Source organism: Rahnella sp. CFA14(1/10) (assembly GCF_004195095.1).
GTDB lineage: Bacteria > Pseudomonadota > Gammaproteobacteria > Enterobacterales > Enterobacteriaceae > Rahnella > Rahnella perminowiae.
Window position 1 is genome coordinate 115,343 of record NZ_SEWS01000011.1, and the last position, 57,671, is coordinate 173,013.

56 protein-coding genes and 3 tRNA genes (2 of these 59 running past the window's edge) are annotated in these 57,671 nt (G+C 50.3%); 42 read left to right on the forward strand and 17 right to left on the reverse strand.

Annotation, left to right across the window (positions count from 1 at the left end; translation table 11 throughout):
- The 7 genes from lgt to ptrA form a co-directional block, all read left to right on the forward strand.
- Window positions 1-302 carry the 3' portion of a prolipoprotein diacylglyceryl transferase gene (gene lgt / locus EVX52_RS20960; protein WP_129954950.1) on the forward strand. Its footprint begins 568 nt before the window's first position, so only the last 302 of its 870 coding nucleotides appear in the window; its start codon lies off the left edge, out of view; the stop codon is at window positions 300-302.
- Between the two features lie 6 nt (window positions 303-308).
- Window positions 309-1,103, forward strand: a complete 795-nt coding sequence (thyA, locus tag EVX52_RS20965; protein ID WP_129954951.1) for a thymidylate synthase — start codon at window positions 309-311, stop codon at window positions 1,101-1,103.
- A gap of 245 nt (window positions 1,104-1,348) precedes the next feature.
- On the forward strand, window positions 1,349-1,843 hold the full coding sequence (locus EVX52_RS20970; RefSeq protein WP_255466772.1) for a prepilin peptidase-dependent protein: 495 nt from the start codon (window positions 1,349-1,351) through the stop codon (window positions 1,841-1,843).
- The gene (locus EVX52_RS20975) at window positions 1,834-2,421 is read left to right on the forward strand and encodes a prepilin peptidase-dependent protein (RefSeq protein ID WP_129992049.1); all 588 of its coding nucleotides are present in this window, start codon (window positions 1,834-1,836) and stop codon (window positions 2,419-2,421) included. The genes EVX52_RS20970 and EVX52_RS20975 overlap by 10 nt, the downstream gene beginning before the upstream one ends.
- Window positions 2,422-2,468: 47 nt before the next feature.
- Window positions 2,469-2,906, forward strand: a complete 438-nt coding sequence (locus EVX52_RS20980; protein ID WP_129992050.1) for a YgdB family protein — start codon at window positions 2,469-2,471, stop codon at window positions 2,904-2,906.
- Entirely contained in the window at window positions 2,899-3,243 is a 345-nt protein-coding gene (locus EVX52_RS20985) for a prepilin-type N-terminal cleavage/methylation domain-containing protein (RefSeq protein ID WP_129992051.1), read from the forward strand. Before EVX52_RS20980 ends, EVX52_RS20985 begins: the two co-directional genes overlap by 8 nt.
- 303 nt (window positions 3,244-3,546) lie before the next feature.
- Window positions 3,547-6,432 (forward strand): pitrilysin, encoded by a 2,886-nt coding sequence (gene ptrA / locus EVX52_RS20990; protein ID WP_129992052.1) that lies wholly within the window; start codon window positions 3,547-3,549, stop codon window positions 6,430-6,432.
- A 75-nt stretch (window positions 6,433-6,507) separates the two neighbouring features.
- On the opposite strand, the gene argA is transcribed toward ptrA, so the two are convergent.
- Entirely contained in the window at window positions 6,508-7,833 is a 1,326-nt protein-coding gene (argA, locus tag EVX52_RS20995) for an amino-acid N-acetyltransferase (RefSeq protein WP_129954956.1), read from the reverse strand.
- Window positions 7,834-8,062: 229 nt separating this feature from the next.
- On the opposite strand from argA, the gene amiC reads away from it, so the two are divergent.
- The gene (amiC, locus tag EVX52_RS21000; RefSeq protein WP_129954957.1) at window positions 8,063-9,313 is read left to right on the forward strand and encodes an N-acetylmuramoyl-L-alanine amidase AmiC; all 1,251 of its coding nucleotides are present in this window, start codon (window positions 8,063-8,065) and stop codon (window positions 9,311-9,313) included.
- A gap of 101 nt (window positions 9,314-9,414) precedes the next feature.
- Here amiC and EVX52_RS21005 read toward each other — a convergent pair.
- The 3 genes from EVX52_RS21005 to EVX52_RS21015 form a co-directional block, all read right to left on the reverse strand.
- A tRNA-Met gene (locus EVX52_RS21005) sits at window positions 9,415-9,491 on the reverse strand.
- A 72-nt stretch (window positions 9,492-9,563) separates the two neighbouring features.
- Window positions 9,564-9,640, reverse strand: a tRNA-Met gene (locus EVX52_RS21010).
- Window positions 9,641-9,702: 62 nt separating this feature from the next.
- Window positions 9,703-9,779 (reverse strand) — tRNA-Met (locus tag EVX52_RS21015).
- A 220-nt stretch (window positions 9,780-9,999) separates the two neighbouring features.
- Here EVX52_RS21015 and mltA point away from each other — a divergent pair.
- Window positions 10,000-11,112, forward strand: a complete 1,113-nt coding sequence (gene mltA / locus EVX52_RS21020; RefSeq protein ID WP_129954958.1) for a murein transglycosylase A — start codon at window positions 10,000-10,002, stop codon at window positions 11,110-11,112.
- 60 nt (window positions 11,113-11,172) lie between these two features.
- Complete coding sequence (tcdA, locus tag EVX52_RS21025; protein WP_129954959.1) at window positions 11,173-11,988, forward strand: tRNA cyclic N6-threonylcarbamoyladenosine(37) synthase TcdA; 816 nt, start codon at window positions 11,173-11,175, stop codon at window positions 11,986-11,988.
- On the opposite strand, the gene csdE is transcribed toward tcdA, so the two are convergent.
- Together csdE and csdA are read right to left on the reverse strand one after the other, a co-directional pair.
- Window positions 11,976-12,410: a cysteine desulfurase sulfur acceptor subunit CsdE gene (gene csdE / locus EVX52_RS21030; protein WP_129992053.1), complete on the reverse strand. Its 435-nt coding sequence runs from the start codon at window positions 12,408-12,410 to the stop codon at window positions 11,976-11,978. The two genes, tcdA and csdE, sit on opposite strands and share 13 nt — an antisense overlap.
- Before the next feature lie 22 nt (window positions 12,411-12,432).
- Window positions 12,433-13,638, reverse strand: a complete 1,206-nt coding sequence (csdA, locus tag EVX52_RS21035) for a cysteine desulfurase CsdA (RefSeq protein ID WP_129992054.1) — start codon at window positions 13,636-13,638, stop codon at window positions 12,433-12,435.
- 188 nt (window positions 13,639-13,826) lie between these two features.
- Between csdA and EVX52_RS21040 the strand changes: the two genes are divergently transcribed.
- The 4 genes from EVX52_RS21040 (at window position 13,827) to rlmM (ending at window position 17,040) form a co-directional block, all read left to right on the forward strand.
- Window positions 13,827-14,048, forward strand: a complete 222-nt coding sequence (locus EVX52_RS21040; protein WP_013574177.1) for a YgdI/YgdR family lipoprotein — start codon at window positions 13,827-13,829, stop codon at window positions 14,046-14,048.
- A 483-nt stretch (window positions 14,049-14,531) separates the two neighbouring features.
- Complete coding sequence (locus tag EVX52_RS21045; RefSeq protein ID WP_129954962.1) at window positions 14,532-15,452, forward strand: transcriptional regulator GcvA; 921 nt, start codon at window positions 14,532-14,534, stop codon at window positions 15,450-15,452.
- A 93-nt stretch (window positions 15,453-15,545) separates the two neighbouring features.
- Entirely contained in the window at window positions 15,546-15,941 is a 396-nt protein-coding gene (locus tag EVX52_RS21050; RefSeq protein ID WP_129954963.1) for a DUF423 domain-containing protein, read from the forward strand.
- Window positions 15,934-17,040, forward strand: a complete 1,107-nt coding sequence (gene rlmM / locus EVX52_RS21055) for a 23S rRNA (cytidine(2498)-2'-O)-methyltransferase RlmM (protein WP_015696079.1) — start codon at window positions 15,934-15,936, stop codon at window positions 17,038-17,040. The genes EVX52_RS21050 and rlmM overlap by 8 nt, the downstream gene beginning before the upstream one ends.
- A gap of 168 nt (window positions 17,041-17,208) precedes the next feature.
- Here the strand turns inward: rlmM and xni are convergent, their stop codons facing one another.
- The 3 genes from xni to queF all read right to left on the reverse strand — a co-directional run bounded on the left by xni (window position 17,209) and on the right by queF (window position 20,407).
- A complete protein-coding gene (gene xni / locus EVX52_RS21060; RefSeq protein WP_129954964.1) occupies window positions 17,209-17,961 on the reverse strand; it encodes a flap endonuclease Xni in 753 nt (250 codons plus the stop codon).
- A 66-nt stretch (window positions 17,962-18,027) separates the two neighbouring features.
- Window positions 18,028-19,392, reverse strand: a complete 1,365-nt coding sequence (gene ppnN / locus EVX52_RS21065; protein ID WP_129954965.1) for a nucleotide 5'-monophosphate nucleosidase PpnN — start codon at window positions 19,390-19,392, stop codon at window positions 18,028-18,030.
- A 169-nt stretch (window positions 19,393-19,561) separates the two neighbouring features.
- Window positions 19,562-20,407: an NADPH-dependent 7-cyano-7-deazaguanine reductase QueF gene (gene queF / locus EVX52_RS21070; protein WP_129954966.1), complete on the reverse strand. Its 846-nt coding sequence runs from the start codon at window positions 20,405-20,407 to the stop codon at window positions 19,562-19,564.
- Between the two features lie 77 nt (window positions 20,408-20,484).
- Here queF and syd point away from each other — a divergent pair, with 77 nt between their 5' ends.
- Entirely contained in the window at window positions 20,485-21,036 is a 552-nt protein-coding gene (gene syd, locus EVX52_RS21075) for a SecY-interacting protein (protein ID WP_129992055.1), read from the forward strand.
- A gap of 654 nt (window positions 21,037-21,690) precedes the next feature.
- Here the strand turns inward: syd and EVX52_RS21080 are convergent.
- The gene (locus EVX52_RS21080) at window positions 21,691-22,929 is read right to left on the reverse strand and encodes an MFS transporter (protein ID WP_129954968.1); all 1,239 of its coding nucleotides are present in this window, start codon (window positions 22,927-22,929) and stop codon (window positions 21,691-21,693) included.
- A gap of 190 nt (window positions 22,930-23,119) precedes the next feature.
- Here EVX52_RS21080 and EVX52_RS21085 point away from each other — a divergent pair, with 190 nt between their 5' ends.
- Genes EVX52_RS21085 through EVX52_RS21095 form a run of 3 tightly spaced genes read left to right on the forward strand, consistent with a single transcriptional unit; the run spans window position 23,120 to window position 24,707 of the window.
- Window positions 23,120-23,434: a YqcC family protein gene (locus EVX52_RS21085; RefSeq protein WP_129954969.1), complete on the forward strand. Its 315-nt coding sequence runs from the start codon at window positions 23,120-23,122 to the stop codon at window positions 23,432-23,434.
- Between the two features lies 1 nt (window position 23,435).
- Window positions 23,436-24,215 (forward strand): tRNA pseudouridine(65) synthase TruC, encoded by a 780-nt coding sequence (gene truC / locus EVX52_RS21090; RefSeq protein WP_129992056.1) that lies wholly within the window; start codon window positions 23,436-23,438, stop codon window positions 24,213-24,215.
- A 42-nt stretch (window positions 24,216-24,257) separates the two neighbouring features.
- Window positions 24,258-24,707 carry a flavodoxin gene (locus tag EVX52_RS21095; protein WP_129992057.1) on the forward strand — a complete coding sequence of 150 codons (450 nt, stop codon included), beginning with the start codon at window positions 24,258-24,260 and terminating at the stop codon, window positions 24,705-24,707.
- An 88-nt stretch (window positions 24,708-24,795) separates the two neighbouring features.
- Here the strand turns inward: EVX52_RS21095 and EVX52_RS21100 are convergent, their stop codons facing one another.
- The 4 genes from EVX52_RS21100 to map form a co-directional block, all read right to left on the reverse strand.
- The gene (locus EVX52_RS21100) at window positions 24,796-25,185 is read right to left on the reverse strand and encodes a DUF3461 family protein (RefSeq protein ID WP_013574189.1); all 390 of its coding nucleotides are present in this window, start codon (window positions 25,183-25,185) and stop codon (window positions 24,796-24,798) included.
- A 134-nt stretch (window positions 25,186-25,319) separates the two neighbouring features.
- On the reverse strand, window positions 25,320-26,144 hold the full coding sequence (gene dapD / locus EVX52_RS21105) for a 2,3,4,5-tetrahydropyridine-2,6-dicarboxylate N-succinyltransferase (RefSeq protein ID WP_013574190.1): 825 nt from the start codon (window positions 26,142-26,144) through the stop codon (window positions 25,320-25,322).
- A gap of 46 nt (window positions 26,145-26,190) precedes the next feature.
- Complete coding sequence (gene glnD, locus EVX52_RS21110; RefSeq protein ID WP_129992058.1) at window positions 26,191-28,881, reverse strand: bifunctional uridylyltransferase/uridylyl-removing protein GlnD; 2,691 nt, start codon at window positions 28,879-28,881, stop codon at window positions 26,191-26,193.
- Between the two features lie 109 nt (window positions 28,882-28,990).
- Window positions 28,991-29,782 carry a type I methionyl aminopeptidase gene (gene map, locus EVX52_RS21115; RefSeq protein WP_129992059.1) on the reverse strand — a complete coding sequence of 264 codons (792 nt, stop codon included), beginning with the start codon at window positions 29,780-29,782 and terminating at the stop codon, window positions 28,991-28,993.
- A gap of 367 nt (window positions 29,783-30,149) precedes the next feature.
- On the opposite strand from map, the gene rpsB reads away from it, so the two are divergent.
- From rpsB to EVX52_RS21220, 21 genes are all read left to right on the forward strand, one after another.
- Window positions 30,150-30,875, forward strand: a complete 726-nt coding sequence (gene rpsB / locus EVX52_RS21120; protein ID WP_013574193.1) for a 30S ribosomal protein S2 — start codon at window positions 30,150-30,152, stop codon at window positions 30,873-30,875.
- A gap of 147 nt (window positions 30,876-31,022) precedes the next feature.
- Window positions 31,023-31,874 (forward strand): translation elongation factor Ts, encoded by an 852-nt coding sequence (gene tsf / locus EVX52_RS21125; RefSeq protein WP_129954974.1) that lies wholly within the window; start codon window positions 31,023-31,025, stop codon window positions 31,872-31,874.
- A gap of 159 nt (window positions 31,875-32,033) precedes the next feature.
- Window positions 32,034-32,765, forward strand: a complete 732-nt coding sequence (pyrH, locus tag EVX52_RS21130; RefSeq protein WP_129954975.1) for a UMP kinase — start codon at window positions 32,034-32,036, stop codon at window positions 32,763-32,765.
- Between the two features lie 108 nt (window positions 32,766-32,873).
- Window positions 32,874-33,431 (forward strand): ribosome recycling factor, encoded by a 558-nt coding sequence (gene frr, locus EVX52_RS21135; RefSeq protein ID WP_129954976.1) that lies wholly within the window; start codon window positions 32,874-32,876, stop codon window positions 33,429-33,431.
- 158 nt (window positions 33,432-33,589) lie between these two features.
- On the forward strand, window positions 33,590-34,786 hold the full coding sequence (gene ispC / locus EVX52_RS21140) for a 1-deoxy-D-xylulose-5-phosphate reductoisomerase (protein WP_129954977.1): 1,197 nt from the start codon (window positions 33,590-33,592) through the stop codon (window positions 34,784-34,786).
- A 277-nt stretch (window positions 34,787-35,063) separates the two neighbouring features.
- The gene (ispU, locus tag EVX52_RS21145) at window positions 35,064-35,822 is read left to right on the forward strand and encodes a (2E,6E)-farnesyl-diphosphate-specific ditrans,polycis-undecaprenyl-diphosphate synthase (protein WP_129954978.1); all 759 of its coding nucleotides are present in this window, start codon (window positions 35,064-35,066) and stop codon (window positions 35,820-35,822) included.
- 9 nt (window positions 35,823-35,831) lie between these two features.
- Window positions 35,832-36,680 carry a phosphatidate cytidylyltransferase gene (gene cdsA, locus EVX52_RS21150; protein ID WP_129954979.1) on the forward strand — a complete coding sequence of 283 codons (849 nt, stop codon included), beginning with the start codon at window positions 35,832-35,834 and terminating at the stop codon, window positions 36,678-36,680.
- A gap of 43 nt (window positions 36,681-36,723) precedes the next feature.
- A complete protein-coding gene (gene rseP / locus EVX52_RS21155) occupies window positions 36,724-38,079 on the forward strand; it encodes a sigma E protease regulator RseP (RefSeq protein WP_129954980.1) in 1,356 nt (451 codons plus the stop codon).
- Window positions 38,080-38,115: 36 nt separating this feature from the next.
- Entirely contained in the window at window positions 38,116-40,536 is a 2,421-nt protein-coding gene (bamA, locus tag EVX52_RS21160; protein ID WP_129954981.1) for an outer membrane protein assembly factor BamA, read from the forward strand.
- Between the two features lie 152 nt (window positions 40,537-40,688).
- The gene (gene skp, locus EVX52_RS21165; RefSeq protein ID WP_129954982.1) at window positions 40,689-41,186 is read left to right on the forward strand and encodes a molecular chaperone Skp; all 498 of its coding nucleotides are present in this window, start codon (window positions 40,689-40,691) and stop codon (window positions 41,184-41,186) included.
- Window positions 41,187-41,188: 2 nt separating this feature from the next.
- Complete coding sequence (gene lpxD / locus EVX52_RS21170) at window positions 41,189-42,211, forward strand: UDP-3-O-(3-hydroxymyristoyl)glucosamine N-acyltransferase (RefSeq protein WP_129992060.1); 1,023 nt, start codon at window positions 41,189-41,191, stop codon at window positions 42,209-42,211.
- A gap of 114 nt (window positions 42,212-42,325) precedes the next feature.
- Window positions 42,326-42,814: a 3-hydroxyacyl-ACP dehydratase FabZ gene (gene fabZ, locus EVX52_RS21175; RefSeq protein ID WP_120163110.1), complete on the forward strand. Its 489-nt coding sequence runs from the start codon at window positions 42,326-42,328 to the stop codon at window positions 42,812-42,814.
- 3 nt (window positions 42,815-42,817) lie between these two features.
- On the forward strand, window positions 42,818-43,606 hold the full coding sequence (lpxA, locus tag EVX52_RS21180) for an acyl-ACP--UDP-N-acetylglucosamine O-acyltransferase (protein WP_129992061.1): 789 nt from the start codon (window positions 42,818-42,820) through the stop codon (window positions 43,604-43,606).
- Between the two features lie 18 nt (window positions 43,607-43,624).
- Window positions 43,625-44,773 (forward strand): lipid-A-disaccharide synthase, encoded by a 1,149-nt coding sequence (gene lpxB, locus EVX52_RS21185; protein WP_129992062.1) that lies wholly within the window; start codon window positions 43,625-43,627, stop codon window positions 44,771-44,773.
- A complete protein-coding gene (gene rnhB / locus EVX52_RS21190; protein ID WP_129954986.1) occupies window positions 44,770-45,366 on the forward strand; it encodes a ribonuclease HII in 597 nt (198 codons plus the stop codon). The genes lpxB and rnhB overlap by 4 nt, the downstream gene beginning before the upstream one ends.
- A gap of 83 nt (window positions 45,367-45,449) precedes the next feature.
- Window positions 45,450-48,932, forward strand: a complete 3,483-nt coding sequence (gene dnaE / locus EVX52_RS21195; protein WP_129992063.1) for a DNA polymerase III subunit alpha — start codon at window positions 45,450-45,452, stop codon at window positions 48,930-48,932.
- Window positions 48,933-48,944: 12 nt separating this feature from the next.
- Window positions 48,945-49,904, forward strand: coding sequence for an acetyl-CoA carboxylase carboxyl transferase subunit alpha (gene accA, locus EVX52_RS21200; protein ID WP_013574209.1), 960 nt, complete (start codon window positions 48,945-48,947; stop codon window positions 49,902-49,904).
- A gap of 189 nt (window positions 49,905-50,093) precedes the next feature.
- Window positions 50,094-52,241, forward strand: a complete 2,148-nt coding sequence (locus EVX52_RS21205; RefSeq protein WP_129954988.1) for a lysine decarboxylase LdcC — start codon at window positions 50,094-50,096, stop codon at window positions 52,239-52,241.
- A gap of 86 nt (window positions 52,242-52,327) precedes the next feature.
- Window positions 52,328-52,717, forward strand: a complete 390-nt coding sequence (locus EVX52_RS21210) for a VOC family protein (RefSeq protein WP_129954989.1) — start codon at window positions 52,328-52,330, stop codon at window positions 52,715-52,717.
- A gap of 7 nt (window positions 52,718-52,724) precedes the next feature.
- Entirely contained in the window at window positions 52,725-54,065 is a 1,341-nt protein-coding gene (tilS, locus tag EVX52_RS21215) for a tRNA lysidine(34) synthetase TilS (protein WP_129954990.1), read from the forward strand.
- A gap of 95 nt (window positions 54,066-54,160) precedes the next feature.
- Window positions 54,161-54,451, forward strand: coding sequence for a cytochrome c (locus EVX52_RS21220; protein WP_238483281.1), 291 nt, complete (start codon window positions 54,161-54,163; stop codon window positions 54,449-54,451).
- Window positions 54,452-54,517: 66 nt separating this feature from the next.
- Here EVX52_RS21220 and rof read toward each other — a convergent pair whose 3' ends face one another.
- Both rof and EVX52_RS21230 read right to left on the reverse strand, forming a co-directional pair.
- Entirely contained in the window at window positions 54,518-54,778 is a 261-nt protein-coding gene (gene rof / locus EVX52_RS21225; RefSeq protein ID WP_129992064.1) for a Rho-binding antiterminator, read from the reverse strand.
- On the reverse strand, window positions 54,765-54,965 hold the full coding sequence (locus EVX52_RS21230; protein WP_129954993.1) for a YaeP family protein: 201 nt from the start codon (window positions 54,963-54,965) through the stop codon (window positions 54,765-54,767). The genes rof and EVX52_RS21230 overlap by 14 nt, the downstream gene beginning before the upstream one ends.
- A gap of 215 nt (window positions 54,966-55,180) precedes the next feature.
- On the opposite strand from EVX52_RS21230, the gene EVX52_RS21235 reads away from it, so the two are divergent.
- From EVX52_RS21235 to nlpE, 3 genes are all read left to right on the forward strand, one after another.
- Window positions 55,181-55,741 (forward strand): YaeQ family protein, encoded by a 561-nt coding sequence (locus tag EVX52_RS21235; protein WP_129992065.1) that lies wholly within the window; start codon window positions 55,181-55,183, stop codon window positions 55,739-55,741.
- A 5-nt stretch (window positions 55,742-55,746) separates the two neighbouring features.
- Window positions 55,747-56,157 carry an alternative ribosome rescue aminoacyl-tRNA hydrolase ArfB gene (arfB, locus tag EVX52_RS21240; protein ID WP_129992066.1) on the forward strand — a complete coding sequence of 137 codons (411 nt, stop codon included), beginning with the start codon at window positions 55,747-55,749 and terminating at the stop codon, window positions 56,155-56,157.
- 65 nt (window positions 56,158-56,222) lie between these two features.
- Complete coding sequence (gene nlpE / locus EVX52_RS21245; RefSeq protein ID WP_129954996.1) at window positions 56,223-56,900, forward strand: envelope stress response activation lipoprotein NlpE; 678 nt, start codon at window positions 56,223-56,225, stop codon at window positions 56,898-56,900.
- 102 nt (window positions 56,901-57,002) lie between these two features.
- On the opposite strand, the gene proS is transcribed toward nlpE, so the two are convergent.
- On the reverse strand, window positions 57,003-57,671 hold the end of the coding sequence (gene proS / locus EVX52_RS21250) for a proline--tRNA ligase (RefSeq protein WP_129992067.1). The gene runs 1,050 nt beyond the window's last position; 669 of the gene's 1,719 nt are visible here — the last part of the coding sequence; the start codon falls outside the window, past its right edge; it ends in the stop codon at window positions 57,003-57,005.

Here is a 57,671-nt window from a genome sequence, read left to right on the forward strand (position 1 = left end):
ATGGCGTATTGCCGCGTCATCCTTCCCAACTGTACGAACTGCTGCTTGAAGGCGTTGTACTGTTTATTATTCTGAATGTGTTCATCCGAAAATCACGCCCGATGGGCGCCGTATCAGGTTTGTTCCTGATCGGATATGGCTTATTCCGCATCATCGTTGAACACTATCGTCAGCCGGATGCCCAGCTAGGCCTGTTCGATGGAATCATCAGCATGGGGCAGGTTCTGTCCATTCCTATGGTGGTCATTGGCCTGATTATGATGGTCTGGGCATATCGCCGTCCGCAGAAACAATTGTCGTGAGGTAACATGAAACAGTATCTGGATTTAATGCAGAAAGTGCTCGATGAGGGCACCCCTAAAGCTGACCGTACCGGTACGGGCACGTTGTCGATTTTTGGCCATCAGATGCGTTTCAACTTGCAGGAAGGTTTTCCGCTGGTCACCACCAAACGTTGTCATTTACGCTCCATCATTCATGAACTTCTATGGTTTCTGAAAGGTGAAACAAATATTGCCTACCTGCGTGAAAATAATGTCAGCATCTGGGACGAGTGGGCAGACGAAAAGGGTGACCTCGGTCCGGTTTATGGCAAGCAATGGCGTGCCTGGGGCGCGGCTGACGGCAGGCAAATCGACCAGTTGACAAATGTGGTTGAACAGCTAAAAAAAGATCCGGATTCACGCCGCATTATTGTGTCGGCATGGAATGTCGGTGAGCTGGATCAGATGGCGCTGGCACCTTGCCACGCTTTCTTTCAGTTCTATGTGGCCGACGGGAAACTCTCTTGCCAGCTGTATCAGCGTTCATGCGACATCTTCCTGGGTCTGCCGTTTAACATCGCCAGCTACGCGCTGCTGGTGCATATGATGGCACAGCAATGTGATCTGGAAGTCGGTGACTTTGTCTGGACCGGTGGCGATACGCATCTGTACAGCAACCATATGGAACAGACACATCTGCAGCTGACGCGTGAGCCTCGTGCATTGCCAAAACTGGTGATTAAGCGCAAACCGGCCTCCCTGTTTGATTACAACTTCGAAGATTTCGAGATTGAAGGGTACGATCCACATCCTGCAATCAAAGCGCCTGTGGCGATCTGATTTTTTGTGGTGTGCCGCCTGACAGCCTGGTCAGGCGGTAATTTATCCCTTCTCACGTTTCTTGCTGCATTTTTTACACCTTTCCCTGACGATTCCCACTCCGATTTTTATCCTGATGTTATCCCTGCGAGATATCACGCAAATTTTTTGCCGCGTGTATTTTATTGCACCGATTGCTCTGAAGACATCCTGGAAAAAATGACTTTGCCGGTGGCGATAAAAATCTACACGCTTATTTTGGCGGTATGAAAACATTTGAGCGGGCAGGAGAGCAGGGAATGTCGCTGATCGAAATGATGGTTGTTGTGGCTCTGATTGCCATGTGTACGTTATGGGGAATCCACAGCTGGCGCAGTTACCAGCAGGCATTGAAGCTTGAACAATCGGCTCAGCAACTGCGTTTGTATTTATACGGAGTCCAGGCCGAAGCCAATAATTACAATCGTTCTGCTGTTTTATGGGGGATTTCCGGCGCAAACGGGTGTGTGGGAACCGGCATCCGCCCCTCTGATTGCCGTAATGCGGCGGGTAAAATATTCGCCCTTCATGAAGCTGGCATTGAATTAGCCGACGTTCCTGAAAAAAATATGGGCTTTTACGGCCTGCGGAATGCGGCACTTGCCGGGCATATCACGCTGAGAAATCCAGCAGGGAGTGTGCGAATCGTTCTCTCCGTCAGAGGGCGGTTGCGTATGTGTAGTGAAACTCAGCCTTTACTGGGTATCGGGCTATGTCAGTGAACACATCCCGTTGTCAGGGATTCACGCTGCCCGAAGTTATGATTGCGATGGGTATTGGCAGCATGCTGATGCTCAGTGCCGCACAAATCTATCCGCTTATGCGCCAGAGAAGCCAGAGTCTGGGCCGGCATTATCAGCTGGAACAACTGTTGCGCCAGAGTATTTCTGCTATCGGCAAAGATATCCGTCGGGCCGGTTTCTGTAACGGAAACTGTGAGGGCAAATCTTTTATCATAAGTAACGCTGTCGGCGAAGCGCCTGGCTCCTGCATCATTGTTATCTATGACATGAACCGTAACGGAATATGGGATAAAACCAGCTCACCGGAATCTGAATACTTTGGTTATCGTTTACGACAGGGGGGGATTGAAATCCAGCGCGGAACAGATGACTGCGGGAGTTCTGGCTGGGAAAAACTCCTTGATCCGGCTGAAGTTAACGTGACCCGATTTACGATTACGCAGGTAGCAGAAAGTGCCTCCGGCCGTCTGTATTCTCTGCAACTGGAAGCCCGCTGGAGCAAAGATCCTTTTATCCACCGTCAGGTTAACGAGATGATTGCAGGCCATGTTTTATGACAAGCGTAGTCAAAAGAAGCGAGTCACTCAGACAACGTGGGAGCGCCATGATCCTGAGTATTCTGGTGATGATGGGATTAGGCTTGATTGTCCTTAATTCGCTGCAACAGCAACTTTCCGCCGGGCTTTCGCTGACGTCAAATCAGCATCGCTATAATGTTGCCTGGGAAAATGCAGCTTCGGCATTGGCGTGGGGCATAGGACAATCATGGAGCGACAGCCATGATCCCTACTGGCAGTGCCGGGAGGTGGCGGATGGGATCATTATTTCAGGAAGTGGCCGGGCCTGTGTCCGCCCAGCCTTTCGGGAGGATATCTTTCTGGTCCGTGGTGAAGGCCGGTTAACTCAAGACAATGAACCCGTTGTACAGTATCAGCAAGTCAGTAGTAAAAAGCAGGCTGGCGGAGATCTGATTTTTTCGCCACTAAAACAAGGATGGCTGGATTTTTGTCCTGAGACTGATGCGCAGGCCTGCAATGAATGAAAGCTGCTCAGCACAGCAAGGTTTCAGCCTCACAGAAGCGCTGATCGCCATGTTGCTCTTGTCAGTTTCCATTCTGGGGCTCCTGAATTATTACCAGTCACTGAGCCACGGTTTTATGCGCCAGTGGCAGGTTCAACAGGCGTGGGCAGAAGCGCATTCCCAGCTTGAAGCCTATTCTGTAGCCGGGAAGGGGACGGAGCCTTTTGCGAAAAATTGGGAATATCTGATTAGCGGCACTTCATATGCACAATCCTGCAAGTTGGTTACTGCGGCAATTCAAACGCCGACAAAATATCAGGCCATATTGCAGCGTTTGATATGTGATTTTGCCCCCTGAAGTGGCATCTGTCAGCCGCATATTACCGGGCAAAAATACTGTTAAGCTACTTGCAATGGCGGGTTAACAGCTTAGAGTGGTTTAACCGGGTGTTTTTCCCCTATTGGGAACCATGAGTGTTGTGGCTAAAACATAACGGAGCACAGGAAGAAAATCCCGATTCGATTTTTTTTCACAACTATCCTGTTTCTGCGCGGTCTGAACAGACTCAATCGCTCAAAACAGCGTGTTGAGGTTCATCGGTTATTGAACCGTGTATTTATTGCCTGCGTGGCACGTTTATTCGATTGAGGGAGAGTGGCAATGTTAAAACAGGTTACCCGCGTTTTCGGGGTACTGTTGTTATTGAGCGTTGGGATACCTGTTGTTTCAAGTGCAGCTGACTGGCAACCTTTTGCACAAGCTATCAATAAAAGTCAAAACGACCCTCGTCACTATCAGGCAATAAGACTGGCCAATGATATGACCGTTTTGCTGGTTTCTGACCCTCAGGCGCCCAAATCTCTCGCCGCATTGGCCCTTCCTGTCGGTTCGCTGGAGGATCCTGATTCTCAGTTAGGCCTTGCCCATTATACTGAGCATATGTTGCTGATGGGCTCGAAGAAATATCCTCAGCCGGAAAGCCTGTCTGAATTCCTTAAAAAACACGGTGGGAGCCATAATGGCAGTACAGCTTCTTACCGCACCGCGTTTTATCTTGAAGTAGAAAACGATGCCTTGCCAGAAGCGGTAGATCGCCTGGCGGATGCTATCGGCCAACCACTATTAGATCCCGCCAACGGAGACCGTGAGCGTAATGCCGTGAACGCTGAACTGACGATGGCCCGATCGCGTGACGGTATGCGGATGGCGCAAGTTCGCGCAGAAACATTAAATCCTATGCACCCGGCAGCCCGCTTCTCAGGGGGTAATCTGGATACGTTGAAAGATAAACCGGGCAGTAAGCTTCATGACCAGCTGACGGCTTTTTATCAGCGTTACTATTCCGCTAACCTCATGGTCGGTGTGATTTATAGCAATAAATCTTTGCCTGAACTTGCTGAACTGGCCTCCACAACCTTTGGCCAGATCGCCAATCATCATGCCGCCGTGCCGCCGATTACAGTCCCGACGTTAACTGCAGACCAAAAGGGCGAGTTTATCCATTTCGTTCCTGCACAGCCGCGCAAAGAATTGCGGATTGAATTTGCCATTGATAACAATAGTGCCGATTTTCGCAGTAAAACCGATACCTATATCAGCTACCTTATTGGTAACCGCAGCCCGAATACCCTATCCGACTGGTTACAGAAGCAGGGCTATGCCGACGGGATCAGTGCAGGTGCGGATCCGATGGTTAACCGTAATATGGGCGTATTCAATATTTCTGTTTCCCTGACGGATAAGGGGCTGGCGCAACGCGATACCGTTATTGCCGCCATTTTCAACTATCTCAATGAAATGCGCGCACAGGGGATCCGGAAATCCTATTTTGATGAGATTGCCCACGTTATGGCGCTCGACTTCCGCTATCCGGCACTGACGCGTGATATGGATTATGTCGAATGGCTGGTGGATACCATGCTGCGGGTACCTGTCGGGCATGTTCTCGACTCGCCGTATCTTACTGACCAGTATGATCCTAAAGCGATTGAATCACGGCTAACTGAAATGACGCCGCAAAATGCACGTTACTGGATCATCAGCCCGAATGAGCCTCACAATAAAGTGGCCTACTTTGTTAATGCGCCGTATGAGATCGATAAAGTTCCCGCGCAAACCTACTCGCAGTGGAAGACGCTGGGGCAGGGGATTTCTCTGTCGCTGCCTGCGCTGAATCCGTACATTCCGGACTCACTTGCGCTGGTCACTAAAGATTCGACGGCGACGAAACCTGAATTGTTAGTTGAAGATAAAGGGTTGCGGGTGTTCTACATGCCGAGTCGCTATTTTGCTGATGAGCCTAAAGCGAATGTGACCGTTTCTTTCCGCAATGAGCAGTCTCTCAGCACGGCTAAAAATCAGGTGCTGTATGGCCTGACGGATTACCTCACCGGCGTTGCTTTTGATCAGCTGAGCTATCAGGCATCCATTGGTGGGATCACGTTCGGCACATCGCCTGATAACGGATTACAATTTACTGCTACCGGTTTCACCGAGTGTCTGCCTGATTTACTGGCCGCACTGGTCGATAACTACCCTGATTTCAAACCGACACAGGAACAGCTTGATCAGGCGAAATCATGGTATCTCGAGCGTTTAGCTTCAGCAGATAAAGGGAAAGCGTTTGAGCTGGCGTTACAACCGGTTCAGTTGCTTTCGCGGGTGCCTTATACCGAGCGCAGCGAGCGTGAAAAGCTGGTTTCCGCCATCACACTGGAAGAGGTGAACGCCTACCGTGAACAACTGGTTCATCATGCTGCGGTAGAAGTGATGGTCGTGGGGAATATGACGGCTGATCAGGTTAAAGCGATGTCTTCGCAAATCATGCAAAAGTTGGGTGAGCATGGGACACAGTGGTGGCGCGGCAAGCTGGCCGTAGTGACCGGACCGCTGAAAGCGAATATTCAGCGTATTGGGACAAGTTCGGACTCTGCGCTGGCAGCGGTGTATGTCCCCACCGGTTATGATGAAGTTCAGAGCATGGCGTACAGTGCTTTGCTGGGACAAATTATTCAGCCATGGTTCTACAGTCAGCTTCGGACACAAGAACAACTGGGTTACGCAGTGTTTGCTTTTCCTATTCCGGTAGGCAAACAGTGGGGGATTGGTTTCCTGCTGCAAAGTAACAGCAGGCAACCTGATTATCTGTATCAGCGCTATCTGGCATTTTATCCGCAGGCCGAAAAACGTCTGCGTGAAATGAAGGATGACGAGTTCCTGCAATACAAACAGGGGCTGGTGAATGAAATGCAGCAAAACCCGCAAACGTTAGATGAGGAAGCTGACCGTCTGGGAAATGATTTTAGCCGCGGAAATCCACAATTTGACACCCGCACGAATGTTATCCGGGTTATTGCCGGGCTGACGCAAACTCAGCTGGCGGATTACTTCAATCAGGCCGTAATAAAACAGGATGGTCTGGCGATGTTGTCACAGGTTTCAGGCAATGACAGCAAGTCGCCACAATACGCGGCGCCTGAGGGCTTTAAAACCTGGTCTGATACCTCAACGTTGCAACAGGCGCTGGAACCGCACACGGATAAATAATCCGCTGATGTGTAAAGCAAAATAAAAAGGGCGCGGAAGCGTCCTTTTTATAACTGAGGCCAGGTAGTGAGAGAGTTACAGCTCAGCGATCAGTATTTTGGAACGACGCTGGTAGTTGTACATTTCCTGTTTCTGAATCGGCAACACATCCACTTCTGCTGGTTTGAAACCACGCTCCTGGAACCAGTGAATGCTGCGGGTCGTCAGTACAAACAGCCTGTTCAGCCCCATGAGTTTCGCCTGGCTGGCAACGCGTTGCAGTAACATTTCACCCCGTGAAGAGCTGCGGTAGTCCGGGTGAACCGCCACGCAGGCCATTTCGCCAATCCCTTCATCATGAAACGGATAAAGCGCCGCACAGGCAATGGTCAGGTTATCCCGCTCGATAATGGTAAATTTATCGATTTCCATTTCCAGCTGCTCGCGGGAACGGCGTACCAGAATACCCTGTTGTTCCAGCGGACGAATAAGTTCCAGAATGCCACCGATGTCGTTGATGGTTGCTCGCCGAACTTGCTCGGCACTTTCCATCACGATTTGCGTGCCAATGCCGTCGCGCGAAAACAGTTCCTGAACCAGTGCACCGTCTTCCTGATAACTGATCAGGTGACTGCGACGTACGCCGCTGCGGCAGGCCTTCACCGCGCCGCGCAGGAAGCGAACGGTACCGGAAAGATAATCGCCGCCGGATTCCATCTGATCAATTTTTTGCTGTGCATCATTAGGAAACAGTTCGGAAATAATATTACCTTCCTCGTTGATTACCCCTTGTGAAGAGCAGAAGCCGATCATTTTTTCTGCTTTCAGTTTGATCGCCAGTTGTGTTGCGACTTCTTCGGAAGTCAGGTTGAAGCTTTCACCGGTAACCGAAACTGCAACCGGACCGAGCAAGACAATCGCATTGCTGTCGAGCTGACGGTGAATCGCTTCTTCATCAATACGGCGGATACGCCCACTGTGACAGTAATCAATACCGTCATCGACGCCCAGCGGCTGAGCAATGATAAAATTGCCGCTGACGACATTGATATGCGCGCCCTGAAGTGGCGTATTATTCAGACTCATTGACAGCCGCGCCGTGATATCGAGCTGCAGCAGCCCGGCGGCTTGCTTAACCAGTTCGAGCGCACGTGCATCCGTGACGCGAATATTCTTATGATAAATCGGCTCGTAATTATGCTCGGAAAGGTTCTCATCAATCTGCGGACGGGCGCCATAAACGACGACCAGACGGATGCCTAAACTGTGTAACAGGCCGATATCGTTGACAATATTGCTAAAATTTTCATGTTCAATGGCTTCCCCACCGAGCATGACAACGAATGTTTTGCCTCGGTGAGCATTTATATAGGGAACTGAGTGGCGAAATCCCTGAACCAGTTCAGTACTACGTTCCTTCACGGCAAAACCTCGTATGAATTTTTATTCGTAATTTTTGTATTTTTATTCTTTTGCGGCGCTGTGGCAAGTAAGAAATCTCTGTTTTTGTTTTAACACCCATCACAAACATACAACAAATTGATAAATCGAATAAATGTTTAGGAATGACATGCAGGATATGATTCGTTAGAATTCGTAAAATGAGTTTTTTATCAGCTATTTTTTACTTTTGGACACTTTTTGAGACTGCATGACTGACGATACCCACAATCCCGGAAGACGACGCCTCCTGCAAACCGTAGCTGCTTCCTGGATACTGAGCGTGAGTAAAGTGGGTTTTGCTGCCAGCTCACAGGTCATTGCTGTACGTATCTGGCCCTCGTCTACTTATACCCGAATTACGCTTGAATCCAGCACTCCCTTAAAATATAAGCAGTTTCTGCTCAGCGATCCGCCGCGCGTTGTGGTGGATATCGAAGATGTGCATCTCAACAGTGTGTTAAAAGGGTTGGGCGAAAAAGTCCAGCAAAGTGATCCTTATATCAGACAGGCGCGGGTGGGGCAGTTTGATACCAAAACGGTCCGCCTGGTGTTTGAGCTCAAGCATGTAATCAATCCACATGTCTTCACGCTGAAACCGGTCGCTGAATTCCATAACCGGCTGGTGCTCGATCTTTATCCGCAAGAGGGTGAAATCAGTGCTCAGGACGATCCGCTGCTGGCGTTACTGGAAGATTACAACCGCGGAGATGTGGCGAGAACGCTACCTCCGGAAAAGGCAAAAGATGGTCAGGCGGGGCGAAGCCGGCCGTTGGTGATCATGCTTGATCCTGGTCATGGCGGTGAAGATCCGGGGGCGATTGGCAAATATAAGACCCGTGAGAAAGATGTTGTATTGCAGATCGGCCGCAGATTACAGAAGCTGATTATGCGTGAACCCAATATGAAAGCGCATATGACCCGCAATGAAGATGTGTTTATTCCGCTTAAAGTCCGCGTGGCAAAGGCACGAAAACTGCGGGCAGACCTTTTTATCTCTATTCACGCAGATGCATTTACCAGCCGTGCAGCAAAAGGCTCGTCGGTTTTCGCTCTGTCGACCAAAGGGGCAACCAGTTCCGCAGCACGTTTTCTCGCACAAACACAGAATGAATCTGACCTGATAGGCGGCGTCAGTAAAAGCGGTGACCGCTATCTGGATCACACGATGTTTGATCTGGTTCAGACAGCAACCATCAGCGATAGCCTGAAATTTGGCAAAGAAGTGCTGACGCGTATGGGCAGGATTAATCATCTGCATAAAAATAAAGTGGATCAGGCCGGGTTCGCGGTATTAAAAGCGCCGGATATCCCGTCAATTCTGGTGGAAACGGCGTTTATCAGTAACATCAGTGAAGAGAAGAAATTGCGGACTGCACATTTTCAGCAGCAGGTGGCAGAGTCTATTCTGGCCGGGATCAAAGCATATTTTGCAGAAGGTGGGATGTTGGCGAGGGGATAACCAGAGAGGCTGCGAGGTGTTTATTCCCGCCGCTTGGCGGAATTCAGAGACAAAAAAACACCCGTTAGGGTGCCTGATGTTTGTAACCGATTTTTAGTAGTTGGTTGCGGGGGCCGGATTTGAACCGACGACCTTCGGGTTATGAGCCCGACGAGCTACCAGGCTGCTCCACCCCGCGTCCGTCACTACTCTTACAGCTTTACTTCATCACATTATCCGAACTGAGCATCTTCATGCATCGGTCTCGAATTGGTTGCGGGGGCCGGATTTGAACCGACGACCTTCGGGTTATGAGCCCGACGAGCTACCAGGCTGCTCCACCCCGCGTCCGTATACTGCTTTAATTCATCGTACAATTCAACTGAGCATTTTATGCATCGAAATCGAATTGGTTGCGGGGGCCGGATTTGAACCGACGACCTTCGGGTTATGAGCCCGACGAGCTACCAGGCTGCTCCACCCCGCGTCCGATGGAGGCGAACTATACTCCCCATGAGATTTCGTGCAACCCTTTTTTGAATTTATTCAAATAAAGCACTTAGTTGCTGGCTTTTTATCCACAAAATTGCCGTTTGATGTTCAATTTGGCTCAGTACACTTTTTTCGGCTGTGGCAATTCCTTTCTGATAGGGCGTTTGTTATCGTTTCGCCAGTCATTTTCCTGAAAGTAAGAGAGCGCGGCAATAATGAAAGGACGTTGGAGTAAATATCTGCTGGGTGGTTTGGTGTTAGCGGTGCTGGCGGGTTGTTCTTCGCGACCTACTGACCGGGGCCAGCAGTACAAAGATGGCCGTCTGGATAATGCACTCGAATATGTGAATGAGCCGAATGCCACAGGCAAACCAGTGAATGCGCTGGATTACTCTAATCAGGTCGCCGCGGTACAAATTGCCTCTTCTTCTTTATATGGTCGTAATAACACAACATTCCAGGCTGTCGAACAATGGCTGCGCTCCGGGGCTGATACCCGCAACCTTAGCCAGTACGGCATCAGCGCGTATCAGATGGAAGGTGCTGACAATTTTGGTAATGTGCAACTGACCGGCTATTACACGCCGGTGGTGCAGGCGCGCTACACCCGTCAGGGTGAATTCCAGTATCCGCTTTATCGTATGCCGCCAAAACGCGGCCGTCTGCCTGATCGCGCCTCAATTTATTCCGGTGCACTGAGCGATAACTACGTGGTTGCCTGGACTAATTCCCTGATGGATAACTTTATGATGGAAGTGCAGGGCAGCGGTTATGTCGATTACGGCGACGGGCGCCCGTTCATGTTCTTCGGATATGCCGGTAAAAACGGCCATGCCTACCGCAGCATCGGCAAAGTGTTGATTGATCGTGGGGAAGTGGCGCGCGAAAATATGTCGATGCAGGCGATCCGCCAGTGGGCGGACACCCACACACCGGCACAAGTGCGTGAATTGCTGGAGCAGAATCCGTCATTCGTTTTCTTCAAACCAGAGCCTTTTGCTCCGGTTCGTGGTGCCAGCGGTGTGCCGCTGATTGCCAAAGCCTCTGTGGCTTCTGACCGTTCACTGATCCCGGCAGGAACAACATTACTGGCGGAAGTGCCTGAGCTTAACGATAAAGGCAAGTTCACCGGTAAATATCATATGCGTCTGATGGTGGCACTGGATGTCGGTGGTGCGATTAAAGGACAACATTTCGATATGTATCAGGGAATTGGCCCTGATGCCGGGCATTCAGCCGGATTTTATAATCACTATGGTCGCGTCTGGGTGTTAAAATCAGCGCAGAACGGCAAGCCGCTGTTTACGGCATACGCGCCGTCCAACTAGTTTTCACCCGTTAATATTTCAAACAACAAAGTTTACGAACGTACTGAGGTTTATTTTTTCATGACAGCTACTTACTCCGACGCTTATCAGCAACGTTTTGGCGGAACTGCCCGGCTTTATGGTCAGCAATCGCTGGAGTTGTTCTCGCAGGCGCATGTCTGTGTGATCGGTATTGGCGGAGTGGGTTCCTGGGCGGCGGAAGCGCTGGCCCGCACCGGCATTGGCGCGATCACCTTGATTGATATGGATGATGTTTGCGTGACCAATACCAACCGTCAAATCCATGCGTTGCGTGAAAATGTCGGGCAGGCAAAAACGGAAATCATGGCACAGCGTATTCTGGCGATTAATCCGGAATGCAAAGTCACCTGTATCGATGATTTTATTACGCCCGATAACGTGGCTGAGATGCTTGATCAGGGTTTTAGCTATGTGATTGATGCTATTGACAGCGTCCGGCCTAAAGCTGCGCTGCTGGCCTATTGCCGTCGTTTTAAGATCCCGGTGGTGACCACAGGCGGGGCGGGCGGACAAATTGATCCGACCCAAATTTCCGTGGTGGATCTGGCGAAAACAATTCAGGATCCGCTGGCGGCAAAACTGCGTGAACGTCTGAAAAATGATTTCAACGTGGTGAAGAACAGCAAAGGTAAGCTTGGGATCGACTGTGTATTTTCCAGCGAACCGCTGATGTACCCGCAGGCTGATGGCACAGTATGTGCTGCAAAGGCAAGCGCAGAAGGCGTTAAACGCATGGATTGCGCGTCTGGTTTCGGTGCTGCGACGATGGTGACCGCGACGTTTGGTTTTGTCGCGGTATCCCACGTACTGAAGAAAATGATGGCTAAAGCACAGCGTCAGGCTCAGGCAGCCTGACGGGCGAGGGTAATTACGCCTTCTGCCAGCGCATTAAGTCCGCTGGAACGGCTGGTACTGAGTTGCTCACGCAACCCCAATACATCAAATAGCATCAGTGGATCCCGCATCAGAATCTCTGCCGGCGTTTTACCTTCCACGGCAGTCAGCAGCACTGCCAGCAGACCTTTAACGATCCGCCCTTCGCTGTCGCCATAGAAATGCATCGTTCCATTCTCCTTTTTTTCTGCGCCCAGCCAGACACGGTTTTCGCAACCACTCAGCTCATTTTCGCGCGTTTTCAGCGATATATCCAGCGGCGGTAAAGATTTCGCCAGCAAAATTAACTGGCGGTAACGATCTTCCCACTGGCGGAATGACGCGAATTTTTCGGTCAGGGAGTTTTCGGTGATCTCATGGCCAAAAGGATGTGGCGCTAACATGGTATTCCTCAAAAAAAATGAATTAACCGGCTAACAGGTCGAGGGCATATTCTACCGCGCTGACCAGCCGCATAACGTCCTGTTCATTATTATACGGCGCAAATGAGGCCCGTAATGTTCCGCTGATGCCCAGAGCGTCCATCAATGGCTGGGCGCAATGCTGTCCGGCGCGCACGGCAATGGCCTGTTCAGCCAGCAATGCCACCAGATCGCTGTGATGCACACCGGCGATATCGAATGCCAGAACGGATGAATTTTGACAGCGGAAGCTGCGGAAACCGTCAATCTGTTTAAGTTGTTCTTCAGCCAGATTCGCCAGATTTTGCGTATATTTCTCCGCGGCGTGCAGATCAACGGTTGTTAACCATTTCAGGGCTGCTGACATGCCGATTACACCGGCAATGTTGGGCGTACCCGCTTCGAAGCGGTGAGGAACAGCCTGCGGGGTAAAACCGGTCATGGAGGCCTGAGTCAGCATTTTGCCGCCGCCTTGCCAGGGGGCCATATTCTCGAGTAATTCAGTTTTGCCATATAACACACCGATGCCTGTCGGCCCGTACAGCTTATGGCCGGAGAAGGCGTAAAAGTCGATATCGAGTTGTTGTACGTCTGGCGGGCAATGGACAACGCCTTGCGCGCCATCGATCAGAACGACGGTGCCGTTAGCGTGTGCCAGCGCAATGGCGCGGGCTATATCGGGCATGCCACCGGTGACATTGGACATTTGCGTCAGTGCCAGCAGGCGGGATTTATTGTTCAGCAGGGCAGAGAGGGCGGTGATATCCGCAATACCGTGTTCATCCACCGGCAACGTAATCACCTGCGCCTGACACTGCTCAGCTACCATCAGCCACGGAATAAGGTTGGCGTGATGTTCAGCCTGACTGACAATAATTTCGTCGCCGGGCTGTAAACGCGGGCGCAGCCAGCCTTGCGCGACCATATTGACGGACTCTGTGGTTCCCCGCGTCCAGACGATATTTTCAGGAAGTGGGGCGTTAATCCACTGCGCCACCAGCATTCTGGCCTGCTCGTAGTGATCTGTGAGGGTTTGTGCCGCATGATGCTGACTACGGTGAACGGTGGCTCCTTCCTGCGAGTAGAAATTCAGGGTGGCCTCGATCACCGCCTGTGGCTTCAGCGCCGTGGCAGCGCTGTCTAGATAACATTGTCCCTGAGACAGCGCAGGAAACTGTTGACGAAAATCCCGGGGGTTAAAATCAGTCATACGAAATCAGATCCTTCGGCCTGAGTGAAAGAATACAGTTTTATCTGTAATAGCCGCCGCTTATTCATTTTAGGAATGGTTACCTGGAAATTTATCAGAGGTTTGTTATGCTGAATTACGAAGACTAGAAGCATTAGCCTGGAGTCCTACCAGGAATTTGAAGCATATTAATCTGCAAGGAGTCTATGATGAAGAAGATCGCCGCCGTAATTTCAGCTGCACTGCTGACGACAACACTTGCCGCCTGTTCGAGCAACTATGTGATGCATACCAATGATGGCCGTACCATTGTTGCTGAAGGCAAACCTAGCACGGACAGTGATACCGGTATGATCAGTTATACCGATGCGTATGGCAACAAGCAGCAGATCAATAAATCTGAAATCAAAGAAATGGCAGAAGGGAATTGATCCCTGACGTGAATACCTTGAACCAGTCGCTCAGGTAACCTCACACGTTGCTTTATGACAAAACCGGCCCCTCTTGCGATGAGGCCGGTTTTGTCACATTATGCGCTCGCCTTTGTACCGCATTGTGCTTTCTTTGCGGCTCTTTTGCAGTAAAAAGGGCAAAAAAAAGCACCGCAAATTGCGGTGCTAAAAAATCACTTTGGACAGACAGGGTAATGTACAGGAAGTGAAAAGTGAGTAGCCTTTACGCTACGCGTCTGGATTGCCAGACAATTGCAAACACAACATCACAACCACAAGCCAAAAGTATCTCAGCATCCTCATACCAATTTACTTTTCGTTCCGGCTCAGGAAGTGGCGCCACTATAGGTTTTTGCCTGTACATCCTCAACGGACAAATTATAATGTCTCGGATTAAAAAAACTAATACCAAAACCTACGGACAGGCGTCCCGCTAACCGGCGAATAAGAAGTATCCATTCTATGTCAAAACGTTTACCGCCTCTGAACTCTTTGCGGGTATTTGATGCCGCAGCGCGCCACCTTAGTTTTACTAAGGCTGCTGAGGAATTATTTGTCACGCAAGCCGCGGTTAGCCACCAGATTAAGTCACTTGAGGACTTTTTAGGGCTAAAGCTGTTTCGCCGACGCAATCGCTCTTTGTTACTGAGCGAAGAAGGGCAGAGTTATTATCTGGATATTAAAGAGATATTTTCTGCTCTCAATGAAGCCACGCGTAAACTTCAGGCACGCAGTGCCAAAGGCGCGCTGACCGTCAGTTTGCCGCCAAGTTTTGCGATTCAATGGCTGGTGCCACGGTTGTCTGGCTTTAACTCAGCTTATCCGGGCATTGATGTGCGTATCCAGGCTGTGGACCGTGAAGAAGATAAATTGGCCGACGATGTTGACGTCGCCATATTCCACGGCCGGGGTAACTGGCCGGGGCTGCGGGCAGAGCGATTGTATGCGGAATATTTACTGCCGGTCTGCTCTCCTTCATTGCTGATGGGGGATAATCCGCTGAAGGAGCCCGCCGATTTAAGCCATCATACCTTGCTGCACGATGCTTCCCGTCGCGACTGGCTGGCGTACACCAAACAGCTTGGGTTACAACACGTGAACGTGCAGCAGGGACCTATCTTCAGCCACAGTGCGATGGTGGTTCAGGCTGCCGTCCACGGTCAGGGTATTGCGTTGGTCAATAATGTTATGGCGCAGACCGAAATTGAGGCCGGACGTCTGGTGTGTCCGTTCAGTGAAGTTTTAATCAGTAAAAATGCTTTTTATCTGGTTTGTCATGACAGTCAGGCAGAACTGGGTAAAATAGCCGCCTTTCGTCAGTGGATCCTCGCGCGTGCAGCCAGCGAGCAGGAAAAACTGCGCTTTCGTTTCGATCAGGCATGAGGCCTGATCGCCGGGGATAGAAACCGTGAGTCTGCTGATGAGATGGGTTAATCAGGATTTTCATCGGCAAATAACGATAACGGGTATCGCATAATGACCAGTCGTGCAATGTTGATTTTCGCCGCGATCAGCGGTTTTATTTACGTCGCTTTCGGTGCTTTTGGCGCACACGTATTGAGCCAGTCGCTTGGCGAAGCCGAAATGACGTGGATCCATACCGGCTTAACTTATCAAAGTATACATACGCTTGCGATAATGATTCTGGGTGTTGCGATGCAACGCCAGCGCAATGTGTGGTTCTACTGGAGCAGCGCCTTTTTAGCGCTGGGAACCGTTTTATTCAGCGGCAGCCTTTATTGCCTTGCGCTGTCACACCTCCGTTTATTCGTTTTTGTAACTCCGATTGGCGGTACCATGTTTCTGGTCGGTTGGATTTTGTTGTTGATCGGCGCATTGCGCCTGAAGAAAAAGGCCGAACGCCATGAATAAAGTTGCTCTCTACTGCCGTCAGGGTTTTGAAAAAGAATGCGCAGCAGAAATTACCGATAAAGCCGCAAAGATGGAAATCTTCGGTTTTGCCCGCGTCAAAGAAAACAGCGGTTATGTATTATTTGAATGTTATCAGCCTGATGATGCTGACCGCATCGCTAAAGAACTGCCTTTCCGTGAGCTGATTTTTGCCCGTCAGTTAATTGTGGTAGGTGAATTACTCAAAGATTTACCGCCGGAAGATCGTGTTTCTCCGATCGTCGGGATGGTCCAGAACGTGATCACCAACGGGGGGGAACTTCGCGTTGAAGTGCCGGATACTAATGAAAGTAAAGAGCTGACCAAGTTCTGTCGCAAACTGACGGTGCCGCTGCGTTCTGCGATGCGCGAATGCAAGGTTCTGGGCAAAAAAGAAAATGCGCTGCGTCCGGTCGTGCATGTGTTCTTTATCGCGCCGGGGTGCTGTTATGTGGGGTATTCCTACAGCAATAACAATTCACCGTTTTATATGGGTATCCCGCGCCTTAAGTTCCCTTCCGAAGCGCCAAGCCGCTCGACGCTGAAACTTGAAGAGGCTTTCCATGTCTTTATTCCGGCTGATGAGTGGGATGAACGGCTGGCAAGTGGCATGTACGCGGTCGATTTAGGGGCTTGTCCGGGCGGGTGGACCTATCAGCTGACACAACGCAGCATGATGGTCACGGCAGTCGACAACGGTCCGATGGCGCCAAGCCTGATGGAAACCGGTCAGGTTATTCATCTGCGTGAAGACGGCTTTCGTTATAAATCCACCAGTACCAAGAATTACTGGCTGGTGTGTGACATGGTCGAAAAACCGGCGAAAGTGGCTGCACTCATGTGTGACTGGCTGGTCAATGGCTGGTGTCGTGAGGCAATTTTCAATCTTAAGTTGCCGATGAAAAAGCGCTACGAAGAAGTCTCTAACATTCTTGAGCGCATCGACGAACGTCTGAAAGAAAATGGCGTGAATGCCGAGATCTTTGCGAAACAGCTTTATCACGATCGTGAAGAAGTCACCGTACATATCCGCCGTTTCTGGTCGGCTATTGGCGGGCGCCGCGACGAGCGTGATCGCTGATACTCGTCATACTTCGAGTTGCTGATGCGTTGGCTGCATGTGCTCACCCGAATCACTTACTCATGTAAGCTCATCGGGATTCACTTACTTGCTGCCTTCCTGCAACTCGAATTATTTTGAGTATCTGGTTATGGCGTTTCTTAATAAGAAGCGCCTTTTACCCCCATTTTATGGCAGGCGCAGTTGCTGTAAGTTGCCGTCCAGGACGACGTCGGTTTGCAGCGTCGAAACCCGTTTGCAGGCATATGCCAGTTCACGATGCTCTTCAAGCTTGTTACGCCATTTTTCCGGCACACCCTCCAGATTGTCGTAAATCTCGTCCAGCGAACCGGTCTGTTTCAGTAATGTCACCGCTGTTTTCGGACCAATTCCCGGTACACCCGGAATTTTACTGCTGCTGATCCCGGCGAGACCCCAGTAATCGGTGAGTTGCTGAGGCAATACGCCAAATGTATCCTGCACAAAAGGCATATCCAGCCAGCGTTTCTGAAAGTAATCGCGGATCTGAATATTCGGTGCCAGCAGCTGGCAATAGCCTTTATCAGTTGAAACGATGGTGACCTGATGGCCACCGGATGACACTTTGACTGCAAGCGTTGCCGCCAGATCGTCCGCTTCATTACCCGCAGAATGCCAGCAGGCGATCCCCTGCGCTTCAAAACCGGCCTTCAGACTGGGCATTTCCGCAAACAGGTTATCGGGCATCGGTGAGCGCCCGGCTTTGTAGTCTGGCAGACACTGATGACGCCAGCTGTCTGCCCGGTCATCTTCGTCAAATACGGCCACGGCATGTGTGGGCTGTGTATGCTGAATCAGCTGGCCGATGGCGTTCTGGCATGTCATCAGACAAGGCGACCCCTGAACCGCATGAATACGGCGGATCAGGTTCAGGGCATCGATAATCAGCAGATGTATAGCCATGATAATCTCCATAATAAAGGCGACTCACGTCGCCCTTAGATCTGCTTTCGAAGTGTGGCCGGTAAATCAGGCACAAATCTCATAGCAAGGAATATAGGCGCTGCCCGGCAATTTCATGCGGTGCTGTGCGACGAAACCTTGCAGCAGGCTGTCCATTTTTTTCATTAATGCCGGATCGCCGTGCAGCTTGAAGCGGCCGTGTTTTTCGATAGCCTGAATTCCAAATTCTTTCACGTTACCCGCCACAATACCGGAGAAGGCGCGGCGCAGTGCAGCGGCCAGTTCCTGCGGTGGCTGGTTCGGATAAAGATTCAGGTTCGCCATGTTTTCATGGTTTGGCTCGAACGGATGCTGCAAATCGGGCGCAATGCGAATCGACCAGTTGAAACTGTAGGCATCACCGCTGTTACGACGGTTTTCTTTCACCAGCGGCATGGCGCGTTTCATCTGGCGGGCGACTTCTGTCGGATCGTCGATGATGATGGTGTAGAACTTACAGGCTTCTTCACCCAGCGTTTCTTTAATGAAGGCATCGAGAACGTGGAAGTAATCGGCGCTTTCTTTCGGACCGGTGAGGATCAGCGGTAAAACCTGATCGCTATTTTCCGGATCCATCAGAATACCCAGCAGATACAGCAATTCCTCAGCGGTACCTACACCGCCCGGGAAGATAATGATCCCGTGGGCAATACGGACGAACGCCTCAAGCCGTTTTTCGATATCCGGCATGATGATCAGTTCGTTGACCAGGGGGTTGGGTGGCTCAGCGGCAATAATCGACGGCTCTGTCATGCCAATAAAACGGCCCGCTTTGTAGCGTTGTTGAGCATGGCCGACGGCAGCACCTTTCATCGGTGCTTCCATTGCGCCCGGACCACAGCCGGTACAAATATTCAGTTCGCGCAAACCCAACTGACTGCCGACGTTGCGGGCATACTGATATTCAATTTCATTGATTGAGTGTCCGCCCCAGCACACCACCATGTTCGGATCTTCATCCAGATGCAGGGCGCGGGCGTTGCGTAAGATAGAGAACACCAGGTTGGTCAGGTGCGCTGAATTTTCAGTATTCAGGTTCTGAAAACGACCGGCATTGTCGATTTGCCCGCTCACGAACAGGATATCCCGCAGGACCGCAAACAGATTGGCCTGGAGTGAGCGGATAATCCTGCCATCAACAAAAGCGTCTTCCGGCGGGTTTACCAGTTCGAGTTTTACGCCACGCTCTCTGCGCAGCACATTGATATCAAAGCTTTCGTAACGGTCGAGAAGTTCTTTACTGCTGTCAGTCTGGCTGCCGCTGTTAAGCACGGCCAGTGAACAATTTCTGAAAAGACGGTAGAGGTCGCTGCTCGCTGTACGTTTGAGCATGTCAACTTCCAGCTGTGACAACAAATCCATTGAGCCTAACGGGCTGATATGTGTAATCAAAGTTGCTCCTTGACACCAACGGGTGCAGTGATTCTTTCTGCTACCTGATTGCGACGCATGATTTTCGGATCATGTTTTTTGCGCCGTATGCGATTTAACAGTAACCCCGCCATCAGGCTTTTACCAATGCTGACAGAGCGTTAGCTCAGTTCTTGAGCAACGTCTCGCATTATTGTCTGACAAGTCTTGCCGTTGCAGGTTCAAACGGGAAGTTGGATCTCCATGGATTGATGTCCAGACCGCCGCGGCGTGTATAGCGCGCATAAACGGCGAGCTTTTCCGGCTGGCAGAAACGCAGCAGATCATTGAAGATGCGTTCAACGCACTGTTCGTGAAATTCGTTATGATGGCGGAAAGAAACCAGGTAACGCAGTAGTGCTTCACGATCAATTTTCGGGCCACGATAGTGGATCTGAACGGAACCCCAGTCAGGCTGATGGGTGATCAGACAGTTGGATTTCAGCAAATGGCTGACCAGCGATTCCTCAACCATCTCGTCGCCTTTGGCACCGGCCAGATAATCGGTGCTGAACTCATAGCTGTCGATTTCAATGTCCTGTTCATCAATGCAAACACCGTCAAAATGTCCGACAGGTGAACCTTCAATCTCAGACAGGCGGCTGACGGTTACCGTGGCTTCGCCTTGCGCGCAGGCACTTAAATCACGAGTCAGTGTTTCCTGCACCGCCTGCCAGTCAGGGAAAACGGTCTGATTGAAACTGTTCAGATAGAGTTTGAAACTTTTGGATTCGATCAGATTCTGACTGTTGGCATTCAGACTGATTTCACCCACGGCAACCTGCGGCAGGCCTTTGGCATTCAGCCAGGACAATTCATATAGCGTCCAGATATCTGCGCCATGAAAGGGTAAGTTATCCGGATAGAGGCCCAGCGGCTCCCGGTTCATGCTGCGCGGAACAGCCTGCAATAAAGAGGCGTCGTACTGATCGACATAAGCCGTGCTTTTGCCCAGCGTCAGTTGCGCCAGTGCGGGGTTATCCTGATATGAGGGCATGCTGTCACCTTACGAAATAGGTACAATAGAAAATAATCCCCTAGTTTACCCCAGCCTTACCGGAAGATGAGAGAATTATGGAGTCTGAAGTTTCTGTAGCATTGCGAGGATTTACTCAGCGTTATGTCGAACTCTGGCAGGAGGAAACCGGCATGCCACCCGCCAGCGAAGCCCTTTTTGGTGTTGATTCGCCGTGCGTGATCAAAACCGAAGATGAAAAAGTTTTCTGGCTGACGCAGACATTTACACCTGACGCGACGTTGCAAAATGTGGAGCGGGCGCTGGAGTTACAACTGCGTTCTGAGGCTCATGAGTTTTACACAACGCAGTATGCAGGGGATATGACCGCCAGCTGGCAGGGAAATCCGCTGACGCTGTTGCAGGTCTGGAGCCAGGAAGATTTCACCCGTTTGCAGGAAAATCTGATCGGGCATCTGGTTACCCAAAAGCGGCTGAAACTGACGCCAACAGTTTTCCTGGCGACTACAGATTCCGAGCTGGATATGGTGTCGTTATGCAATGTGACCGGTAATGTCGTGCTGGAACAGTTCGGCAGTAAAAAACGAACGCTGCTCTCGCCATCGCTATCAGAATTCCTTACAATGCTGACCCCGGTTTATCCCGCCTGATCATGATCTGAAACTCCGTCCCGCAGAGCATAAATGGCTCACAAGCGTGTGAGAGATCTCTCACAAAGCCTGTAAGAGATCTCGTTAATTTGACTTAGTAAGTTTGCGATAAAAATACTTATAATTTTTATAATCAATAAGTTAAACGCAGAATCGTTTGTGGCATGGCTTACCTGGCCTGATTTTGGCTTACAGCCTGTCTTGCCCGGAAGCGCGAAATCAACGATTCTAGTTGTGCACTAAGGAAGCATGAAGCAGAACATCAGGATGATGGCTGATTCATAAAAGAAGGGGACGGCTCAGGAAGAGTCAGGACGGCATCGGATTATGCCAGGATGTTTCAGGACGAAACCAGGGACACCTCCAGGACGGAGAAGAGAGCTCACAAAGGAAGCTGAGCGGGTCACAGATGACCAAGGGACTTTAGTCAGGATGATTTAGGACAGCCCGTCAGGATGAAAGTGGGACGATGCAAAGGATAGCCGGTTAGGATAACCACAGGAAAAGTTTTCAGGGATTGAGCAGGGAGCACTGAGGTAGCTGGATTGCTATAAAACGAACCGGGGGCACTGTGAAAACAGTGCCCCCAACTTTTTAATGATAGATATTGCCTCGTTAAACGCTTCTATTCCGCCGGAAGCGCCAGCCACTGACTCAGCCAATCGCCCCTAACACATCATCCTGCCCCTGTTTTTTCGGCAGCAGAAATAGGGTGGCAAAAATATCCAGCAGATAAATCGCCGCCAGCAACGTAATTGCTGCGGTAAATGACACCTGTGCCACGAGTATTCCGATCACCAGCGGGCCAAAACCGCCGACGCCGCGCCCGAGATTAAATAACAGATTCTGCGCCGTCGCCCTGACACGCACCGGATAGAGATCGGAAATAAGGCCGCCGTAACCCCCAATCATGCCATTCACGAACATCCCCATCAGCGCACCTGCGAACAACATCAGCGTCGGGTCAGTTAACTGCGCGTAACATAACACCATCACAACAGCGCCAATCTGATAAATCAGGAAGATTTTCCAGCGAGGGAAACGGTCGGACAGCATGCCGAACAGCCAGATGCCGAAGGTCATACCGACAACGGTCACAGCAGTCCACAGCCCAGATTTGGTCAGTGAGAAGCCAAAGTTTTTCGACAGATAACTTGGCATCCAGATCATCAGACCGTAATAACCAAAGTTCTGAACAGAACATAAGATCAGAATGCCGATGCTGGCTTTGGTGGTGGCTTTATCACGGAACAGTAGCCTGATACGGCTAAACAGCGTGCCGTCGTTGCGGGTCTGGGCGTTTTTTACAAAGGCTTCCGGTTCGCCCATTGTACGGCGTATGAGGAAAGAGGCCAGTGCCGGCAGCAGACCGACCAGGAACATGCCACGCCAGCCGATAATCCCAAGCAGCAGTGGCGTCAGGAAGGCTGCCATTAGCACGCCCAGTTGCCAGCCCATACCCACGTAAGCCGAGGCGCGGTTACGCTTTTCAGCGGGCCAGGCTTCTGCAATCAGCGCCATGCCAATACCAAATTCGCCACCCAGCCCGACACCGGCCAATGTGCGATAGACCAGCAAATCCCAGTAGCCTTGTGCGAAAGCGCATAAACCGGTGAACAGGGAGAACATCCCAATGGTGAAGGTCAGTACACGGATGCGGCCGAAACGATCGCTGATTGGCCCGAAAATCACGCCGCCAAGTACGGCGCCAATCAGGGTCCAGGTGACCAGTGAACCACTTTGTGAGGACGACAGGCTAAATTCGTGAGTGATGGCCGGGAGCATGAAGCCGAGGATCAGTAAATCGAAACCATCCATGGCGTACCCGGTCACGGAGGCCAGCATCGCTTTGGCGGGTGTTGCATGGGCTTTCTGAGTGTGTTGTGCGGACATGTGGACACATCTGTAAAGAAAAAAGTGGCGGTAGTTTGCCCGTATCGGGCGTTTATCGCTACCACGAAAAACTTATGGCTGAATAGTTAAATTGGATACGATGCAGAAAGTTGGGGCATCAGTCCTTCAATGTTATGCTTTGCGCCGCCCGGCGTAGGCTGCCCGGGGCCATGAACGAAGAGAGGCATTGATGAATACAGAAAACCAGGTTCGCCAGATTTTAGAAGATATCGAACAGGTCATGCGTGATGATAAATTGTGGCATGCCACGCCGCCGGAAGCGGAAGCTTTTGAAAGCAAAGAACCGTTTTCAGTGGATACCCTGTCTGCTGAACAATGGCTGCAATGGGTACTGGTTCCCCGTATGTACGCGTTGCTTGAGGCCCAGGCGCCCTTGCCAACCCGTTTTGCTATCACCCCTTATTTTGAAGTGGCAATGCCTGAAGCAATACGTTTGCTGGCTCAGTTGCAACGCCTCGACGATTTGCTGAACATAGAAGACTGACATGCTGGAAATTTTGTATCAGGACGAATATCTGATCGCAGTGAATAAACCGGCGGGCATGTTGGTGCACCGCAGCTGGCTGGATCGCCATGAAACAGTGTTTGTGATGCAAACATTGCGTGATCAGATTGGTCAGCATGTGTTTACGGTTCACCGGCTGGATAAGCCGACATCCGGTGTGTTGCTGCTGGCGCTGTCCAGCGAGGTGGCGCGTTTGCTGTCTCAGCAGTTTGAAAATAATCAGATGAGCAAGGTATATCACGCGGTGGTTCGCGGATATGTGCCGCAAGACGGTACGCTCGATTACGCGCTGACGGAAGAGCTTGATAAAATCGCTGATAAATTTGCCAGTCCGGATAAAGCGCCACAGCCTGCCGTCACGCATTATCGCGTCCTGGCTCAGGTTGAAATGCCGGTGGCTATCGGTCGTTACGATACGGCGCGTTATAGCCTGGTAGAACTGAAACCGGAAACCGGTCGCAAGCATCAGTTGCGCCGCCATATGTCGCATTTGCGCCACCCGATTATCGGTGACAGCGCGCACGGAGATTTAAAGCAAAACCGTGGCATGGCGCAGCATTTTGGTTGTTCAGGACTGATGCTGCACGCCAGCCATATGCAACTGCCGCATCCGGTGACCGGAGAATTATTGTCATTACATGCGCGCTGGGATCATCGCTGGCAAAATGTGGTGACGCAGTTTGGCTGGCAGGGAAAAATCCCTCAGCTTGAAAGGGTTGAGTTTGCGGAAACTTACGGTCAGGATAGTCCACAAATTTAAGTCCTTTGATTGAAATATTGGCCTCACACAGGAGTGAATCCCATGGCAGAAGTCGGAATTTTTGTCGGTACGGTATACGGCAATGCGTTACTGGTGGCAGAAGAAGCGGAAACCGTGCTGAAAGGCCAGGGGCATGAGGTGAAATTGTTCGAGGAAGGCACGCTGGAAGCCTGGCAGTATTATCGCCATCATTTTGTGCTGATTGTGACGTCCACTACCGGTCAGGGCGATTTACCGGACAATATCGCGCCGTTATATGTTGCCATCCGCGATACTGTCGGTTATCAGCCGGAGTTGCGTTACGGTATGATTGCGCTGGGTGATATCAGCTACGATCATTTCTGTGGTGGCGGGCATAAACTGGATGATTTATTGCAGGAGCAGGGTGCGTCGCGCATTGGCGAAATGCTGGAAATTGATGCGATGGAAACTGCAGAGCCGGAAACCGTTGCGTTTCCGTGGGTGGAAAAATGGGGACAGTTGCTTAAATAACGTCACGCCCTGACGTGTTCTCCGCACCCTCAAAAGGTCAGGCGAAAGCCTGACCTTTTTTGTATTCGCATCTTCTGACCGGAATTTATCAGCGACCGTTGGTAAGTTTTTCCAGATCTGATTCAATCTCGGAAATTTTATTTGCCACGACGGATTCGAGATGACGCAGGTCATCAAGAATTTTACGTTTCAGATCCACTTCGACCTGATCACGCTGACAGATTTGATCCAGCTCATCAATCACATACCGCAGATTCGGGCTGATCTCATGAATTTCTTTATAACCCTGGCCGGCATTATCGGCAACGATAGTTTTACGCTGGCGCGGGTATTTAAATTTCACGCTTTTAGCAAAAAACTCGCCTTTATCTCTGCGGAAATAGATCTTCAGAATGTCGTTATTGGCCTCCTGACGCAGGCTGTAACGATCAATATCGTCGGGATTATTAATGCCCAGGCTTTTCAGATTGTCATACATAGCGCCACCTTCGTTTAGGAGAATAAATCAGAGTGTCATGATGAACTGAACGGCGGCTTTAATCATTGATTAATTGCACACTTTGCCGTTTAGAAGATAAAAAAGCGGGTTATTAATACCCGCTTTTCTCAAGTTTAGTCGATAGTGCGTAATAACTCATTCAGACCCGTTTTGCCCAGCGTTTTCGCATCTACTTTCTTCACGATAACCGCGCAATACAGGCTGTACTTACCGTCTTTAGAAGGCAGGTTACCGGAAACAACAACAGAGCCTGCGGGTACGCGGCCATAATGTACTTCGCCAGTTTCGCGGTCATAGATTTTGGTGCTCTGGCCGATGTAAACGCCCATGGAAATCACAGAGCCTTCTTCAACGATAACGCCTTCAACAATTTCTGAACGTGCGCCGATGAAGCAGTTATCTTCGATGATAGTCGGGTTAGCCTGAAGTGGCTCCAGAACGCCGCCGATACCCACGCCACCAGACAGGTGAACGTTTTTACCGATTTGTGCACACGAACCGACAGTCGCCCAGGTATCTACCATGGTGCCTTCATCAACGTAAGCGCCGATATTGACGTAAGAAGGCATCAGCACTGTATTACGTGCGATGAATGCGCCTTTACGCACTGCCGCTGGGGGGACCACGCGGAAGCCTTCACGCTGAAAACGCGCTTCATCGTAGTCCGCGAATTTCATCGGCACTTTATCGAAGTAACGGCTTTCACCGCCTTCCATAACCTGGTTGTCATTGATTCTGAACGAGAGCAGTACCGCTTTCTTCAGCCATTGATGCGTCACCCATTCGCCATCAATCTTCTCAGCAACACGCAATTCGCCACTGTCGATTTTGCTGATAACTTCAGTGATAGCGTCGCGCGTTACGCTGTCAACGTTAGCCGGGGTGATATCTGCACGGCGCTCGAAGGCTTGTTCAATAACGGTTTGTAGTTGCTGCATCCTGTTCTCTTTCCTGAATTGGTTTTAAAAGATAGTGGTACTTGTATCACATTTTGTCGCCAGGGTTGAGTGCCTCAGTTAACCGGCGAGTGATTTCCTTGCGGGTTTGATTATCCAGCGCACGACGCTCACCATTTGCCAGAATAAATAAATCCTCTACGCGTTCACCGATGGTTGAGATGCGCGCACCGTGCAGCGACAGGCCGAGATCAGAGAAGACCTCCCCGACGCGTGCCAGCAGGCCGGGCTGATCCAGCGCCACCAGTTCCATATACGTCCGGCGGTCCGTATGGGTAGGCAGGAAACTGACTTCTGTCTGCACGCTGAAATGGCGCAGTTTCGGCGAAGGATGCCGGGTCCGGGGTGGCTGATAAGCCTGCGTCATGGATTGTTCCAGCGCATAACGGATCGCTTCATGACGATCTTGTGCCAGCGGACTGCCATCCGGTTCCAGCACGATAAAGGTGTCCATCGCCATACCATCGCGGTTAGTGAAAATCTGTGCGTCATGAATGCTCAGGTTACGCCTGTCCAGCTCACCGGCGACGGTGGCAAACAGATAAGGCCGGTCAGGGCTCCAGATGAATATTTCGGTACCGCCACGCGTTGCCTGACGGCTGACCAACACCAGCGGTTTGGCGGAGTCGTGTTCCAGCAGATGTCTTGCGTGCCAGGCCAGCTGATTGGGTGAGTGGCGCAGGAAATAATCTGCACGACAGCGGCTCCAGATCCGGTGCAGTGCTTCTTCATCGATATTGTCCATACGCAGCAATGCCAGCGCCTGCAGACGGTGATGACGCACACGTTCGCGAAGATCCGGCGTGTTTTGCATGCCGCGACGCAATTGCTTTTCGGTGGCAAAATACAGTTCGCGTATCAGGCTCTGTTTCCAGCTGTTCCACAGCGTTTCGTTAGTGGCACAAATATCCGCCACGGTCAGACTGACCAGATAGCGCAGGCGCACTTCGCTTTGCATTTCCGCAGCAAATTGCTGAATTTCATTAGGATCCTGAATATCCCGGCGTTGCGCTGTCACTGACATTAGCAGGTGACAGCGAACCAGCCAGGCCACCAGCTGTGTTTCGCGGGAATTCAGACCGTGCAGTTCGGCAAATTCCAGCACATCCTGCGCACCGAGGATCGAGTGATCACCGCCACGGCCTTTGGCGATATCGTGGAACAAGGCAGCCATCAGCAACAGCTCCGGCTGTGGCAGACGCGGATACAATTCCACGCATAAAGGGTGCTTTGGCCGGGTTTCTTCATGGGCGAAGCTTTCAAGTTTTTGCAAAACACGAATGGTATGTTCATCGACCGTATAAGCGTGGAACAAGTCAAACTGCATCTGTCCGACGATTTGCCCCCATTGCGGCATATACGCCCACAGCACGCTGTGACGATGCATCGGCACCAGCGCACGTGACACGGCCCCTGGATGGCGCAGAATCGACATAAACATTTCACGTGCCTGCGGGATCATACACAGAGGCTCTTTGAGATGGCGTCGGGCATGGCGCAACAGGCGGACGGTGGTGGAGTAAATGCCTTTGATTTCGCGATGGCGCACCATCAGGTGGAACATGCCGATGATCGTTTCCGGACGGCGGTCAAAGAGGGTGCTGTCCCGCAGGTCAATCAGGTCACCACGCAGCTGGAAATCCTCATCAAGCGGCCGTGGTTTTTCATTCGGGCCGATGGCCAGAATCGCTTCATCGAACAACTGCAATAACATCTGATTCAGCTCACCGACCCGGCGGGTCATGCGGTAGAAATCTTTCATCATGCGTTCGACGGGCTGATTGCCTTCCCCCTGATATTGCAACAGCTGTGCCACACTTTGCTGGCGATCAAACAGCAGGCGGTTGTCGTAGCGTGGCAGCAGCAAGTGCAGGGCAAAACGGATGCGCCACAGGAAGCTTTGACATTCCAGCAGTTCGTTGCGCTCGGCTTTAGTCAGGAAACCAAAGGCCACCATTTCATCTAACGATGTGGCACCAAAATGGCGGCGGGCCACCCATAAAATGGTGTGAATGTCGCGCAGTCCGCCGGGGCTGCTTTTGATATCCGGCTCAAGGTTATAACTGGTACCGTGATAACGCTGATGGCGTTCATTCTGTTCATCGATCTTGGCGCGGAAAAAGTTTGGCGAAGGCCAGAATCCGTCACTGAAAATGTGTTTCTGCATACTGAGAAACAGCGCGACATCGCCGCAAATCAGGCGGGATTCAATCAGGTTGGTGGCCACCGTTAAATCAGCTAATCCCTCCAGCAGACACTCTTCCAGCGTACGCACGCTGTGTCCGACTTCCAGCTTAAGGTCCCACAGCAACGTAATCAGCTCACCGATCCGCAACGCCTGTTCATCGTTGAGACGTTTCTGGCTGAGCACCAGAACATCAATATCTGATAAAGGATGCAATTCGCCGCGCCCGTAGCCACCGACGGCCACCATCGCAGTTTCAGGAATATTGTCGAAGCCATAGAACGTCCACAGACGCTGCAAAAGTTGATCGATGTAATGCGTCCGGGCATCCACCAGATCTTCCGCCCGTTGCCCGGCATTGAAGGCATCTGCCAGCCACACCTGAAACTGCTCCATATGTTGTTTCAGGCTCTGACGGTTTAAATCGTCGTCCGGATAGGCAGAAGGGGAGGCGGGCTGTGGCGGGTAAGTGCGGATAAGATCCTGCGTGGTTTGCGGTTGCAGGCTCTTTTCAGCCGAATAGTTTTCAATCATGGGTGCGCAGCCCTACACGTGAGAGACCAATAAACGTGAAAGATAAAAAAACCGGCTTTCGCCGGTTTGATTCACAGATTTATACCCTCTCCGCAGAGCGGGTGACTGTTTAGTCGTGCGTCAGGATGGCCGGGATGGTGTCATCCTTACGCAGCGTCATAATTTCACAACCGTTATCTGTGACCACAATAGTATGCTCGTACTGAGCCGACAAGCTGCGATCTTTAGTTTTTACTGTCCAGCCGTCTTTCATGGTGCGTATACGGTAATCACCCGCATTGACCATAGGTTCAACGGTAAAGGCCATGCCAGCCTGTAACACCACACCGCCGTCATCTGCGTCATAATGCAGCACCTGAGGTTCTTCGTGGAAACCTTCGCCAATGCCGTGACCGCAATATTCGCGTACCACAGAGAATTTCTCGGCTTCAACGAATTTCTGGATCTCTTTACCCAGCGTGCGCAAGCGGATACCCGGTTTGATCATGCGCAGGGCGATATACAGGCTTTCCTGGGTGATACGGCAAAGACGCTCGCCCAAAATCGTCGGTTTACCCGCGATGAACATTTTGGATGTATCGCCGTGGAAACCGTCTTTAATCACCGTAACGTCAATGTTGACGATGTCACCCTCTTTCAAAATTTTATCTTCGCTCGGAATACCGTGGCACACCACTTCATTAACGGAGATACAAACAGATTTCGGGAAACCGTGGTAATCCAGGCAGGCTGAAACCGCCTGTTGTTGGTTCACGATATGATCGGCACAAATGCGATCCAGCTCACCCGTGCTCACGCCCGGTTTAACGAAAGGTTCAATGATTTCCAGCACTTCTGCGGCCAGACGGCCAGCAACGCGCATTTTCTCGATGTCTTCGGGGGTTTTGATTGAAATAGCCATGTGTTGTCCTGCGGGTTCTGTGCATCAGGTGTGCTTTATTTCTACACCGATGTCGTCAATAATAAGCTGTGACTTATGGTATCAGCCCTGATATTTGCTGCCAAACTATCATTTCCCGTGAAGCAATCTGCTGAACAAAAGTTGCTGCCGGGCCGTTATTTATGGTATAAAGCGCGCCGGCAATCCGCTCTGAGTCTTACGACGCTGAGGGATTAAAGCCAAAATCACTCATTGTGTACTTATTAACGTAAGTAATAACACACACGTATCGACACATACGCCGGGGTGCCTTGGGAATTCGTTCTGCAGGGTCGGTTGTATGGGATACGTGGAGGCATAACCCCAACTACTTAATAGAGGTTTTATCATGGCAACTGTTTCCATGCGCGATATGCTCAAGGCCGGTGTTCACTTCGGTCACCAAACCCGTTACTGGAACCCGAAAATGAAGCCATTCATCTTCGGCGCTCGTAACAAGGTTCACATCATCAACCTTGAGAAAACTGTTCCAATGTTCAACGAAGCTCTGGCTGAGTTGCAGAAGATCTCCTCCCGTAAAGGTAAGATCCTGTTCGTTGGTACTAAACGCGCAGCAAGCGAAGCGGTAAAAGAAGCTGCACACAACTGCGACCAGTTCTTCGTGAACCATCGCTGGTTGGGCGGCATGCTGACTAACTGGAAAACCGTTCGTCAGTCCATCAAACGTTTGAAAGATCTGGAAATTCAGTCTCAGGACGGCACTTTCGAGAAGCTGACCAAGAAAGAGGCGCTGATGCGTACTCGTGAACTGGCTAAGCTGGAAAACAGCCTGGGTGGTATCAAGGATATGGGTGGTCTTCCTGATGCTCTGTTTGTAATCGATGCTGATCACGAACACATTGCAATCAAAGAAGCTAACAACCTGGGTATCCCGGTATTCTCCATTGTTGATACCAACTCCGATCCGGATGGCGTTGACTTTGTTATCCCAGGTAACGATGACGCAATCCGTGCAGTAAATCTGTACCTGAGCGCTGTTGCTGCCACTGTCCGTGAAGGCCGTTCGCAAGATCTGGCTGTTCAGGCAGAAGAAAGCTTCGTAGAAGCTGAATAATAAGGCAAGCTCAGCAGAGCCCTTATTAACCAGGTATTGAAATATGTTGGTTAGGGGGCCTTTATTGGCCCCCTTTGCTTATCTTAAATGCGAGAAATATCTCACCGCAAAAACCCTTTTTGCACTGAGATAATCGAGGAAAATACAATGGCTGATATTACCGCTGCCCTGGTAAAAGAACTGCGCGAACGTACTGGCGCTGGCATGATGGATTGTAAGAAAGCTCTGGTTGAAGCTAACGGCGACATCGAGCTGGCAATTGAAAACATGCGTAAATCTGGCGCGATCAAAGCGGCGAAAAAAGCAGGCAACGTAGCTGCTGACGGCGTGATCAAAACCAAAATCGAAGGCAACTTCGGCGTGATTCTGGAAGTTAACTGCCAGACTGACTTCGTGGCTAAAGATGCTGGTTTCCAGGCTTTTGCTGACAAAGTGCTGGACGCTGCTGTTGCAGGCAAAGTGACTGACGTTGAAGTCCTGAAAGCTCAGTTCGAAGAAGAGCGTATTCAGCTGGTTGCTAAAATCGGTGAGAACATCAACATTCGTCGCGTTCAAATTCTTGAAGGCGATGTGCTGGGCAGCTACCTGCACGGCGCACGTATCGGTGTTCTGATTGCGGCTAAAGGCGCTGATGAAGAACTGGTTAAGCAAATTGCTATGCACGTTGCAGCAAGCAAACCAGAATTCGTTAAGCCTGAGGACGTGTCTGCTGAAGTGGTAGAAAAAGAGTATCAGGTTCAGCTGGACATCGCGATGCAGTCTGGCAAACCGAAAGAAATTGCAGAGAAAATGGTTGAAGGCCGCATGAAGAAATTCACCGGCGAAGTTTCTCTGACAGGTCAGCCTTTCGTTATCGACCCAAGCAAAACTGTGGGTCAGGTTCTGAAAGAACACAATGCTGACGTGATTAACTTCATCCGCTTTGAAGTGGGCGAAGGTATCGAGAAAGTTGAGACTGACTTTGCTGCTGAAGTTGCAGCAATGACTAAACAGTCTTAATCAGTATCTGATACACCCTAAAATGGAACCGCTACGAAAGGGCGGTTCCGTTTTATCCAGCCCCAAATTCCTATTACATTGTGCGTGAAGTCATTCAGACAACGCTATGATGTAAAAACCGACTATCCATTAAGACACATTGCTTCTAGGACAGACACCATGGCTACCAATGCGAAACCCGTTTATCAACGTATCCTGCTCAAACTCAGTGGCGAAGCCCTGCAGGGTAGTGAAGGTTTTGGTATCGACGCGAGTGTATTAGATCGCATGGCTCAGGAAGTGAAAGAGCTGGTCGAACTCGGCATTCAGGTAGGTGTTGTGATCGGCGGCGGTAACCTATTCCGTGGCGCGGGTCTGGCACAGGCTGGCATGAATCGTGTTGTAGGCGACCATATGGGTATGCTGGCAACTGTCATGAATGGCCTGGCAATGCGTGATGCATTACACCGTGCCTATGTTAACGCACGCCTGATGTCTGCGATCCCTTTGAACGGTGTGTGTGATAATTACAGCTGGGCTGAGGCCATCAGCTTGCTGCGTCATAACCGCGTGGTAATTTTCTCTGCCGGTACCGGCAATCCTTTCTTTACCACTGACTCAGCCGCGTGTCTGCGCGGTATTGAAATCGAAGCTGATGTGGTATTAAAAGCCACCAAAGTTGACGGTGTGTATTCAGCTGATCCGGTGAAAAACCCGGATGCGACACTTTACGAAACACTGACCTATCAGGAAGTGCTGGAACAGGAATTGAAAGTAATGGATCTGGCTGCCTTTACGCTGGCCCGCGATCACAATCTGCCAATTCGCGTCTTCAACATGAATAAGCCTGGCGCACTGCGTCGCGTGGTGATGGGTGAAAATGAAGGAACGCTGATTTCTAAAGCGGAATGATCCTTCACAATTGAACATTACGTTCAGCCAGCCTCTGCTGGCATGAGTATTCACGGACTATACTGATGTTATGGTCTGCCAGGTAATCAGCTTTCAAAGGTTCACAACGTGATTAACGAAATCAAAAAAGACGCTGAAATTCGTATGGAAAAATGCGTTGAAGCATTCAAAACCCATATCAGCAAAATCCGTACCGGCCGTGCATCTCCGGGCATCCTGGATGGCATCATGGTGGAATACTACGGTTCAGCAACGCCTCTGCGTCAACTGGCCCAGGTGACGGTGGAAGATTCTCGTACTCTGGCAATCTCTGTATTCGATCGCTCCATCAGCGCTGCTGTTGAAAAAGCGATCATGACTTCTGATTTGGGCCTCAACCCGTCTTCTGCGGGTGCGACAATCCGTGTTCCATTGCCTGCACTGACAGAGGAACGTCGTAAGGATCTCATCAAAGTCGTGCGTGGCGAAGCAGAGCAGGGCCGTGTCTCCGTACGTAACGTCCGCCGTGATGCGAACGATAAAACCAAAGCATTGTTGAAAGATAAAGAAATCAGTGAAGATGAAGACCGTCGTTCTCAGGACGATATTCAGAAACTGACTGATATTTTCATCAAGAAAATCGACGTTGCTTTGAGCGAGAAAGAAACCGAGTTAATGGAATTTTAATCCGGTTTAAGTCTCTCCTAAAGCGCCGCAATTGCGGCGCTTTGTTTTTTAGCAGGCTTTAAATTTTTTACTGGTTCGCACAATCTCATAGACAAGCCAGATAAGAGGTTTCAGACTGTGCACTTTCCAAATTTACGAGCGCTATTCCGGGCATTTTCATGAAAAAAATGACTATTCTTGGTTCGACAGGGTCTGTCGGCACCAGCACGCTTTCCGTTGTCCGGTCTAATCCTGACGATTTTTCCGTTAAAGCACTGGTTGCAGGGCGTAATGTTGACGTTATGGCGCAGCAGTGTCTCGAGTTTCACCCTGAATACGCTTCGATGGCGGATGAACCGTCTGCCCGCGCGCTGAGAGCCATTCTGGCAGAACACGCAAGCCGTACTGAGGTGCTTTCTGGCTCTGATGCTGCGGCTGAACTGGCTGCTCTTGATGATGTGGATCAGGTGCTGTCGGCTATAGTGGGTGCAGCGGGCTTGTTACCGACACTCGCCGCTGTGCGCGCAGGTAAACAGGTACTTCTGGCGAATAAAGAATCGCTGGTGACCTGCGGGCGCATTTTTATGGACGCAGTCCGCCAGAGTCAGTCTCAGCTATTGCCTATCGACAGTGAGCACAACGCGATTTTCCAGAGTTTGCCTGAATCTGTTCAGAAACAACTGGGATATGCTTCCCTCGAAAGCCATGGGATCTCTCGCATTATTTTAACCGGATCCGGTGGCCCGTTCCGCGAATTGCCGTTGGATAAATTCCGTGATGTCACACCGGATCAGGCTTGTGCACATCCTAACTGGTCTATGGGACGTAAAATTTCCGTCGACTCAGCCACCATGATGAACAAAGGGCTGGAATATATTGAAGCCCGCTGGTTATTTAATGCCTCTGCGGCTGAAATGGAAGTGATTATTCATCCGCAATCTGTGATCCATTCCATGGTGCGTTATTGCGATGGTAGCGTGCTGGCTCAGTTGGGCTCACCGGATATGCGCACCCCGATTGCGCATGCGATGGCGTATCCGCACAGAGTCACAACCGAAGTCGAAGCGCTGGATTTTTGTAATATGGGTGCGATGACTTTCAGTGCACCGGATTACATCCGTTATCCTTGTTTGCAACTCGCTATTGAAGCCAGCAACACCGGTCAGGCAGCAACGACGGCACTGAATGCCGCAAATGAAATTTCAGTGGCTGCGTTCCTCAATGGCAAGATTCGTTTTACCGACATTGCTTTCCTGAATCGACAGGTGATGGAGCAGATAGTGAGTGCTGAACCTGATTCTGTTGAGGAAGTGTTGGAGATCGACGCACAGGCGAGAGCCAGTGCGTGTGAGAAACTTCATAGATTTGCGCTCTAAGGCTATTTTTGTACTTATGCAGCAGTTTGTTAGCATCACATTGAAATGGTATAGTCTGCGCCACACTGACAGTAGATTTGGCTTTTCAGAGCCTGAATGTTAAAGGTGGAATCGGTGATCTGTCTGTGTAAGCCGTGCCTGCAAGGGAGACACGGCTTTTTTGCGCGTGTAGTCGCATCAGCGACAGAAAGGTAGGCCGCCAGCGGGCGTCAGCCAGAAGAATGTTATGCCAGCCAGAAAGCCGTTGTGTTCTGATAAAAGGAAATGAGTACGCGTTATGTCCCTCGAAAATCAACAGATGTCTGATATGTATTGCGCTCAGCCTCGCCATGTTGCCATTATCATGGACGGTAACGGACGCTGGGCAAAACGTCAGGGTAAAATGAGGGTGTTCGGTCATAAAGCGGGAGTGAAGTCGGTGCGCAAAGCGGTGAGTTTTGCTGCCAGTCATCATCTCGATGCACTCACGCTTTATGCCTTTAGCAGTGAAAACTGGAATCGTCCGGCTCAGGAAGTCTCTGCATTGATGGAGTTGTTTGTCCGTGCATTAGACAGTGAAATTAAAAGCCTGCATAAACATAATGTCAGGCTTCGGGTCATTGGCGATGTCAGTCGCTTTAGTGCTCGTCTGCAGGAACGCATTCGTCGTTCAGAAACACTTACTCAAAATAACGACGGACTTACCCTGAACATTGCTGCGAACTATGGTGGCCGATGGGATATTATTCAAGGCGTTAAAACGCTGGCGGGTCAGGTTGAAGCGGGCACACTGCGGGCAGAACAGATTACCGAAGAATTGCTGAATTCAGCGGTCTGTATGAGTGAACTGGCACCTGTCGATTTGGTGATCAGAACCGGTGGGGAACATAGGATCAGTAACTTTTTGCTGTGGCAAATTGCTTACGCGGAGCTCTATTTTACCGATGTCCTCTGGCCTGATTTTGATGAAAATACCTTTGAAGGTGCGCTGACGGCTTTTGCCCATCGCGAGCGCCGCTTCGGAGGGACTACACCTATCGGCGCTGATGCGTCCTAGGGAGAACATTTGCTGAAGTATCGCATTATCACAGCTCTGATTTTAATACCGATTGTTATTGCAGCACTCTTTTTGTTACCGCCTGTCGGTTTTGCCATCGTGACGTTAGTTGTGTGCATGTTGGCTGCGTGGGAGTGGGGACAACTGGCCGGTTTTGCAAGCCGTAATCAGCGCATATGGCTGGCTATATTATGTGGTTTTCTGCTGGCGGCGATGATGCTGAGCATTCCGGCTTACCAGCAAAGCGTGCATTTGTTGCAAGTCGCAGGCTCCTTATGGGCAGCGCTTGCCTGGTGGTGTCTGGCCCTGGTGCTGGTGGTTGGGTATCCGGCTTCGGCAGCCTTCTGGCGCCACTCTCGTGTGCTGCGCTTGGTCTTTGGCATACTGACCATTGTGCCTTTCTTTTGGGGGATGGTCGCACTGCGCCAATACGGTTATGCGGAAAATCATCATACTGGCGCATGGTGGTTGTTATATGTGATGCTACTGGTCTGGGGGGCGGACTCCGGTGCTTACCTGTTTGGTAAATTACTGGGTAAGCATAAGCTTGCTCCTAAAGTATCCCCGGGAAAAACCTGGGAAGGGTTTACTGGCGGTCTTCTGACTTCAGCCCTGATAGCCTGGCTATTTGGCCGCTATGCGCCTCTTGATGTGGTACCTTCAACCTTATTAATTTGTTCCGTTGTGGCTGCACTGGCGTCTGTGCTGGGCGACCTGACGGAAAGTATGTTCAAACGCGAAGCAGGTATCAAAGACAGTGGTCATATGATCCCGGGTCATGGCGGTATACTGGACCGTATCGACAGCCTGACGGCTGCAGTCCCTGTATTCGCCTGTCTGATGCTGTTAGTGTATTAATCCGTCCATGACGGTAGAAGTTTTCTAAGGAATAGTTAGACATATGATGAACATACTCTGGAGCCTGGCCGCCTTTATCGTCGCATTGGGGGTGCTTATCACCGTGCACGAGTTCGGCCACTTCTGGGTTGCTCGTCGTTGTGGTGTCCGTGTTGAACGTTTTTCTGTCGGGTTTGGACGTGCGCTATGGCGCCGTACTGACCGTCAGGGGACCGAGTATGTTCTGGCCATCATTCCGCTCGGGGGCTACGTTAAGATGCTCGACGAGCGTGTCGAGGCAGTCGCGCCTGAATTTCGTCACCAATCTTTCAATAACAAAAAAATCTGGCAACGTGCTGCTATCATCAGTGCCGGACCTGTCGCTAATTTCATTTTTGCGGTTTTTGCTTACTGGCTGGTTTTCGTCATCGGCGTGCCGAGCGTGCGTCCTGTCGTGGCAAATGTCACTGTCAATTCAGTTGCCGCACAATCCAATATTTCGCCCGGAATGGAACTAAAATCTGTTGCTGGTATCGAAACGCCTGATTGGGATTCAGTTCGCATGGCGTTAATGGGCGAAATTGGTGATGATCAAACGACGGTTGGCGTGGCGCAATTTGGCTCGTCCCAGGTCGTTGAGAAAACCCTGGATCTGCGTCAATGGCACTTTGATCCTGAAAAGCAGGATCCCGTGGTATCTCTGGGTATGATTCCGAGAGGGCCGCAGATAGAATCTGTTCTGCAGGAGGTGCAGCCAGATTCAGCCGCTCAAAAGGCGGGTTTGCAAGCCGGGGACAGGATCGTTAAAGTCGATGGTCAGATTCTGGAAAGTTGGCAGTCTTTTGTCATCCAGGTAAGGGACAATCCGGGTAAACCCATCGCGCTGGAGGTTGAAAGGGCAGGAAATCCTGTCACGTTAACACTGACGCCGGACACGAAGTCCGCAGGCAAAGGCAAAATACAGGGTTTTGCTGGTGTGGTACCGAAGGTGATACCGCTGCCTGATGAGTATAAAACAATCCGTCAGTATGGTCCGTTTGTGGCGTTTTATGAAGCCGGGGATAAAACCTGGCAACTGATGAAACTCACTGTGAGCATGCTGGGTAAGTTAATTACCGGAGATGTGAAGCTGAACAATCTGAGTGGCCCAATCTCCATCGCACAGGGCGCAGGAATGTCAGCTGAATATGGTTTGGTGTCTTATCTCACGTTTTTGGCGCTCATTAGCGTCAATCTGGGGATCATCAACCTCTTCCCATTACCGGTATTAGATGGTGGACACCTGCTGTTTCTCGCAATAGAAAAGCTTAAGGGTGGGCCAGTTTCCGAGCGAGTTCAGGACTTCAGTTACCGCATTGGTTCAGTTTTGCTGGTGTTGTTGATGGGGCTTGCACTTTTCAATGATTTCTCCCGTCTTTAAGACCGGAGATTAGGTTAGGAAGAACGCATAACAACGATGGCGATCAAAAAGTTGCTCATAGCGTCGCTGCTGTTTGGCAGCGCCACCGTATACGGTGCAGACGGTTTCGTAGTGAAAGATATTCATTTCGAAGGCCTGCAGCGAGTTGCCGTCGGTGCGGCGTTACTCAATATGCCGGTTCGCGTCGGTGATACGGTGACTGACGATGATATCAGTAATACCATCCGTGCTTTGTTTGCCACTGGCAACTTTGAGGACGTTCGTGTCCTGCGCGATGGTAATTCTCTGATTGTTCAGGTCAAAGAACGTCCAACCATTGCCAGCATTACTTTCTCCGGTAACAAATCGGTGAAAGATGACATGCTCAAGCAAAACCTGGAGGCCTCTGGCGTCCGTGTTGGCGAAGCTCTTGACCGTACAACCATCGGTAGCATCGAGAAAGGTCTCGAAGACTTCTATTACAGCGTCGGTAAATACAGTGCATCGGTAAAAGCGGTTGTGACCCCATTGCCACGTAACCGTGTTGATCTGAAGCTGGTCTTCACCGAAGGTGTTTCTGCGAAAATTCAGCAGATCAACATTGTGGGTAACCATGCCTTCACAACCGATGATCTGATTTCACGCTTCCAACTGCGTGATGAAGTGCCATGGTGGAACGTAGTCGGTGACCGTAAATATCAGAAACAAAAACTCGCGGGTGACCTTGAAACCTTGCGCAGTTTTTATCTGGATCGCGGTTATGCCCGTTTCAACATTGATTCGACTCAGGTCAGCCTGACGCCGGACAAAAAAGGCATCTATATTACGCTCAACATTACAGAAGGTGAGCAATACAAACTTTCTGGCGTTGAAGTAACGGGCAGCATGGCCGGTCACTCGGCAGAAGTTCAAAGCCTGACTAAAATTGATAAGGGCGAGTTGTATAACGGCGCCAAAGTCACCAAAATGGAAAACGACATTAAGCAGATGCTGGGGCGTTATGGCTATGCTTATCCTCGTGTGACGACTCAGCCAGAAATTAATGATGCAGACAAAACCGTCAAACTGCATATCAACGTTGATGCGGGAAACCGTTTCTATGTTCGTCATATCCGGTTTGAAGGCAATGACACCAGTAAGGACAGCGTACTTCGCCGTGAAATGCGTCAGATGGAAGGAGCCTGGTTGGGCAACGATCTGGTCGATAAAGGTAAAGAGCGTCTGAACCGTCTGGGCTACTTCGAAACCGTGGATGTAGATACACAGCGTGTTCCAGGTTCCCCTGATCAGGTTGATGTCGTCTACAAAGTGAAAGAACGTAACACGGGTAGCTTTAACTTTGGTGTGGGTTACGGTACTGAGAGTGGTGTCAGCTTCCAGGTAGGCGTCCAGCAGGATAACTGGCTGGGTACAGGTAATTCCGTTGGCATCAGCGGGACTAAAAATGACTACCAGACATATGCAGAATTCACTATCACTGACCCTTACTTCACGGTCGATGGTGTAAGTCTGGGCGGCCGCATCTTCTATAACGACTTTAAAGCAGATGATGCAGACCTCTCCAGCTATACCAACAGAAGTTACGGTATTGGCGGTAATCTTGGTTTCCCAATCAATGAGAACAACTCATTGCGGTTAGGGATAGATTACGTCCATAACGATCTGTCCAATATGGAGCCACAGATCGCCATGTTCCGTTATCTGAACTCTGTCGGGCTAAAACCGCCGGTGACCACCAGTGACAATGCGGATGCTGACTTCAGTGCGAATGACTTCTTTGCCAATCTCGGCTGGGGTTATAACAATCTCGACCGCGGCTACTTCCCGACATCCGGGACGAAAGCCAGCCTGAACGGTAAAGTGACTGTCCCTGGTTCTGATAACGAATACTACAAAATTACATTTGATTCAACCAGTTATATGCCACTGAATCAGGACCGTGATTGGGTGCTGATGGGCCGTGCGCGTGCAGGTTACGCAGATGGTCTTGGGGGTAAAGAAGTTCCGTTCTACGACAACTTCTATGCTGGCGGTTCAAGCAGTGTTCGTGGTTTCCAATCGAATACCATTGGTCCTAAAGCGGCATATTACAAGTGTACTACGGCTAATACGTCTTACAGTGGCTGTCCGATTGATAATTCAAACGACGCAGTTGGCGGTAACGCAATGGCAGTATTGAGTGCGGAATTGATTGTTCCTACTCCATTTGTTAGTGAGAAATACGCTAACTCATTGCGTACTTCCCTGTTCGTGGACAGCGGTACTGTGTGGGATACAGGTTGGGAAAATACGCCGCAGACATTGGCAGCTGGTGTTCCTGATTACAGTAAACCAGGTAATATTCGTGTTTCTTCAGGTCTTGCGTTGCAGTGGATGTCTCCACTTGGACCATTGGTGTTCTCCTACGCACAACCGGTCAAGAAATATGAAGGCGATAAGGCAGAACAGTTCCAGTTTAACATTGGTAAAACCTGGTAACGTTCTGTCAGGGCAGAAGTTGTTCAGCGGAATCGCAATGGCCTGATGAAAAATCTCATACACGGGTTTCGGCCCGTGTATTGTTTTCGTATCAGGTGTTTTGTGTAATTTAATGTGCCACATGGCACAACGGGTGATGGAAGGAGTTTATAGTGAAAAAGTGGTTATATGCCGCAGGCCTCGGTTTAGTGATGGCTTCTTCAGCTAGCGTTCAGGCTGCTGATAAAATTGCTATCGTTAACGTAGCAAGTATTTTCCAACAAATGCCTGCGCGTGAAGCTGTAGCAAAGCAACTGGAAAACGAGTTCAAAAGCCGTGCGACAGATTTGCAATCTCAGGAACGTGATCTGCAAACCAAAATGCAACGTCTGCAACGTGATGGCTCTACAATGAAAGCCAGTGAACGTTCTAAACTTGAAAAAGACGTGATGGCTCAGCGTGAAGCGTTCTCTGCTAAAGCGCAGCAATTCGATCAAGACAACCGTCGTCGTCAGGGCGAAGAACGTAACAAAATTCTGAGCCGTATTCAGGACGCTGTGAAAACTGTAGCAAGTAAAGAAGGTTATGACGTTGTTATCGATGCTAATGCCATTGCATATGCTGACAATAGCAAAGACATTACTGCTGATGTGCTGAAACAGGTTAAATAAACATGTCTTCAATTCGACTGGCTGATCTCGCACAGCAGTTGGATGCACAATTGCACGGTGATGGCGAAATTGCCATCACCGGCGTTGCTTCAATGCATTCCGCACACTCTGAGCAAATCACGTTTTTATCAAACAGCCGTTACCGTGAACAGTTGGCTTTCTGCAATGCAGGTGCCGTAGTGTTGACCGAAGCGGATCTGCCATTTTGCCCGACAGCGGCATTAGTGGTTAAAAACCCTTACCTGACGTACGCCCGGATGGCGCAATTGCTGGATACCACGCCAGCACCGGCACAGGATATCGCAGCGAGTGCGGTGATTTCAGACAGTGCAACACTAGGTAAGAATGTCTCGGTTGGCGCAAATGCAGTCATCGAATCAGGCGTTGCATTGGGTGACAACGTTGTCATCGGTGCAGGTTGCTTTATCGGTAAAGAGGCAAAAATCGGCGCAGGCACACGGTTGTGGGCCAATGTTTCTATTTATCACCGCGTTGAAATCGGTGAGCAGTGTCTGATTCAGTCAGGTACCGTGATCGGTGCTGATGGTTTTGGTTATGCCAACGATCGTGGCAACTGGGTCAAAATTCCACAGCTGGGGACTGTCATTATCGGTGACCGCGTTGAAATCGGTGCCTGTACCACGATTGACCGTGGTGCACTCGACGACACCATCATTAGCAATGGCGTTATCATTGATAACCAATGTCAGATTGCACACAACGTCGTGATTGGAGACAATACGGCAGTTGCTGGCGGTGTTATTATGGCCGGTAGCCTGAAAATTGGGCGCTACTGCCAGATCGGCGGAGCCAGTGTTATCAATGGTCACATGGAGATTTGTGATCAGGCTGTAGTGACGGGAATGGGAATGGTAATGCGACCAATCACTGAACCTGGGGTATACTCCTCCGGTATCCCATTACAGCCGAATAAAGTTTGGCGTAAGACGGCTGCATTGGTAATGAATATCGACGAGATGAATAAGCGCCTGAAAGCTGTCGAGCGTAAAATCGAAAAAGATTAATTACCACCTACGGTGCTGCTTTGTGTTCCCTTCGTTGAGTGAACCTGCGACATACGTTCCTATTTGCGGCCTGCCTGATGACCTTCTTTTAGGGTCTGGCAGGCCGTGTTATTGATGCCATCAGTTTTTATAGACAGGAAGAGTATTTTGACTACTGACACTCATACTCTGCGTATTGAAGAGATACTGGATTTACTGCCACACCGTTACCCGTTCTTGCTGGTTGATCGCGTGTTGGATTTTGAAAAAGGGAAATTTTTGCGCGCTGTGAAAAACGTTTCTTTTAATGAACCGTTCTTCCAGGGCCACTTTCCAGGCAAACCGATTTTCCCTGGCGTTTTGATTCTGGAAGCGATGGCTCAGGCTACTGGCATTCTGGCGTTTAAAAGCGTGGGAAAACTGGAGCCTGGCGAACTGTATTATTTTGCAGCAATCGACGATGCACGCTTTAAACGTCCGGTCTTGCCGGGTGACCAGATGGTTCTGGAAGTTGAATTCATTAAAGAGCGTCGTGGCGTTGCTCGTTTCAAAGGTGTCGCGAAAGTCGATGGTGAGATCGCTTGCGAGGCATCAATGATGTGCGCCCGTCGCCGGGAGTCTTAATACATGATTGATAATACCGCCTTTATTCATCCAAGCGCTATTGTTGAAGACGGTGCCATTATTGGTGCCGGAGTTCATATCGGTCCTTTCTGCTACGTGGGGTCTCAGGTAGAAATTGGTGAAGGTACCGAGCTTAAATCACACGTAGTTCTTAATGGCGTGACCAAAATTGGTCGCGATAACCGCATTTTTCAGTTTGTTTCTATTGGTGAAATTAACCAGGATCTGAAATATGCCGGTGAACCAACACGCGTTGAAGTTGGCGATCGCAACAATATTCGTGAGAGCGTTACCATTCATCGTGGTACTGTTCAGGGCGGTGGTCTGACAAAAGTGGGCAGTGATAACCTGTTGATGGTTAACGCACATATTGCCCATGATTGTGTCATTGGAAATCGCTGTATTTTGGCGAACAACGCGACCCTGGGTGGTCACGTTGAGGTGGATGATTTTGCGATCATTGGCGGTATGACGGCGGTACATCAGTTCTGTATTATCGGTGAGCATGTGATGGTTGGGGGATGTTCCGGGGTGGCTCAGGACATTCCTCCGTTTGTCATTGCGCAAGGTAACCATGCAACACCTTTCGGCATCAATATCGAAGGGCTTAAGCGCCGTGGTTTCGAAAAAGCCGATCTGCATGCTATCCGTAATGCTTATAAATTACTGTATCGCAGTGGTAAAACACTGGAAGAAGCACAACCGGAAATCGCTGCTATCGCGGCTGAATTCCCGAAAGCTAAACCATTCAGTGACTTCTTTGCGCGTTCAACGCGTGGCATTATTCGCTGATCTGCGCTACGGAAAACAATGCAAAAGCCTGTTCTGACAATTGGCCTGGTGGCCGGTGAAACGTCCGGTGATATTCTTGGCGCCGGACTGATTCGAGCCTTGAAGAAGCATCATCCTGATGCCCGTTTTGTTGGGGTCGCAGGTCCGCTGATGCAGGCGGAAGGATGCGAAGCCTGGTACGAAATGGAAGAACTGGCGGTAATGGGCGTGGTGGAAGTTCTTGAACGACTGCCACGTCTGTTGAAAATCCGCAAAGATCTGACCAAACGCTTTAGCGAGCTGAAGCCTGATGTATTTGTGGGCATCGATGCCCCGGATTTCAACATCACGCTGGAAGGGCGTTTGAAGCAGCGCGGTATCCGCACTATTCATTATGTCAGCCCGTCTGTCTGGGCCTGGCGCCAAAAGCGCGTTTTCAAAATCGGGAAAGCCACTGATCTGGTTTTGGCATTTCTGCCTTTTGAAAAAGCGTTTTATGACAAATTCAATGTTCCTTGTCGTTTCATTGGTCATACGATGGCCGATGCAATGCCGTTGCATCCGGACAAACAGGCTGCACGTTTGTCACTCGGTATTCCAGAGGATGTGCACTGTCTGGCGTTATTGCCGGGAAGCCGCCATGCAGAAGTAGAAATGCTCAGCGCGGATTTTCTGAAAACAGCCTTACAGCTGCGGCAAACCTATCCTGATTTACACATCGTAGTGCCGTTGGTCAATGCCAAACGTCGCGGGCAGTTTGAGCGAATTAAGGCTGAGATTGCGCCTGACTTACCTGCGCATTTACTGGATGGCAAAGGTCGGGAAGCGATGATTGCCAGTGATGCTGCTTTGCTGGCATCAGGAACAGCAGCGCTTGAATGTATGCTGGCCAAATGTCCGATGGTGGTGGGTTACCGTATGAAGCCTTTCACTTTCTGGCTGGCTGAGCGTCTGGTGAAAACGCCCTATGTTTCGTTGCCAAACCTGCTGGCACGACGGGAAATTGTCACCGAATTACTGCAAACTGAATGTGTGCCGGACAAGCTTTCCGCCGCCTTGCTGCCGTTACTGGCAGGGGGGGAGAAAAGTCAGGCACTGCGTGAGACATTCCTTGAATTACATGAAAGTATTCGTCGTGACGCAGATGAACAGGCTGCTCAGGCTGTCATGGAGCTGGCAAACCGATGAACGATGTATTTATCTATCCACAAGCCGTTTGTATCGCCGGCGTGGATGAAGTAGGGCGCGGCCCGTTAGTCGGTGCCGTTGTCACCGCTGCCGTGATTCTTGATCCCGCGAATCCGATTACCGGGCTGGCAGATTCAAAAAAACTCTCCGAAAAACGCCGCGAGGCGTTATATATCGAAATCAAAGAGAAAGCACTGGCCTGGAGTCTCGGGCGCGCTGAGCCTCATGAAATCGATGAACTGAATATTTTGCATGCCACCATGCTGGCCATGCAAAGAGCTGTTGCCGGTTTATGCATCACGCCTGATATGGTGCTGATTGATGGTAACCGTTGTCCTGCACTTCCGATGGCCTCCCAGGCGGTAGTAAAAGGGGACAGTAAAGTCGCTGAAATCAGCGCCGCCTCTATTCTGGCTAAAGTCACCCGCGACCGTGAAATGGTTGAACTGGATCTTCAGTTCCCCGAATATGGTTTTGCGAAGCACAAGGGCTATCCGACGCCGGTGCACCTTGAAAGTCTTGCCCGTCTTGGAGCCACTACACACCACCGTCGAAGTTTCTCTCCGGTGAAACGCGCGCTCGGGCTGGCATAACGTATCATTTGTCCCTGCCCGTTTTTATTGCTAAAAAAGACAGGCACACAAACCCTTAATTCACTCATTTCTGGACTCTGGATATGGCCGAACCTCGTTTTATTCATCTGCGTGTACATAGCGACTATTCCATGGTGGATGGGCTTGCGAAGGTAGGCCCGCTGGTGAAATGCGCAGCGTCACTCGGCATGCCTGCTCTGGCGATTACCGATTTCACTAACTTGTGCGGACTGGTTAAGTTTTACGGCGCGGCACACGGCGCGGGCATAAAACCGATTATCGGTGCAGATGTGAATGTCCAAAGCGAAATCCTGGGTGATGAACTGGCACAGCTGACGGTTCTGGCGATGAATAATCAGGGCTACCAGAACCTGACGTTATTAATTTCCAGAGCGTATCAGCGCGGTTACGGCGCCGCCGGCCCGATCGTTGATCTCGAATGGCTGGCAGAACTGAATGAAGGTCTGATCCTGCTCTCCGGCGCGAGAATGGGTGATGTCGGTAAGTTTCTGATCCGCGGAAATGATCTGCAAGTCAGCCAGTGCCTGGATTTCTATCAGCAGTATTTCCCCGATCGCTATTATCTCGAATTGATCCGCACCGGCCGTGCAGACGAAGAAAACTATCTGCATGCGGCAGTCGCCCTGGCGACCGAACGTGGTTTGCCAGTAGTGGCAACCAACGATGTACGCTTTATGGTGCCGGGTGATTTTGATGCTCATGAGATTCGTGTCGCGATCCACGATGGCTTTACGCTCGATGACCCTAAACGTCCGCGAAATTACACATCTCAGCAATATATGCGCAGCGAAGATGAGATGTGCGAGCTGTTTGAGGATGTGCCTGAAGCGCTGCAAAACAGTGTGGAAATCGCCAAACGTTGTAATGTGACCATCCGTCTGGGTGAGTATTTTTTGCCGCAGTTCCCGACCGGTGATATGACCACCGAAGATTTTCTGGTCGAAAAATCAAAAATCGGACTGGAAGAACGCCTTGAGTTTTTATTCCCGAATCCGCAAGTGCGCGCACAAAGACGCCCTGAATATGACGAGCGTCTGGACATCGAACTTAAAGTTATTAACCAGATGGGTTTCCCCGGTTACTTCCTGATCGTAATGGAATTCATCCAGTGGTCGAAAGACAACAGCGTGCCTGTCGGGCCGGGGCGCGGTTCCGGTGCAGGTTCTCTCGTGGCGTATGCCCTGAAAATCACCGATCTGGATCCGCTCGAGTTTGACCTGCTGTTCGAACGTTTCCTTAATCCTGAACGTGTTTCCATGCCCGACTTTGACGTCGACTTCTGCATGGAAAAACGCGACCGTGTCATCGATCACGTGTCAGAAATGTATGGCCGCGAAGCGGTCTCGCAGATCATCACTTTCGGTACGATGGCGGCCAAAGCGGTAATCCGCGATGTGGGCCGGGTTCTGGGTCATCCTTATGGTTTCGTTGATCGCATTTCCAAACTGGTGCCCCCTGATCCTGGGATGACGCTTGAAAAAGCATTTGCCGCTGAGCCGCAATTACCAGAGATCTACGAAGCTGACGAAGAAGTTAAGTCGCTTATCGACATGGCGCGTCAGCTTGAAGGTGTCACCCGTAACGCCGGTAAACATGCCGGTGGTGTGGTGATTGCGCCCACCAAAATTACCGACTTTGCGCCACTGTATTGCGATGCCGAAGGTAACCATCCGGTCACGCAGTTCGATAAAAATGACGTGGAATACGCAGGACTGGTGAAATTCGACTTCCTCGGCCTGCGCACGCTGACCATCATCGACTGGGCACTGGAGATGATCAACGCCCGCCGGGCGAAAGCCGGTGAGGCACCGCTGGACATTGCGGCCATCCCGCTGGATGACAAAAAAAGCTTCGACATGCTGCAACGCTCGGAAACCACGGCGGTATTCCAGCTTGAATCACGTGGTATGAAGGATTTGATCAAACGTCTGAAGCCTGACAGCTTCGAAGATATGATCGCACTGGTGGCGCTGTTCCGCCCGGGCCCGTTGCAGTCCGGCATGGTGGATAACTTTATTGACCGCAAACACGGTCGCGAAGAGATTTCCTATCCGGATATCCAGTGGCAGCATGAATCGCTGAAACCTGTGCTGGAGCCGACCTACGGCATTATCCTGTATCAGGAACAGGTTATGCAGATTGCGCAGGTTCTGGCCGGTTACTCGCTGGGTGGCGCAGACATGCTCCGCCGTGCGATGGGTAAGAAAAACCCGGTGGAGATGGCCAAACAGCGTGGTGGCTTTGAAGAAGGGGCCAAATCTCGCGGTATTGACGGCGAACTGGCGATTAAAATCTTCGATCTGGTAGAGAAATTTGCCGGTTACGGTTTTAACAAATCTCACTCAGCGGCTTATGCTTTAGTGTCGTATCAGACGCTGTGGCTGAAAGCGCACTATCCGGCGGAATTCATGGCAGCGGTAATGACGGCTGATATGGATAACACCGAAAAGGTGGTCGGACTGGTGGATGAATGCTGGCGTATGGGGCTGAAAATTTTGCCGCCTGATATCAACAGCGGCCTTTATCATTTCCACGTCAACGATGAAGGCGAAATTGTTTACGGCATCGGCGCGATTAAAGGCGTGGGTGAAGGCCCGATTGAAGCCATTATTGAAGCGCGTAACGAAGGTGGCTATTTCAAAGAACTGTTTGATCTTTGCGCGCGTGCTGACGTCAAAAAGCTTAATAAACGTATCCTCGAAAAGCTGATTATGTCCGGGGCGTTTGACCGTCTGGGACCCCATCGTGCCGCGCTGATGAGTTCCTTAAGCGACGCACTGAAAGCCGCAGATCAACATGCTAAAGCTGAGGCAATTGGTCAGGTTGATATGTTTGGTGTGCTGGCAGAAGCACCTGAGCAGGTTGAGAAATCTTACGCGAATGTAATGCCATGGCCGGAACAAACGGTTCTGGATGGCGAACGTGAGACGCTCGGTCTGTATCTGACCGGCCATCCTATTACCCAATATTTGAAAGAAATTGAACGTTATGGCGGTGGCCAGCGTTTGAAAGATATGCACCCGACGGAACGGGGCAAAATGACCGTCGCGGTCGGGCTTGTCCTTGCTGCACGCGTGATGGTCACCAAGCGGGGTAACCGTATTGGGATCTGTACACTTGACGACCGTTCGGGTCGTCTTGAAGTCATGTTGTTCACTGAAGCATTGGAAAAATTCCAGCATTTATTGGAAAAAGACCGTATCCTTATCGCCACAGGACAGGTCAGCTTTGATGACTTCAGTGGCGGGCTTAAAATGATGGCCCGCGATATAATGGACATCAGTGAAGCACGGGAAAAATATGCTCGCGGTCTTGCTATCTCGCTGACTGACAGGCAAATTGATGACCAGCTTTTGAACCGTCTCCGCCAATCGTTGGAACCTCATCGATCGGGGACGATACCAGTGCATCTGTATTACCAACGAGAAAACGCAAGAGCCCGGCTACGATTCGGGGCGTCATGGCGTGTTACGCCAACGGACAAACTATTGCTGGATTTGCGAGGCCTGGTCGGTACAGAGCAGGTGGAACTGGAATTTGACTAAAATAGGAATGCTATGAGTCTGAATTTTCTTGATTTTGAACAGCCGATTGCGGAACTGGAAGCGAAAATTGACTCGCTGACTGCAGTCAGCCGTCAAGACGAAAAATTAGATATTAATCTGGACGAAGAAGTTGCACGCTTGCGCGAGAAAAGCGTTGAACTGACTCGTAAGATTTTCTCTGATCTGGGTGCCTGGCAAATTGCCCAACTGGCACGCCATCCTCGTCGCCCTTATACGCTCGATTACATCAAACATATCTTCACTGATTTTGATGAACTGGCGGGTGATCGTGCATTCGCAGACGATAAAGCTATCGTTGGCGGTATCGCCCGTTTGGGTGAACGTGCTGTGATGATCATTGGTCATCAGAAAGGCCGTGAAACGAAAGAGAAAATTCGTCGTAACTTCGGTATGCCCGCTCCCGAGGGGTATCGCAAAGCGTTACGTCTGATGGAAATGGCTGAGCGTTTCAAACTGCCAATTATCACCTTTATCGACACGCCGGGTGCATATCCGGGCGTGGGTGCTGAAGAACGTGGTCAGTCTGAAGCGATCGCCCGTAACCTGCGCGAAATGTCTCGTCTGAACGTCCCGGTTATCTGTACCGTTATTGGTGAGGGCGGTTCCGGTGGCGCACTGGCTATCGGCGTGGGCGATAAAGTTAACATGCTGCAATACAGCACCTATTCGGTTATCTCACCGGAAGGTTGTGCGTCAATTCTGTGGAAGAGCGCGGATAAAGCCCCTCTTGCTGCGGAAGCGATGGGCATCATTGCACCGCGTCTGAAAGAACTGAAACTGATCGACTCCGTTATCCCTGAACCATTGGGCGGCGCTCACCGTAACGTAGAAGCAATGGCGGCTTCCCTGCGCGCACAGCTGGAAGCTGACCTCAGTGATCTTGATGTTCTGAGTACAGAAGAACTGCGTAACCGTCGTTATCAGCGTCTGATGACTTACGGCTACTGCTGATTTTGTTCGTTATTTCAAAAGGCCACGCAAAGCGTGGCCTTTTTTATTGTCCGTTTTCATCGCTGGATCTTTCCAGCATTCTTAAATATTCCTCCATTCACTGTAAACGCATCGGTAAAGGGTACACAGCAGGTACTAACCGTGTTTCTATAATTACCTGAGAGAATAAACAACAGAAGGATTTGTCAGATGAATATTATCGCTATCATGCGCCCGGAAGGGGCTTACTACAAAGACGAGCCGATCCGTGAACTGGATAGTGCGCTGACGCTTCTTGGTTTTCAGGTCATTTATCCACGTGACCGCGCAGATCTGCTCAAACTCATCGAAAATAATGCCCGTATTTGCGGCGCAATTTTTGACTGGGATCAGCACAGTGAAGAGCTGTGTACAGCCATTAATGAGCTGAATGAATATCTGCCGCTGTACGCTTTCATCAATACGCATTCAACGCTTGATGTGGACGTTAATGAAATGCGCATGGTGCTCTATTTCTTTGAATATGCCCTGAGTGCGGCTGAGGATATTGCCAAACGCATCCGCCAGTACACTGATGAATACATCGATACCATTACGCCACCGCTGACTAAAGCGCTATTTACATATGTTGAAGAAGGGAAATATACTTTTTGTACGCCCGGACATATGGCCGGTACAGCGTTTTTAAAAAGCCCTGTCGGAACGTTGTTCTATGATTTCTTCGGGGCCAAAACACTGAAAGCCGATGTGTCGATTTCTGTGACGGAGCTTGGCTCCCTGCTTGACCACACGGGGCCGCATCTCGAGGCGGAGGAATATATCGCCCGTACTTTCGGTGCCGAGCAAAGTTATATTGTTACTAATGGCACTTCAACAGCCAATAAAATCGTCGGAATGTATGCGGCACCGGCGGGCAGTACGGTACTGATTGACCGCAACTGTCATAAATCGCTCGCCCATCTGATGATGATGACCAATATCGTACCGGTTTATTTGCGGCCCAATCGCAACGCGTATGGCATTCTTGGCGGAATTCCTAAGCGTGAATTCACCCGCGAAAGTATCGAAGAGAAAATTGCGCAGACCGCGGGCGCTACCTGGCCTGTCCACGCCGTGATCACTAACTCTACCTACGACGGCTTGCTGTACAACACAGATTACATCAAAAGCACACTGGATGTTCCGTCGATTCATTTCGATTCCGCATGGGTGCCATACACTAATTTTCATCCGATTTATGACGGTAAAAGCGGAATGAGCGGCGAGCGCATTCCGGGGAAAGTCATTTACGAAACACAATCAACGCACAAACTACTGGCAGCTTTCTCGCAGGCCTCAATGATTCACATTAAGGGCGATTACAATGAAAGTACCTTTAATGAAGCTTATATGATGCACACTACAACATCACCTAATTACGGTATTGTGGCTTCCGCAGAAACGGCCGCAGCGATGTTGCGTGGTAATCCAGGACGACGTCTCATTAACCGTTCGGTTGAACGTGCACTACATTTCCGTAAAGAGATCCAGCGGTTACGCGAAGAAACTGAGGGTTGGTTCTTTGATATCTGGCAGCCTGAGCATATTGATGAGGCCGAGTGCTGGCCATTGAATCCTGATCAGAACTGGCATGGTTTTGCGCACGCAGATGCCGATCATATGTTTCTGGATCCGATCAAAGTGACGATCCTGACACCAGGCATGGATGAAACAGGTAAGCTGGAAGAGGAGGGGATCCCGGCGGCGCTGGTAGCCAAATTCCTGGATGAACGTGGGGTAGTTGTTGAAAAAACAGGCCCGTACAATCTGCTTTTCCTGTTCAGTATCGGCATTGATAAAACCAAATCTATGAGTCTGATGCGCGGCCTGACGGATTTTAAGCGCAGTTATGATCTTAACCTGCGCATTAAAAATATGCTGCCGGATTTATATGCGGAAGATCCTGATTTTTATCGCAACATGCGTATTCAGGATCTGGCGCAAGGGATCCATAAACTGATTGTTCGTCACGATTTGCCACGCTTAATGCTGGAGGCGTTTGATGTGCTGCCGGAAATGAAAATGACGCCCTACGAAATGTTCCAGCATCAGGTTCGTGGCCATGTTGATGAATGCGACATTGACGAACTGGTCGGCAAAGTATCAGCAAACATGATCCTGCCTTATCCGCCGGGAGTACCGGTGGTGATGCCGGGAGAGGTGATCACGGAAGAAAGCCGCGCCGTGCTCGATTTCCTGATCATGCTTTGCTCGATAGGCGAGCGTTATCCCGGCTTTGAAACCGATATTCATGGAACGCGGCTCACAGAAGACGGACGATATCTGGTCAAAGTCTTAAAGCTTCCGGAAGCCAGCTAGCAAACTGCCCTCTTCAGGAGGGCTTTTTATTGACGTGTCCGGATGCGCTGAGTAACGTGCAGATCATAAATCAACAGGACATGACTATGCTTAACCTTCGCCAGATCCACCACATCGCCATCATTGGCGCTGATTATCAGGCCAGCAAACACTTCTATTGTGACATTCTCGGGTTCACGTTGCTGGGTGAGTTTTACCGTGAGGAACGCGATTCCTGGAAAGCCGATCTTGCGCTCCAGGGTCAATACACCATTGAGCTATTCAGCTTCCCGCATCCGCCCGCCCGGCCAAGTCATCCTGAGGCATGCGGATTACGTCATCTGGCGTTCAGCGTTGAAAATATTGACCAGTCCGTTTCCGCACTTACCGAAGCGGGTATTATCTGTGAGCCCGTGAGAACCGATCCTCACACCGGTAAAAAATTCACTTTCTTCAACGATCCTGATGGCTTGCCGCTGGAACTGTACGAACCCTGATAATCTTATGAATTCAAAACCGGCGACATTTCTTTTACAACACCTGCACAATAAAATCGGTGATGCACGAAAACTTTGCGTGGCGTTCAGTGGCGGGCTGGATTCTTCCGTGCTGCTCGCTGGCCTGGCAGAATTACGCGACAACGCGTTGCCGGACATCAGGCTGCGTGCATTGCATATCCATCACGGATTAAGCCAGTTTGCTGATGACTGGGTCGCGCACTGCCAGACATTTTGTCTGCAGCGAGATATCCCTTTCTCCGTGATTAAAGTGCAGGTCAATGCGCAGGATGGTGGGATCGAAGCGGCGGCACGAACGGCACGCTATCAGGCATTCTCTGAAAGCCTGACGGCCGGTGAAGTGCTACTGACAGCACAGCACCTGAATGACCAATGCGAAACCTTTATGCTGGCGCTTAAACGTGGGAGCGGGCCTGCTGGTCTCTCGGCGATGAGCGCGGGCAGTTCGGCTCAGGGATATCGTTTGTTACGGCCTTTACTTGATCTAAGTCGTAACCAGCTTGAGGCTTACGCCACGCAGCATCAGCTTGCCTGGATCGAAGACGACAGCAACCGGGATTCACGCTTTGATCGTAACTTTTTGCGGCTGGATATTTTGCCTGATCTTTATGCCCGCTGGCCTCACTTTGCTCAGGCTACAGCCCGTAGCGCGTTACTTTGCGCAGAGCAGGAAGCGTTGCTGGATGAATTACTCAGTGAATCTTTGAAAACACTCACTGACCAGCAAGGCAGTTTGTCGGTAGACGGGCTGAGACATGTCTCGGCGGTGAGGCGCTCTGCGTTATTACGACGCTGGCTGGGAGCATGTGGCGCAAGAATGCCTTCGCGTGAGCAATTGCAGAGAATATGGGACGAAGTCGCTTTAAGTCGCGAAGATGCGCAGGCGCAGTTAGTGCTGGGGAAAATGATGGTCCGGCGTTTCCGTCAGCGTCTGTATGTATTGCCGGAACACCAGCCTCTTAAAGATCAGATCCTCTGTTGGGATCCGGTCGAAAAACTGGTGCTGCCAGACGGTCTGGGTTGTCTGATTGCGGATCATGTTCTTACCGCGCAGACGGCTGATTGTTTGATCCGCCAGCCACGTGCTGATGAAAAGATCACTGTGCGATTTCAGGTACAGGGAATTATCGAAAAGGTCGGGCGGGATCGTGCCCGTCAGGCAAAAAAATTGTGGTCTGAATTAGGTGTGCCTCCATGGGAGCGGGATCGTATTCCTTTGATTTATTATAATGATCAACTGATGGCTGCACCGGGTTGGTTTACTACCCGCCAGTCTCTTACTGAAAATAACGAAGCGTTATGGCGGATCGTCTGGTCAGCTGCGTAATAAACAAAAGAGCACTTTATTGGGGCTGTGGTCATTTGCCTGAGGGAATAGTGATGCAAGTCGGGGAAAGAACGGTGGCAGGAATCGCACTGTTAATGTTAATCACTTCACCTGCCCTGGCAGGCGGAAACGTGACTGACGGGCAGTCTAAATCAGCCAGTTGTGCGGCATGCCACGGTGTAGCGGGTAAAGCTGTTAATTCGATTTACCCTAATCTGGCAGGGCAAAATGAAGATTATCTGGCGCTTTCGTTGCATGCTTATAAGAAAGGTGAGAGAAGTGGCGGGCAGGCGGGTGTGATGCAGGCTTTCAGTTCGTCATTATCTGATGAGGATATCAGTGATTTGTCGGCCTATTACGCCAGTCTGACACCGCTGCAAAAATAAGCTTATCGTAAAATGCAAACGGGCAATCCTGAGATTGCCCGTGAGTTAAATTGACGATCGTTATCGCTATTCAGCGCTGACGACAACGGTGCCAATTTCCGGATGGCTAAAGCTTTCAATGTGATCCAGACGAAGATCCCGTTGTTCGCCGTTGACCTCAACCACCAGATATTCCACTTTTTTACGCATTAACAGATCGTTGGCTTTTGCCTCAACGACTTCTCCGCTACGCATCTTCAGCGTCAAAACCAGATGATGCTGGCAGGCGAGCTCAAGATTATCGTAGTCATCACAATTGATGGGTTGGTACTCATCATTCATCGACATAATCGCTCACCAATAAGTTAGCGGCGGCGTAGGCCGCCTGATCCCTAACGGAAGACGGAAGGTCAGCATTCGCTGCGACTTCGTCCAATGCTTTCAATACACAGCCCAATGCATCGGGCACATATCCGAGATCGCCGCTGGCGATTTCAGAATATTTACGGCGTACCAACTCACAGTATCGTTGCATAAGTTCTCCCTAAAAAGCGTATCCCTCTGAGGAAAGCGCAGAAAGATAAGCTCTCAGTATTTACCGACTATAGCACAGGAGAGTGTGAGTTATTAGCAGGCCTGTAAAGGTAAATCGTTTGTGTAAAACCATTATTGAGGATGACCATCGGGGGAAAACTGGTCGCGGCAGGATGCTTTCAAGTACACTGTGCGTCTATTATCAAGGGGTTTACCATGGCGTTAAAAGCAACCATTTATAAAGCAGCGGTCAACATCGCTGATATGGATCGTAATTTCTTTCATGACGCCAGCCTGACTCTGGCACAGCATCCTTCCGAAACAGAACAGCGCATGATGCTGCGCCTGCTGGCATGGATTTATCATGCTGACGAACGACTGACTTTTACCCGCGGATTAAGTGCAGAGGACGAACCCGAAATCTGGCGTAAGAATGATCACAATGGCATCGAACTGTGGGTCGAATTAGGACTACCCGATGAGAAGCGTCTGAAAAAAGCCTGTAACCAATCGCGCGAAGTCGTGCTTTACGCGTATGGTGAGCGTGCGGCAAAAGTCTGGTGGTCACAAATGGAGGGGAAAGTCAGAGGTTTTGAGAACCTGCGTATCCGTTATTTAGAAGATGAGTTGCTCAATCAGTTGACCGCTTTTGGCAACCGTACCATGAACTTACAGGCGACTTTGCAGGACGGAACTATTTGGCTTTCTGATGCTCAGAGTAATTTAGAAATTCATTTTTCTGAATGGAAAGAGTCTGTTGTTAAAGAAGCAAGGTAATCAGTGTGTTAATTCTTTCCGGAAAACTGGAAATACCCGACAGCGAAATCGAATTAACCGCGATTCGCGCTCAGGGTAACGGCGGCCAGAACGTCAATAAAACATCAACGGCCATCCATTTGCGCTTTGATATTAAAGCGTCGAGTTTGCCAGAATACTATAAAGAGCGGTTACTGGCGTTTAATCATCATTCTGTTACTGCCGACGGCTGGGTCATTATCAAGGCTCAGGAATACCGGAGTCAGGAGATGAATCGTGAAGCGGCTTTGACCCGGCTGGGAGCATTGATTTCCCAGGCGATGGTGATAGAAAAAACGCGTCGTGCGACGAAACCAACCCGCGGGTCTAAAATTCGCCGGGTAGAAAGTAAGGTTCGCAAGGGTGCGACGAAAGCATTACGGGGCAAAATACGTTAGCCCTAAATTCGTGTTGCAGGACAATTTTTATCGCAGCACCAGGAAAAAGCAGTAGGGGAGAAACTGTGAAAAAAATCATTATTAGTGCAGTGCTGGCGCTCGGGGCGTTATCATTGTTCGGTTGTCATACTGCCGCCTTCAATCATGAAAAACCTTTGCAGGCTATGCAGCAGAGTTACAGCGGCGTATTGCCGTGTGCTGATTGCAGTGGTTTGAAGACGTCGTTATTCCTGCAACAGGATGGTACTTACATTCTTCAGGAGGAATATCAGGGCAGCAAAGAGGGCGATCAGGTATTTGCCAGTTATGGACGCTGGGCACGGACTGCCGACAAATTGGTGCTGACTGGCAACAAGGGTGATAAACGTTATTTCCATCCGAAAGATGAAAATCTGGAAATGCTGGACATGAGCGGTGAGCCTATAACTTCTCAGTTCAACTATACATTGAAGCCGGTGCAGCAACATTTGCCTCAGACGCCGATGGCAATGAATGGAATGATGCAATACAGCGCAGACGTTGCCTCGTTTAAAGATTGTGTGACCGGTAAAGTGTTCCCGATGTCGGCAAACCAGTCACTGGAAGAAGGCTACCTTACGGCACGTAAAGCACCGAATCAGCTGGTCTTCCTTTCTATGGATGGCCATTTCATGACGGAACCGTCAATGGAAGAAGGGCAGATGCAGAACGCTGTCGTGGCAGATAAAAATGTCAAATTTGACGCCACGAAGTCCTGCCCTTAATAGCGCACACCGTTTTTTAATAACGAAAGCCTGGCTCAACAGCATCAATAAAAATGCCCGCTTAAGCGGGCATTTTTTATGGCAAACAATTGTTATCCGATCTTAACGCGGGATCTGACTCAGCAGATATTCAATGATATCGCTTTGTTTGATCATCTGCTTTTCGCCGGTGCGACGGTTTTTGTATTCCAGCTCTTCTGCATCCAGATTACGATCACCAATCACCACCTGATGCGGCACACCGATCAGTTCCATATCTGCAAACATGACGCCCGGACGTTCTTTACGATCGTCGAGGATCACATCGATACCGTGTGAACGCAGTTCTTTATACAACGCCTCTGCCGCATCTTTCACGCGGAAGGATTTGTGCATGTTCATTGGCAAAATAGCGACCTGGAACGGAGCGATAGCATCCGGCCAGATAATGCCACGGTCATCATGGTTCTGTTCAATCGCCGCAGCGACCACGCGGGTCACGCCGATACCGTAACAACCCATGGTCATTACCTGATTACGGCCATCTTCGCCCTGAACGGTCGCATTCATCGCTTCTGAATATTTAGTTCCGAGCTGGAAGATATGACCGACTTCGATACCGCGTTTGATAACTAAAGTACCCTGGCCATCCGGACTTGGATCACCAGCAACGACGTTACGGATATCGGCAACTTCTGGCAGCGCAACATCACGATCCCAGTTAATACCAAAGTAATGCTGACCATCGATGTTAGCACCTGCGCTAAAATCGCTCATGGCGGCGACGGAACG

Excerpts from the sequence above, each read along its gene's own strand:
- thyA (WP_129954951.1), top strand. The coding sequence starts at position 309 with ATGAAACAGTATCTGGATTTAATGCAGAAAGTGCTCGATGAGGGCACC.
- EVX52_RS20970 (WP_255466772.1), top strand. The coding sequence starts at position 1,349 with ATGAAAACATTTGAGCGGGCAGGAGAGCAGGGAATGTCGCTGATCGAA.
- EVX52_RS20975 (WP_129992049.1), top strand. The coding sequence starts at position 1,834 with ATGTCAGTGAACACATCCCGTTGTCAGGGATTCACGCTGCCCGAAGTT.
- EVX52_RS20980 (WP_129992050.1), top strand. The coding sequence starts at position 2,469 with ATGATCCTGAGTATTCTGGTGATGATGGGATTAGGCTTGATTGTCCTT.
- EVX52_RS20985 (WP_129992051.1), top strand. The coding sequence starts at position 2,899 with ATGAATGAAAGCTGCTCAGCACAGCAAGGTTTCAGCCTCACAGAAGCG.
- ptrA (WP_129992052.1), top strand. The coding sequence starts at position 3,547 with ATGTTAAAACAGGTTACCCGCGTTTTCGGGGTACTGTTGTTATTGAGC.
- amiC (WP_129954957.1), top strand. The coding sequence starts at position 8,063 with ATGACTGACGATACCCACAATCCCGGAAGACGACGCCTCCTGCAAACC.
- mltA (WP_129954958.1), top strand. The coding sequence starts at position 10,000 with ATGAAAGGACGTTGGAGTAAATATCTGCTGGGTGGTTTGGTGTTAGCG.
- tcdA (WP_129954959.1), top strand. The coding sequence starts at position 11,173 with ATGACAGCTACTTACTCCGACGCTTATCAGCAACGTTTTGGCGGAACT.
- csdE (WP_129992053.1), bottom strand. The coding sequence starts at position 12,410 with ATGTTAGCGCCACATCCTTTTGGCCATGAGATCACCGAAAACTCCCTG.
- csdA (WP_129992054.1), bottom strand. The coding sequence starts at position 13,638 with ATGACTGATTTTAACCCCCGGGATTTTCGTCAACAGTTTCCTGCGCTG.
- EVX52_RS21040 (WP_013574177.1), top strand. The coding sequence starts at position 13,827 with ATGAAGAAGATCGCCGCCGTAATTTCAGCTGCACTGCTGACGACAACA.
- EVX52_RS21045 (WP_129954962.1), top strand. The coding sequence starts at position 14,532 with ATGTCAAAACGTTTACCGCCTCTGAACTCTTTGCGGGTATTTGATGCC.
- EVX52_RS21050 (WP_129954963.1), top strand. The coding sequence starts at position 15,546 with ATGACCAGTCGTGCAATGTTGATTTTCGCCGCGATCAGCGGTTTTATT.
- rlmM (WP_015696079.1), top strand. The coding sequence starts at position 15,934 with ATGAATAAAGTTGCTCTCTACTGCCGTCAGGGTTTTGAAAAAGAATGC.
- xni (WP_129954964.1), bottom strand. The coding sequence starts at position 17,961 with ATGGCTATACATCTGCTGATTATCGATGCCCTGAACCTGATCCGCCGT.
- queF (WP_129954966.1), bottom strand. The coding sequence starts at position 20,407 with ATGCCCTCATATCAGGATAACCCCGCACTGGCGCAACTGACGCTGGGC.
- syd (WP_129992055.1), top strand. The coding sequence starts at position 20,485 with ATGGAGTCTGAAGTTTCTGTAGCATTGCGAGGATTTACTCAGCGTTAT.
- EVX52_RS21080 (WP_129954968.1), bottom strand. The coding sequence starts at position 22,929 with ATGTCCGCACAACACACTCAGAAAGCCCATGCAACACCCGCCAAAGCG.
- EVX52_RS21085 (WP_129954969.1), top strand. The coding sequence starts at position 23,120 with ATGAATACAGAAAACCAGGTTCGCCAGATTTTAGAAGATATCGAACAG.
- truC (WP_129992056.1), top strand. The coding sequence starts at position 23,436 with ATGCTGGAAATTTTGTATCAGGACGAATATCTGATCGCAGTGAATAAA.
- EVX52_RS21095 (WP_129992057.1), top strand. The coding sequence starts at position 24,258 with ATGGCAGAAGTCGGAATTTTTGTCGGTACGGTATACGGCAATGCGTTA.
- EVX52_RS21100 (WP_013574189.1), bottom strand. The coding sequence starts at position 25,185 with ATGTATGACAATCTGAAAAGCCTGGGCATTAATAATCCCGACGATATT.
- dapD (WP_013574190.1), bottom strand. The coding sequence starts at position 26,144 with ATGCAGCAACTACAAACCGTTATTGAACAAGCCTTCGAGCGCCGTGCA.
- glnD (WP_129992058.1), bottom strand. The coding sequence starts at position 28,881 with ATGATTGAAAACTATTCGGCTGAAAAGAGCCTGCAACCGCAAACCACG.
- map (WP_129992059.1), bottom strand. The coding sequence starts at position 29,782 with ATGGCTATTTCAATCAAAACCCCCGAAGACATCGAGAAAATGCGCGTT.
- rpsB (WP_013574193.1), top strand. The coding sequence starts at position 30,150 with ATGGCAACTGTTTCCATGCGCGATATGCTCAAGGCCGGTGTTCACTTC.
- tsf (WP_129954974.1), top strand. The coding sequence starts at position 31,023 with ATGGCTGATATTACCGCTGCCCTGGTAAAAGAACTGCGCGAACGTACT.
- pyrH (WP_129954975.1), top strand. The coding sequence starts at position 32,034 with ATGGCTACCAATGCGAAACCCGTTTATCAACGTATCCTGCTCAAACTC.
- ispC (WP_129954977.1), top strand. The coding sequence starts at position 33,590 with ATGAAAAAAATGACTATTCTTGGTTCGACAGGGTCTGTCGGCACCAGC.
- ispU (WP_129954978.1), top strand. The coding sequence starts at position 35,064 with ATGTCCCTCGAAAATCAACAGATGTCTGATATGTATTGCGCTCAGCCT.
- rseP (WP_129954980.1), top strand. The coding sequence starts at position 36,724 with ATGATGAACATACTCTGGAGCCTGGCCGCCTTTATCGTCGCATTGGGG.
- bamA (WP_129954981.1), top strand. The coding sequence starts at position 38,116 with ATGGCGATCAAAAAGTTGCTCATAGCGTCGCTGCTGTTTGGCAGCGCC.
- lpxD (WP_129992060.1), top strand. The coding sequence starts at position 41,189 with ATGTCTTCAATTCGACTGGCTGATCTCGCACAGCAGTTGGATGCACAA.
- fabZ (WP_120163110.1), top strand. The coding sequence starts at position 42,326 with ATGCCATCAGTTTTTATAGACAGGAAGAGTATTTTGACTACTGACACT.
- lpxA (WP_129992061.1), top strand. The coding sequence starts at position 42,818 with ATGATTGATAATACCGCCTTTATTCATCCAAGCGCTATTGTTGAAGAC.
- lpxB (WP_129992062.1), top strand. The coding sequence starts at position 43,625 with ATGCAAAAGCCTGTTCTGACAATTGGCCTGGTGGCCGGTGAAACGTCC.
- rnhB (WP_129954986.1), top strand. The coding sequence starts at position 44,770 with ATGAACGATGTATTTATCTATCCACAAGCCGTTTGTATCGCCGGCGTG.
- dnaE (WP_129992063.1), top strand. The coding sequence starts at position 45,450 with ATGGCCGAACCTCGTTTTATTCATCTGCGTGTACATAGCGACTATTCC.
- accA (WP_013574209.1), top strand. The coding sequence starts at position 48,945 with ATGAGTCTGAATTTTCTTGATTTTGAACAGCCGATTGCGGAACTGGAA.
- EVX52_RS21205 (WP_129954988.1), top strand. The coding sequence starts at position 50,094 with ATGAATATTATCGCTATCATGCGCCCGGAAGGGGCTTACTACAAAGAC.
- EVX52_RS21210 (WP_129954989.1), top strand. The coding sequence starts at position 52,328 with ATGCTTAACCTTCGCCAGATCCACCACATCGCCATCATTGGCGCTGAT.
- tilS (WP_129954990.1), top strand. The coding sequence starts at position 52,725 with ATGAATTCAAAACCGGCGACATTTCTTTTACAACACCTGCACAATAAA.
- EVX52_RS21220 (WP_238483281.1), top strand. The coding sequence starts at position 54,161 with ATGTTAATCACTTCACCTGCCCTGGCAGGCGGAAACGTGACTGACGGG.
- rof (WP_129992064.1), bottom strand. The coding sequence starts at position 54,778 with ATGTCGATGAATGATGAGTACCAACCCATCAATTGTGATGACTACGAT.
- EVX52_RS21230 (WP_129954993.1), bottom strand. The coding sequence starts at position 54,965 with ATGCAACGATACTGTGAGTTGGTACGCCGTAAATATTCTGAAATCGCC.
- EVX52_RS21235 (WP_129992065.1), top strand. The coding sequence starts at position 55,181 with ATGGCGTTAAAAGCAACCATTTATAAAGCAGCGGTCAACATCGCTGAT.